This window comes from Bradyrhizobium shewense, from assembly GCF_900094605.1.
Lineage (GTDB): Bacteria > Pseudomonadota > Alphaproteobacteria > Rhizobiales > Xanthobacteraceae > Bradyrhizobium > Bradyrhizobium shewense.
In genome coordinates, this window is sequence record NZ_FMAI01000006.1 from 114,609 (window position 1) to 167,374 (window position 52,766).

Consider the following 52,766-nt stretch of genomic DNA (forward strand, 5'->3'; position numbering starts at 1 on the left):
TGACGGCGGCTTTCCACATCGCCTTCAATGTCGGCACCGCCGTCCTCTTCATCGGCCTGCTCGACACCATGTCGCGCTTGTTGACACGCCTCCTGCCCGATCGCGTGCAGGAGGCCGACCCAGCCCGGCCGCGCTATCTCGACGAGACCGCCCTGGAGACGCCGTCATTGGCGCTCGCCGACGCCGCCCGCGAGACGCTGCGGATGGGCGATCTCGTCGAGGTCATGCTGCGGAAGGTGATGGCAGCGATGATGACCGGCGACCGTGCCTTGGTCGACCAGGTCTCCAAGATGGACAATTTCGTCGACGGTCTCGACGAGGCCATCAAGCTCTACGTGACCAAGCTGATGCGGGGCAGTCTCGACGAGAGCGAAGGGCGGCGCGCGATGGAGATCATCTCCTTCGCCATCAACCTCGAACATATCGGCGACATCATCGACAAGAGCCTGAGCGAACTCGCCACCAAGAAGATCAAGCGACGCTTCCAGTTCTCGGCGGAAGGGGCCGACGAGCTCGCCGCCTTCCACAAGCGTACGATGGACTCGCTGCGTATCGCCTTCGGCGTCTTCATGTCGGGCGACGCCAACGAGGCGCGCAAGCTGCTGGTGGAGAAGACGGCACTGCGCAACACCGAGCTTGCCGCAGTCGAGCGCCACCTCGACCGCCTGCGCGAGGGTCGCCCCGAAACCATAGAAACGACCTCGCTGCATCTGGACGTGCTGCGCGATCTGAGGCGCATCCACTCGCACATCTGCTCGGTCGCCTACCCGGTGCTCGACGCGGCCGGCGTGCCCTATCGCAGGACCGAGGCGGAGACAGCGGCTCTGCCAGCCTCAGGCGCGGCCTCGGCGTTGCCGCGCTAAAACCTGGGCTCAGCGATCGAGCGTCTTCGAGGCGCGGCCGCGGTTCTTGATGATCAGCATGATGTTGCGGATATAGATGATGGTCGCGAGCGATTGTCCGAGGATGATGACCGGCTCGCGCTTCACGACGCCGTAGACCAGCGTCATCAGCCCGCCGCCCATCGAGCAGAACCAGAACGCCATCGGCACCACGCTGTTGCCGGCGCGCTCGCTCGCGATCCACTGCACCAGGAAGCGCGCGGTGAAGAACAGCTGCGCGACGAGGCCGAACGCCAGCCAGAAATCGAACTTGGCGACGAAGACGTCGTAGAGATAGTTGCTCAGCGCCTGACCGTATTGAATGATCATGCGTTCACCTCAGTCACATCGGGTGTCGGCTTCTTGCGGCGGATCAGCCACCACACGCCGGCGAGATCCATGATGCCGATCCACAGCCGGTCGAAGAAACCGTAGTTGGACACGCCGGAATGGCGCGGCCGGTCGATCACGTCGACATAGGCGATGTCGTAGCCTTCACGCCGGACCAGCGCCGGCAGGAAGCGATGCAGCCCGTCGAAATAGGGCATCATCAGGAAGACCTCGCGCCGGAATGCCTTCAGCCCGCAGCCGGTATCCCGCGTGCCGTCCTTCAGGATGGAGTTGCGGACGCCGTTGGCCACGCGCGACTGGAATTTCTTGAAGCCGGTATCCTTGCGTCCGACGCGCTGCCCCGCGGCGAGGCCGACGCGCCCTGCTCCCTTCTCGACCGCCGCGATCAGGTCGGGCAGGAAGGCCGGATTGTTCTGGCCGTCGCCATCGAGCGTCGCCACGATCGCGCCGCGCGCCGCGCGCACGCCGCTGCGCACGGCCGCGGACTGGCCGCCTGATCTGGCATGGCGGAGTTGGCGCAGATTGTCCCGCTGCGCCATGATCGCCGCGAGCCGTTCGCCGGTCGCATCGGTCGAGCCGTCGTTGACGTAGATGATCTCGTAGGCCCAGCGGCCATCGAGCGCGGCGCCGATCTCCGCGATCAGCGGCGCGATGTTGTCGGCTTCATTGCGCACGGGAACGACGATGGAAACCGAGGGCTGGGAAACCGAAGGCTGGGACGACGACAAATCGAGGCTCGTGGTTGGAATGGGCCTTCCCGGGGAACCGGCGGCCCCCGACAAGCAGCCGCTTTTATGGGGCGGATGCCCCGCGGGCAACCCTTTTGAGATGGCCCGAAACCGCCCCGGCAAGGGGCACAATGGTGCCATCGGCGCAGATGGCGAAGCCCAGCCGCCTGGCCGCGAACCAATAGCGGACCGCCATGGCGCCCACCGTGCCGACCAGGGCGCCGGCCACGACGTCGCTCGGGTGATGCGCGACCAGCACCAGACGCGTCAGCAGGATCACGATTGCGTAAGTGAACATGAACACGCGCAGGCGCGGCCACAATGCCGATACTGCAAATGCCAGAGCGAACGCTGCCACGGCATGGCCCGACGGCAGACTTGCATAGGCCCCCGTCCCCTCGAACGGCACGAAGTTGAACGGATTGGCCTTGCCGCCGACAAACGGACGTCCGCGGCCGATGATATATTTCAGGACCTCGGCAACGAATGCCGACACGGCAATCGACAGAAACACAAACTGCAGCCGTGTGCCGAGACCGAGGAGCAGCGCGCGGCTTGTGCCGTGAAGCCCGGCCGCAACGAGCGCCAACACCACCAGCAAGCCCCCGAGCACCGAGAGCAGATACTCGTCCTTGCCGAAATCGGTGAGGATGCGGATCGGCCACAGGCTTGGCGTGCCGCGCGCCGGCATCAGCTGGATCTCGGTCTGGTCGAACGCGAGCATCAGCGCGATGACGAGAGCCGCGCCCGCCACGCTGAGCCACAGCGAATGCCGCGCCAGTTTTCGCGCGGCCTCTGCGCGGCGCGAATGCGAGGGCGTGCGGACGAGCTGCGCCAGCGCGCGCCGGGACACGTCGAGCAATTGCGCGGGATAGCCCGGACGGGGCGCGGGGCTGGTCGTAACAGGCATCCTATTCGGTGCCTTCCGAGCGGAAGATCGAGATCGAGATCGCGCGGCCTTGCGAGAAATTATAGCCGTCGATGCGGGTACCGACCTTGTAGCGCAGCCCGATCGCCTCGGCGCGCTGCACGAAGCTCCGCTCCGAACGCTGCTCGATCAGCGCAAAGCGGCAGCTCCCCTGCCTCAGGAAGTCGGCCGCGCCCGACCCGTCCGTGAGCAGGGTCTGGGTGCCCGTCAGGAAGACGAGGCTCGGCTCGTGATAGCCGGCAGCAGCCGCCTTCGGCCCGACGCAGGTGACGTTGCGCAGGGCGCGCGCGACCTCGATGCTCGGAAACAGCGGCGTCAGCGACGGCAGCACGATGCCATACACCACCACCGCCAGCATCAGCGCCGCAACCAGCGCGTTGAGCAGCGAGCGCTCGGCGCGGTTGTTGTCGTAGAGCCACCAGGCGAACAGACCGAAGATCAGCGATGCCGCGATGAACGGCCAGGCCACAAAAGCCGGCTGCCGCGTCAGCATCACCGCGCCGACCACCGCGATGATGGAGGTGGCCGCGGGGATCGCGAACCACCAGGCCGAACCGCGCATCAGCCAGGAGCGCGACAGCACGCGCCGTTCCACCGCGCCGGCGGTGAGGATGGCGATCGCCGGATACAGCGGCAGCACGTAATGCGGGAGCTTGGTCAGCACCGCCTCGAACACGATCCAGGACGGGATCAGCCAGGCCAGCAGAAACTGCGCGCCGGGCTCGCGCCTAGCCCGCCACACCGCAGGTGCCGCCATCGCCGCGAGCGGCGCACCCGGCCAGAACGTGATCCAGAACAGCGCCAGGTAAAGTCCGGGCGGCGCACCATGGGATTCCTGGGCGCCGATCTTGCTCAGCATGTCGCCGCCGACGGAATCGGCAAAGAAGGCATCGCCCGCGCGCCAGAAGATCGCGACGAACCAAGGCAGCACCAGCACCAGCATCCACATCAGGCCCCAGACCGGGCGCAGCTTCCACAGCCAGGAGGCATCGCGGTCCTGGATCGCGAGCGCGACGATGGTCAGCGCCGCGAACATCAGGATCAGCGGACCCTTGATCAGGATGCCCACCGCAAGCGCGGTCCAGAAGATCGCGGGCCAGCTCCAGGGCGGATGCGTCTCGTCCTCGGCGCGCTGCCAGGACAGATAGGCGCGCGCCATCGCACCCATCGCGGCGGTCACGCAAAACAGCAGCATCGCGTCGGTCTTGGCCAGGCGCGCCTCGACGCCGAGCAGCACCGAAGCGCACATCATCAACGCCGCCAGCACCGCGGCGCGCCGCGTGACGAAGCCGAGCGCCGCCCAATAGGTCATGAGCACGGCACCGATCGCCCCGAACAGCGACGGCAGCCGGTAGACCCAGATTCGCAATTCGGCCTTCGGCAGCTTGAGCATCGAGGCGGCTTCGACCGTCGCCGATTGCAACCAGTAGATGCCGACCGGCTTCTTGTAGCGGACGTCCTCCTGAAAGCGGATATCGACATAGTCGCCGCTCTCGACCATTTGCTTGGTGGCCTGGGCGAACCGCGCCTCGTCGCGATCGATCGGCGGGATCGTGAAGAAGCCCGGCAGGAACAACAGCAGCGCGCACACGAGCAGGAAGGCGACGGCGCGGGCATGGCTGGCCGTGACGACATCGAGCATGCGCACGAGCCCGCTGCCCGGATTCGCGGGCGATTTCGGCTCGCGGGGAGCTCCAAAACGGGGTGTAGGATAGGTCTCGGCCATTGGTTCCGCTTACGCTGAAACCGCCATCGCCACAACCGCTTGAGGCAGGGTCATTGAATTCGAATGACAACTGTGTCCGCGGCGCCCGTGGCGTCGATCACGGTGAGCCGCGCAAAGCCCGGACCGGGCGGATCGATCAGGCGCTGGCGGCGGCCATCGATCTCGCCGAGCGCCGTGCCGTTAACCATGACGGTCATGGGCAGCACGCCGCCAGCGACCTTGACCGGCATCGCGGCGCTCTCCTGCCCCCCGGAGCGATCGACGTCGATCCGCGAGCCGTTCAGCGGGAACTGGATGTGCAGCGCCTGCTCGCGGCCGGTCCGCACCAGTTCTCCCACCGGACGGAACCGCTTCAGCGGCAACGGCAGCTTGGCGTTGCTGGCAACCAGGGTTCCCCTTGGCGGCTTCGGCAACGCGGCCAGAGTCTTGCCGGTGCGAGCGAAGGCATCGAACAGGATCGGTGCGGCGGCGACGCGCCCGATCAGGCCTGGAACCGGCGCGCCATCGGGTCGGCCGACCCAGACGCCGATGGTCATCCGGCCGTCGAACCCGACCGACCAGGCGTCGCGATAGCTGTAGGAGGTCCCGGTCTTGAAAGCGATGCGGTTGTGAGCGGCGTTCTCTGGCGGCGGCGTTCCCAGCAGCACGTTGCCGACCTGCCAGGCCGCGACCTGATCCAGCAGCCGGAGTGGCTCACGGTCGTCCTTGTCAGCCATCACCTCGCGCAGCGGCTTGGTGGTGCCGAGGCGGGCAAAGCCCGTATAGAGCTGGGCGAGATCCTGCAGCGTCACGCCGACGCCGCCGAGCCCCATGGCGAGCCCCGGCGCTTCGTCCTTGGGCAGAACCAGATTGCCGCCGGCCTGCCGGAGCCGCGAGGCCAGTCGGCTGGAGCCCACGCGGTCGAGCAGCACGATCGCGGGCACGTTCAGCGAGAGTTGCAGCGCCTTCCTCACGGGCACCGTGCCCTGGAAGGTCATGTCGAAATTTTCCGGCGCGTAGGAGCCGAAGCGGACCGGCCGGTCGTCGATCAGGCTCTCCGGATGGACGAAACCGTCCTCGAAGGCGAGCCCGTAGATGAAGGGTTTTAGCGTCGATCCCGGCGAGCGGATCGCGCGGGTCATGTCGACCTGCCCTGCCCGGCTCTCGTCGAAGTAATCGGCCGAACCGACGCGGGCGAGCACGTCGCCGCTCTCGTTGTCGACCACGATGATGCCGACCGAGATGTTCGGCCCGAGCGCAATGGCACGGTCGCGGGCCAGCGGCTCCAGCACCTTCTGCAAATTCGCATCCAGCGTCAGCTTGATGACCGGCTTATCCTTGACCGTCGACAGCGCGGTATCGGACGCATGCGGCGCCAGGATCGGCATCGGCTTGCGCAGCTTTGGCACGGGCACGGCCTTGGCATGCCTTGCGTCGTCTGCGCTGACCACTTGCTCCTCGACCATACGGTCGAGCACGCGATCGCGCGCCTTGCGCGCGGCCTCCGGATGGCGGTCGAGGCGGCGCGTCTCCGGCGACTGCGGCAGCGCGACCAGCAGCGCGGCTTCGGCCAGCGACAGGCGCTTCGGCTCCTTGCCGAGATAGCCGATCGAGGCGGCGCGGATGCCCTCGAGATTGCCGCCATAAGGCGCGAGCGCGAGATAGAGGTCGAGGATCTGCTCCTTGCTCATGCTGCGCTCGATCTCGATCGCGCGCACCATCTGCCGCAGTTTGGCGTAGAGCGAACGCTGTCGCCGCGGCTCCATCAGCCGCGCCAGCTGCATGCTGATGGTCGAGCCGCCAGAGACGATGTGGCCGCGCGTCGCCAGCTGCAACGCGGCGCGCCCGAGTGCGAGCGGGTCGAGACCGTTGTGCCTGTAGAAGTGCTGGTCCTCATAGGCGAACAGCAGCTTCAGATAGGTCGGGTCGACGCTGGATTTGGCATCGACCGGCAACCGCCAGCGGCCGTCCGCCATGGCGTAGGCCCGCAGCAGCTTGCCGTTGCGGTCGACGATGGTGGTGGAGACGTGCCGGGCTTCGTCGAGCGGGAGAGGTCCGAGGGAGTAGACCCAGCCGACGAAGCCGGTGATGGCGAGGATGAAAGAGAGTGCGAGGGCGGAGAGGATACGAAGGCCGCGGCCCCTTGCTGCGTCATGGCCGGGCTTGTCCAGGCCATCCATGTTCTTGCCCGCTGCGCCACAGTTCGTGGATGCCCGGGACATTTGCGCGAAGACGCGCTTCGCGCTTTTGCCCGGGCATGACGACTGAGTATGTGGCTCCGCTGCGCTCATTCAATCAGCACTCACTTCGCCGCCCGCACCTCGACGGTGCCCGTGCCCGTCCGGCCGTAGCGCGAGGGATTGTACATGTCCTCGACATAGGCTTGCGGCAGCACGTACTTGCCGGGCGAGACCACGCGCACGATATAGGCGACGGTGAAGACCGACTTCGAATCCGAGGCGCGATCGACCGCCGCAGTGAAGCGGTCGTCGCGGAACTCGGTATCCTCAGGCTCCTCGCCGTCTTCGATCCAGTCCAGCGTGCCGCTGTCGCCCGACGAGACCAGCTTCGGGTTGTCGATCTCGAGGCCGGCCGGCAGATAGTCGGACACCATGATGTGGCCGTACTCAGGCTTGGCCTCGGTGATCTTCAGCACCACAGCAAAGCGCTGGTTCTGCTTGACTTTGCTGATGTCGGCCGGCTTGCCGTCGAGCGTGAAGTAATTGCGCTCGATCTTGAAGCCGTTCGATGCTGCCGGCTCCGGCGTCACCGGCGAGCCAGACACCGAGACCACCGCCTGCACCGGCGCATCGCCGGTGTTGGTGATCTTCAGCGGCTTGCCCTCCAGCGTCGCGGCCTTATAGCTGCGGTACAGCGCGGTCTTGATCGGCTGACCGTCCACTTCCATGGACAGGTTCTCCTTGGCCAGCGCCCGCGCCGCCAGCACCAGCCACGCATTCTCCTGCGTGGAGGTGTAGGGCGTCAGCCCGCGCGCGGTCTCGACCCGCGACACCGCCTGCGTCAGCGTCGCCTTCGGTGCGTTGCCTTCGCTGGCAAGCGACACCAAAGCTGCGGCATCGCGAAGCTGCGAGCCGTAGTCGGTGCGGCCGAACTCGAGCACCGGCTTGGGCGCAAGCGAGTCGAGCGCGGCGCCATAAACCCGTTCGGCGCGGTTGCGGTCGCCGACGAGAGCGAGCGCCGCGGCGAGCTGCGACTTCGCGATCGGGGTTGCGAGGTTGCTGAGCTTGGTGTCGGCGAGATAGCGGAGATCGCCGATCGGCGCTGCGCCGTTGCGTGCGAGCACATAGAGGCCGTAAGCGAGATCGCGCCCGCCGTCCTTCTCCGGCTCGTTGCCGTTGACGACGGAGTTTCGGATGCGATCGAGCGCGTTCTTGAACAGCACGTCCGGCACCGCAAAACCCTTCTCACGGGCGCGGGTGAGGAAGTCCGTCACATAGGCGTCGAGCCAGGCATCGTCGCCGCCGGCCGACCACAGGCCGAACGAGCCGTTCGAGCCCTGACGCGCCAAGAGCCGCTCGATCGCGTCGCGGATGCGCTGGTCGACCTCGGTATCCATGGCGAGGTGCGCGCCGGCCGCGAGGTCGTTGACATAGAGCAGCGGCATCGCGCGGCTCGTGATCTGCTCCGAGCAGCCATAGGGATAGCGGTCGAGCGCTTTCAGGATCGTGGCAGCGTCGAGCGCGGTCGACAGGCTCGCCGAGACCGAGACGCTGCCGGTGCCCGGCACGAGGTCGGAGAACATGTCCAGGGTCAGCGTCAGGCTCTCGCCTTTCGCCAGGGTCCGGATTGACCGCCGTGCCAGCACCTGCGTCGCCGCCTTGACGTCGAACGCGTAGTGGCGCGCCAGCGTCAGCCCGTTCGGTCCCTTGATGTCGACATCGAGCGTCGCCTGCCCGGCCGCGGTCGCGTCGATCGCCAGCGCAAACGAGTTGCGCTGCTTGGCGGCGAGCTTGACCGTGGTGGCGGGATTGCCCGTCATCTTCACCGGGCCGCCGGTCTTCACGTTGATCACGTAGTCGCCGGCCTGGCCCTCGACATTGTCGATCTCGAGGTTGACCGTGCCGTGGTCGCCATTGAGCAGGAAGCGCGGCAGCGTCGTGGTCAGCACCACGGGGTCGCGGATCACGACGTCGGTGTTGGCGCGGCCAAGCTTGGTCGCGGTCCACGCCACCGCCATCACGCGCGCGGTGCCGGCGAACTCCGGAATGTCGAAGCTGACTTCCGCACTGCCATCGGCGCCAACCGTGACGATGCCGGAATAGAGCGCCAGCGGCTTCTGCGCGGGCGGCGAGCCCTGCAGCTCGCCAGCGCCGGCGTCACCGCCGGACTTGATCTGGCCGCGCGTGCCGGACATGCCGTCGATCAGCTGCCCGTAGAGGTCGCGGATTTCGGCGCTCAGGCGGCGCTGGCCGAGATAGTAATCGTCCGGCGCCGGCGGCTTGTAATTGGTGAGGTTGAGGATGCCGACATCGACTGCGGCAATGACAATTTTGGCGTCCTCGCCCGGATTGAGCCCGTCGAGCTTGACCGGGATCTTCAACGCTGCGTTCGGCCGGATCAGCGCCGGCGGCGACAGCTTCACCTGCAAGGTGCGGGTCTGCTTGTCGATGCCGAACCATTTCAGCCCGATCGCCCGGCCCGGCATGCGCTGGGCCGCGGCATCGAGCGGGCGGCGCAGCGTCGCCACCACGTAAGCGCCGGTGCCCCAGTCCTTGGCGACCGGGAGCTTCACCTGGGCAGTGCCTTCCTTGACGTCGATCGTCTGCGTCGTCAGCAGGCGGTCGCCGAGCACGTTGATGGTGAGCTTGCCGGCACTGCGGACATTGACCGACACCGTCATGGTGTCGCCGGAGGAATATTGCGGCTTGTCGATCGAGGTCTCCAGAAGGTCCGGCGTGTCGGCGCTGCCGTCGGAATACCAGCCGACGTCGAATTGCACCGAGGTCACCGGGCCATCGGCGTCGTTCGACTTCACATCGAGACGGTAGCGGCCGGGCTGGGCGTTGAGCGAAATACGCGCCGGCTTGTCGGCCGTAACGGTCACATCACCGTCGGCAACGCGCGAGGTCGACTTGACCGGCTCGTACTCCCAGTAATTGTTCTGGCGATACCACTGGTAGCGCGACTCCATCTTCAGGAGCTCGTAGCGCAGGCCGTCGCGGCGCAGCTTCTCACCCTCGGGCGAGACGAACAGGACATCGAACTCGGCCTTGTCGCCCTCGGCGACGTTCTTCTCACCGAATAGCGGCTTGACGCCGATCAGGGCGGTCGCGGGCGCCACCGGCAGCACGATCTTGCGCTCGACGGCGCGGCCGCCGGTCTCCACCATGCGGACGAAGATCTGGGCTTCCTGCGGACGGGTCGAAGCGGGCTGCTTGTCCAGCGTCACCGGGAAGGTCGCAACGCCATTGGCGTCGGCTTCAGGCAGGTTCTCGAGCGGCGTGCGTTCGTTCGAGGTGGTCTCCTCGTCGGCGACGCCGAACTGGTAGCCGGCAAAGCCGGGGCGCTCGCTTGCGGGCGCGACCAGCATGTCGCCTTCGAGCTGCAGGCCGGACGCGGGCGCGCCATAGAGGAAATGGCCGTCCGCCTTAAGCTCCACTGGAGCGTTAGCTTTGATCAGCTCGTCCTTGGCGGACAAGTTGAATTCGATCCGATCAGGAACGTAGTCCTCGACCATGAAAGTGGTCTCGCCGACCGACGAGCCTTTCGGGTCGGTGAAGGCGCGCACCCGCCACGTCCCAGTCGGAACGGCCGAGTTGAGCGGCACGGACAGCGTACGGCCGCCGGCGCCCTGGTCGGCGAGCGCGGCACGTCGGTATTCGACGCCATCAGGGCGCTCGATCACCAGCGTCAGCGGTCCGCCGCTGACGGCATTGCCCTGCCCGTCGCGCAACAGCACGGTGAGATAGACGGTCTCGCTGGACCGGTAGACGCCACGCTCGGCATAGACGAAGGCATCGGCGCCTGCAGGGACCGCACGGCCGGAGACGCCGCGATCGGACAGGTCGAAGGCGGAGGACTTCAGGCTGAGGAAGGCATAATCGGCCTTCTCACCCGTGACCGTCAGCATCGCCGGCGACAAGCCGCCCTCGCCGCGCGCAAGCCCCGCCTCGAACAGCACGTGGCCACTGTCATCGGTCTTGCGGGTCGCCAGGATCTCGTTGTTGCGGGCAACCAGCCGCACCTCGGCCTTGCCGACCGGATCGGTCGAGGCCAGCGAGTTCACGAACACATGGATACCATCATTGCCGGAATAGGCGGAAACGCCGAGATCGGAGACGATGAACCATTGGGTGGCGAGCTGGTAATCGTCGTCCGAACCCGGGCCCTTGGCGGCGGCCGTCATCACGTAGACGCCCGGCTGGAGCTCGCCGAGTGCCTGGTCGACCGGAAACGCCGTGGTGACGTCCTGGTTCAGCGTCATCGCGGTCGCAAGCTCGCCGGTCCAGACCTTCACGCCGCGCTCGCCGCCGAGATCGGAGAGCTGGTATTTCGACAGCGTCTTCTGGAAATCGCTGTCGACCACGGTGTTGATCAAATTGCGGTCGCCGATCCGGAACACGTTGATGTTGACCGCGGGCGTGTTGACGCTGACCACGGGAATGCCGCGCTGGCCGGTCCGGGGCAGCACATAGGCCCGGCTGGTGAAGCGCACGAACGGCTTGCGGTCGCGCACATAGACGTTGAACTCGGCCGATTTCGGCAGCCCCTCCTTCACAGTGGACGGCAGGCCGGCGCGCAGATTGATGTTGTAGCGCTCGCCGTGCTTCAGCCCGTCGACGCAGAGCTGCTTGCCTTCGGCCGACAACGCCGGCTTGTCCTGGCCCGCCAGCGTCAGAAACGGCGCGAAGTCGGTGCGCTTTGCCAATTCCTCGGAGAACTGGAAGCAGGCGCGCGGACTCGCCGAATCCGAGTCCACGGTGTAGTCGAGCAGCCGGAAGCCGTGCTCGTCGCGCATCTTCTCATATTGGCCGCGGACGTCGGCGACCTCGCGCATGTCGAGCGACAGCCGCAGCGAATCCAGCGCCGGCCGCCATAGCTTGCGCTCCGACAGCGACTTGCCGAGCACCGCAAGCGCGTCGGCCTCCTCGCCCGGATTGCCGGCACGGAGGTAGGCGATGTAGGCCGCGGTCGAGGCGCGTTCCAGCAGGAAGGTCTGCTCGCTCGAGCTCTTCGGCGAGATCTGGAAGATGACCTTGGCAAGCCGCAGCCAGTTGCCGGCGTCTTCCGGCGTGGTCGCCGCGATCTGGCCGAGCACCGACAGGCCGGTGCGATAATCACTGCGCCGGAAGGCGGCGTCGGCGTCCGTCTTCAACGTCGCATTGGTCTTGGCGACGGGCCCCGCCTCGCTCTTGATCTGGGCCTCCAGCTTGATCGCGGAATCGGCGAGGTCGTCGCGCTTGAACGCCTTGTCGGCAGCGTCTGCCGCGCTGAAGCCGAGCGCCAGCGTGGCGCAGATTGTGACGGCGCGGACAAGACCGATCATGATGGACTCCCGGAAATCGCGGACAGCCGCCCGCAGGCAGCATGAAATGCGCGGAAAGGTGACGGACTCAAGGCGATGGAACCAAAGGTGCTAATCGTCGCATTCGCCATGGAAAGGCAAGCCCAGAGGAGACCGATCAAGATACCGCCGCTCACGCCGTCCTGATGGCGCAGCGATACCCGACCCGTCGACCGGCGGCCACATCCCGGAAGCTGGCCAGCGTTCCCGGCGATGTGATCCATCGTCCAGTCTGCGGCCGCTCAACCCGGCACCCTGACATGCCACCGTCTCGCTTTGTCGCGGCTCTGAGGAAAACGGTTCGGTTCAGACTTGGCGAAAGACGATATTTTTCATATTTGGCATGGTAGATGAACAGCCGGCCTCCCAACGGAGGCTGGCGTAGCGACGGTCCCATAGCTCAACTGGATAGAGTAGCGGATTTCTACTCCGCGGGTTGCAGGTTCGAGTCCTGCTGGGATCGCCAGTCATTCCCCTCGCATATCAATAGCTTGGCGCAGTTTCGGCTTCGTTCTGCGGGCAAGATCGTGTTGCGCGGCGCTCCAACTCGTTTCCCGCAAATTCAGGGTGTTACGCGTCATTACAAATCGCTCCACGCAACACGGGCGCAACAGGCGCTTTCGCGATCTGTTCACTACGGATGGAGGCCGGTTATGATCCGCGCCTTGTTGGTCGCGTTCGTCGCGAACAACCCTCTATCCACACCCACGACACGCAGTAGCTCGCGCGCGTTCCGCGGCTCAAGGGATTGATAGTTTGACTCTCGCCGGCGCCGCGTTTCGATGGCGCGATGACCAAATCAGAGAACAGAGCAGCCGCTAGGTCGTGGCAAGCAGAGCGCCAGCGCCAAATGAGCGAAGCCATTCAAGCAGAGCGCGTCAGGGCCGACCTGGCGGAGCTCGATCGGCTTCGCAGCTATCTTATCAAAAGCAGGACCGCCGGCTACGCACGGCCTCTGATTGACGCAAATCGACGACTATGTTGAGGCCATCACCGGAGATCGCACGAAGCTGCACGCCCAAAACCACAAGTGCGGATGAGGCCCACCAAGGTGAACGCCCCCGCGAGGGCCGCAGGAGCCGCGCTGAACAGCTCCCGCGGCCGGTGCCGCGACGTTCCGCACGATCGGCGCGGCGCTGCAAGTGCTAGCACGGAGGCTAGTCAGCGTGAATGGCGCGCGCCGCCCGCCCATCCAGGCGCTCTAATTAATCGGGGGCTTGTCTTCCCGATTGAGCAGCCCAATCGTCGTTCAAGCTCTTCCTTCTTCGCCACCAGTCTCGCGGCGAGAATGTCATTGACGACTGTGTGGAGTCGCCACAGCTCTTCGAGAGACATGCTCTCAAACGGCTTCCGTTCCATGACCCGCCCCCGACTCACGAATTGCCCATAGCTTGGGGCTATGATCGGCAGATGGCAACTCGGGGGTTGGTTGCGCGGAAAGTTACCTACACCTGCGGCGCCGACCTAGTTTATTGGAAGCTGAACGACCCGACCTTGACCGCGAACGGCGCAACTGAGCTTGCGCTAATCGGTTTCGCAGGACACCTAGTTCAGCAATTCGACATTCGAGAAACACGATACGTTGGTGCAGAGCAACAGCGGCATCGACAATTCGATCGGGAATACTCATCGCGACCTCAATACAACTGGACTGAAAAACATCTCAACAATCATAGTATTACGACAGTAGACGGGCACGGTTGCAAGGCGAATTCTTGGGCAGCGCTCGCCGTCGTGGCCCTGGGAAAGGAACACCGGGGCGGACTGAATCGGCAGGTGATTCCCGAGGCGTCGAAAGAAAAACCCGCCGACCTGGGAGCCGGCGGGTTCTCAATGCCCATGCGTATCGCAGTACTCATCACCAATCCGCAATAGAGCAATGCTACTGGCCGGCGGTTGACGTCCGGCTACGTTATCTGTTCACCGGTCCTCAGCACACCACCGGGAAAATCTAGGCGCAGGAGCGCCTATAGGGCTTGGATCAGACGCTTTCGGTCAACAGCGGCTCGCTGTCCTCCCGGTCGCAGTCGTCCTGCTCAAGATCGGCGAAGTAGCCGCCCCCGCCAGGCGTGCTCCTGGTTGATCGCTCGATCAAAGCTGCCAAGGGATCCCGCGAGCTCTGGGAGCAGATGGCTGCGGACGGGGGTGCCTAAACGCGGCCATCGAAGCAATTATAGCGATTATTCGTCCACGTCAGCGGCCTCAGAAATTGCAGGCGGCGCTATGGTTCGAAAAAATTGCACGGACCCGACTTCGCCTTCGACCTCTCGGAAGGCCAACTCCATCGAAATTGAATCTCGGCTGTTTATCGCATCGAAAAGCCCAATCCGATCGGCGCCAGAGAACATATTGTCCACGAATTTGATGCGATACTGGGATTTCTTGTCGGGGCGTGCTGCGGTCGTCTTAGATGCCGCCTTAAGCAGAGCCTCGTTCGTGGCCGTGACCGCTTCTACGGCCGGTTTCTACTCCGCGGGCAGGTTCGAGTCCTGCTGGGGTCGCCAGTCTCATTCTCAATCCACCGCCCTTCACGAACGCGTGGGTAACCATACGCGGGCCTTTGAACCGTGCCGATCAGCCCTATGTAAGCGGCGGGCGAATTGCGCCCGCGTTAAGGACTCCGATGCTTCCTGCCGAATGGACGAGAATGGCCATCGCATCTGCGGTGGCGATCGTCGCGATGTCGTATCTGGCAATCGACGCAGGCGTTGTGAACACCAGTGTGGTCACCAGGCCCATCAAGGTGGCTCAAGCATCGATCATTGGTGCCGCCATGGGCCAGCATCACCTTTCCTTCGCCGTTCAGGAGTGGGCGCGTCCCAGCCGCGACAAGAACGAAAAACCGGCCTTGGAGCACTGCCTGGCGATCGACTGATCGAGGCGCCCACTTCCGGGTAAGCGACGACATTCATCCTCCGCCACCTGTCGACTGACGAACCTGCCACCAGTGCGCAATCGCTGAGGTGAGATCGTCCCATACCTTCGTCGGCAAATCCGAGACCGCCACCCGCACGCTGTATTGGTCCGTGGTCGCGTCGTGAAACCACTCGGTCGCGGCAAAGTCGAAGCCGAAGCTGCCGGCATGGCGAATCGGGAGGCCCTCGGCGCGCAGTTCGTTGCTCATGTCCTCGGCGGCCTGCCGCGCGCTCGCCTCTTCGAGAGGGCGCCTGCCCCGCAAGGTGACGTAGAGACCGTGGGCGAAATGGAGTTCGGCCGAGAGTGCCGGGAGTGTTGCAGCAAAATGGCGGGCCATGCTTCGGCCGTTGCGCAGGATCGCCGCAACACGCCTCTTCGTGAGGGCCCAGTAGGCCGCGCTGCCGACAAAGGGCGGGAAGTGTGCCGGCAACGCCGCGCCGCCGAGAAGTCGCACCGCGTTGCGGGTTTCGGCTGCAAGACGTGTCCATTCAGGCCGCCCTGCCCGCTGCTGGTCCTCATTCCCCTGCACGAAAACCGCCGAGCCGAGGCGGCCGTATTCCGCCCCGAGCGAATCGAGCTTGTTGTGGCTTCGCACCAGCACCAGTGGAATTCCGTATCGCCGGGCCCAGCTCAGGACGCGCCGGATCCGGCCCGAGCTGCCCGCGAAGCATGTCGTATCGAAAATCACGAGATCGAGACCCGAGCTGTCGCTTCGGATCGCCGCCTCAAAAGCGCTGGCGCGGGAGCAGGAATCCAAAAGCAGAATTTTCGGCGAATTCGCCGAAGCAAACGCATCGCCCAACGGCGGACTCAAAGCCACGAGCCGCAAATGAGGAACAAGGCCCCGGATCAGCTCCAGCGTCTCGCCGTAGGAGCCGGGAAGCACCAGCAAATCAGCCTTCTCGACGATTTGCGCGGAGGCCAGCAGTACGGCGGAGATCGCAGCCATGCCCGAGGCAGTATAGATAGCCGGGCTCATGCAGCCGCATTCGAACTCATAGAAGGAAGGACCGCGCACCGTAAGATCGGCCCGCTGGTAATCGTAACTGAACTTGAAGGGCCCGCTGACGGGATCGGCGCTGTGCGACCAGGCTGTTTCCGTTGCCTTCCACTCGTTCAGCTCGTGCTCTGCCCTGAGCGCCGCAGTGATCTGGAATTTGGACCTGACGACCTCGTCGACCGATCGCGGACGCGTCAAATCGAGCGGATGGCTCAGGCAATCGTTTAACAGCCCGAGTTCCCTGTGCTTCCGTTCCAGATAGGCCTGAATGGTCTCCATGCGCGTCTTGGGCAGATCCGATCGGACGTCAACGTGCGGAAATCGCCTTGGGTCCAACGCACGCCTGCTGCAACGAACGTCGATCCTGGCCGTTGAGACGGTGCAAGGAGGACAACATGTCTGAGATCAGAGAGCACATGAAAATCATCGGCAAGGACGGTGCACATGTCGGCACCGTCGACCGCGTCGAGGGCAATCGCATCAAGCTGACGCGGAAGGACAGCCCGGAAGGTCACAAGGACCATCATCACTACATCGACATGAAATATGTCGGTGCCGTCGAAGGCGATGTCGTCAAGCTTTCAATGAATGCCGACGCCGTACCGAAGACGGAAGCCGCCTGAACATTGAGCCCCTTCGGGGGCTTTTTGTTTGTTCACGATCCGACTCCGCTTCGTTCCAAAAGCACGAATCGTAATCGCAAAATCGGCGCTGCGCTTTTCTTAACATCGCGTTTCGTCGGGTCGATCACGTAGCCATCGATCACGTAGCCATCGATCACGTAGCCATGGGCACGAGCGTCGGCCGCAGCAGGTAGGCGTCGATCGCAGCGTTCGACAACAGCAGCCTGCGGCGCTCTCCTCGCAGCATCAACCTATCGATCCTGTTCAGGATGAAGCGGGCGGAATCCTCGTGCTCGCCTGTGAGCAGCCCGGATCGGTCGAGATATTTCCAGGCAATGTCGAAGGACTGGGCGCGTAACTCGGGGTCGGTCATGGACGGCCAACGTCGGCGGGGAACGGAGGTTCCTGTTTGAGCGCGAGCGAGGCGGGTCGCCTTGCGCAACGCCAGGCGTATCAAACACGGCACAACAAAATGAGCAGCGGCGTGGAACGAGATCACGACCGGCACGTTAGATGGCTTGAAATCAAGTGGTGCCGACCTGCCAGCCCCGGTCGGCTTTGAAGGGCCCCGTGCTTGTCCCCCGAGCACGGGGCTTTCTCATGCAGATCAACCGGCTGACCGAGTTCGGCCCGTCATCGTCTGACGCGAAATTCCCCTGCGAAGGCCCTCAGTCCGTCCGCTCGTCCCGCTGGTCGCGGGCCAGCTCGTGCCAGGCCAGCGCCAACTGGATCAGCCGTTGCCGGTCGGCGCCTTCCGATGCCGCGGCCTGCTTCATCGCGGCCTCCGCTTCGTGCTGTGGGTCGTACTTGGTACACATGAGACCGACTCTAGCGGGCTATCTGGACAAGCCCATGGCAATTTCGTCCGTATGATTGCGGGGTAAGTCCGCGTCTCCGGACTGAGAACAAACGCCCCGGCACGATTGCCTCTCTGCATGCATGCGCTGATTGCGAAGCCATTTGGCTGGGCTTCATCCAGGCGATCTGTGAATTGTGTCACAGTCCGCGACCTGCATCTCGGTTAAACCATGTTTCGACGCTCCAGCAGCACGCGGAGGCATCGATGGTATTTCCCGTCATGACACAAGAAGCAGCAGCTCCGGCCAACGTCCCGACGCAACGACAAAGGACCGACCTGCTCGGCATCGCCTATCTCGGGACCATCGGCATCGTGATGCTGGCCTGGATCGCCGGCCTGGTCTGGGGCGCGATTGCGTTCTTCAACTGGCTGGTGTGACGCAGGGCAAACCGTCGCGTTGGCGAGCGAGGCTCGCCGCCGCGATCGTGCGCTAGAACAGGCAGTGCAGCATCTGCCCCAGCTTGATCCCGCCGCAAACGATCATGGCCCAAAGCGCCAAGCTGATCTGGATTGCATCCAGCATGTCCCACGTCCCCGCGAATCGTTTTCTCAACGTTTTTTCTTTTGAGAATCGCGTGAAGCGGCACCGGGAGCCAGTGCTATTTTGAGGCAATTGTTGTGCGCCGCCGAACGTCGCGCCGAGATACGCATCGAGACATTCGGTGGACGGCACCAGAACAAAAAGAGGCGGGCTTTCGCCCGCCTCTTTCAGATGAGGATGCGACCAGTGCCTTAGCGGCACGCTCGCGGATCGGTCGGCACGTACTGCCCGTCCGGATAGCGGTAGTAGCAATTGCCCTGCGCCCAGTAGTAGCCGGGTTGGGATGCGGCGGTGGCACCGGCGATGGCTCCGGTCGCGCCGCCGAGAACCGCGCCCGCGGCAGCCCCTGTTGCGTTGCCCGAGATCAGTCCGCCCAGCACGCCGCCGACGATGGCGCCGCCAAGCGCGCTCGCGCCGGGATCAGCCGGCGGCGGCGGAGGTGGCGGTGCATAGGCGACTGGAGGCGGCGGCGGGGCATAGGCCACCGGCACGTCGTCGTAATACTCCTCGGAGATGTAGGCCGGCGGGCCGGCCATCCGCTGCGGATAATAATACCAGACCCCGCCAACGTCCCACCACCAGCCGGAGCGGCCGTTGTGGACTTCGTGGCGCCAGCGCCCGCCGTCCCAGGAGCGATTGCCGCGATAGGCATGTCCGCCCCAGTCCCGCGTCGGAGCGGGACCGCGGGCGACATAGCGTCCCGGCGGTGGGCCGCCGGCGCTGTGCGGACCGGGACCCGCATGGGGCTGGCCACCGGGCTGCGGCGCGGGCCGGGCCGCCTGCTGCGGCGGCGGGCCCCTGCGCATGTTCTGACTGTCCGCAGGCGGTGCCCCTGCGCCCGGGCGGGCCGGAGGTTGACCGGCGTCCCTTGGTGGCCTGGCGTCCCTCGACGGCCCGGCGTCCTGGGCCTGCGCCGAAACCGCGAGCAACGACATGGCCGAAACCAAGGGAATGATGATCTTCATGCGGCTGGACGCACTCATGCGTGCTTGACCCCTACTCTCTCGAATGCCGTGGTGCCTGGCGCGATAGACGATTCGGATCGCGCTCGGCTTGATGCCGGCTGACATAGCTGACCCGCTTTGTTCGGCTAAGTCGCGTTACAAATGATTAAGATCACGGCAATTTTTCGGCTCGACGGGCCGCGCTGAGTGCTTCTAGCGGGCCGGCTCGATCACGTTGCAATTGCTCCGCCCGGACATCAGGCAGTCCTGCATCTTGCTGGCCGCGGTAAGGTCCCGCGCGAGCCACCAGCCGACACCGAGGATTAGGATCGCGATGATCAAGCCGGCGATCGCGCCGCGGCGGTTATCGCCGGATTGAAGCTTCGGCTGGGATTTCGGCTTCTCGCCCGGTTCGGGCTTGGACTCGAGCTTGGACGTGGACATGGCTACCTACCGTGCGGGCGCCGGCTTACCACCTCTGCGACGTCCCGTCACATCCCGATCAGCCCAGCTCGTCAGGTTCAGCCTCGGGTCGCCCGGATCGCATCCTTGCGCGAGGTTTCGACCGCCGGGATCGCCTGCTGGAGCCGCGGTGCACAGGTCGTGAGCACGAACGCGGTCTGGGTGCATTCCCAGTCGGCACCCAGGACGGCGCTCTCGATGGGCTGGGGACGAGCGAGCAGCAGCGCGGCGCCGGCCACGGCTATCAGGGCCAAGGCGATTGCCAGCGCCTTCTGGCGGAAGCGGAAGATCGTCATGCCCGTGCTCCGTCTCGTATCGGGGCGGACGCTAGGCGTCGCCCTCGTGCTCCCTTATGAGGGACATCACAATTCGGCAGTTTTTCGGGGCTACGAGATCGTCGGGTCGGCGATTTTTCGTCTACCTGATCGGCTGCGATTATGGGTGGCTTCGCGACGCGCGCCGATGTACACGCTTCTGCGTCGCGTGGCGCCCGCTATGCCCAGCCGACGTACCAACACGCAGTGATGTAGGGCTGAAAGTGAGGAAGACAAGGTTCGTTCGATGAGTGGATTCAGGGAACCAGGCTTCTCCGACCGACAAAAGGCGGCGCAGGAAGCACGCAAAAATCTTTTGAACAAATTCAAGTCGCAGCCGGGTCACGACGATCCGGCGGTTGCGGCACGACGCGCCGAGCGCGAGGCACTCGCGGCCAAGCGCGCCGAGACAAAGGCCACGCGCGAGGCCGAAAAGGCCGAGCAGAAGCGTATCGCGGAAGAAGCCGCAGCCGCGGAGGCAGCCCGGATCGCCCGCGAGGCGGAAGATGCGGTCGCCAAGCAGGCTGAAATCGAGGCCGAGCAGAAGGCCAAGCGCGACGCCCGCTACGCCGCCCGCAAGGCCAAGCGCAAGTAGCATTCGCGGTCGCGTTCAACTGAATTTGAACTGACTATTCCGGGGCGGTCCACGTGACCGCCCCTGGATTTTCGACGCACGTCCTTCTGCAGCGGACGACAGTCGAAGATCAGTTCTTCTTCATCATCCCGTCGTCCTTCTTCATCCCGTCCTTGGACATGTGGTCCTTCTTCATGCCGTCGTCCTTGGACATGGTGTCCTTCTTCATCATGCCGTCCTTGGACATCGTGTCCTTTTTCATCATGCCGTCATCCTTGCCCATCTTGTCTTGAGCGAAGGCGGCCGGCGCGAGCGCGAGGCTGAGCGAGAGAGCGGCAGCGGAGACGCCGAGCACGATACGGGTGCGAATGGTCATGGATCATCTTCCCTTCGAGATGGTGTTTGTCAGCGACGGACGCCGCTATTCAATCTCGACGGATGGACGCCCCGCATTGTTACCCCGCCGCGAGATAAATTTTTGACGAGCCTGCTGCGATCCGCGGTTCGAAGGAGGCCAGGGCCTGCGGCGGGAAGAGGATGTGTGCAGCGCAGCACAGCCACCCCCTTGCCGCGGCATTCGGTCTCGAACTATCAGATGAGAGAACATCGGGTGAAAGACCGGCTAGGATGGGCCTACGTGCCGGTCACATGACCCGCCCAAATCACACCAACAAGAACCGTTCGAAGAAACGTTCAAAGGGATCACACCATGCTCACGCGCCGCCATCTGCTCGCGACCGCGGTCGCCGCACCCGCCATTCTCCGCTTCGGCATTGGCACCGCGCATGCCGCGACCACGCTGAAGATCTCGCACCAATTCCCGGGTGGCACCATCGACAAAGGTGATTTCCGGGACCGGCTTTGCCGCATGTTCGCTGCCGAAGTCAGTAAGCGCAGCAACGGCGACATCGCCGCCGAGATCTATCCGAACTCTTCGCTGATCAAGACCAACGCGCAGTTCTCCGCGATGCGCAAGGGCGCGCTCGACATCAGCCTCTACCCGATGCCGTACGCTGGCGGTGAGCTGCCGGAGACCAATATCGGCCTGATGCCCGGCCTCGTGACCACCTACGACCAGGGCCTGCGCTGGAAGAAGGAGCCGGTCGGCAAGGCGCTGACCGACTTCCTCGCCGACAAGGGCATCATCCTGCTCTCCTGGGTCTGGCAGGCCGGCGGAGTCGCCAGCCGCTCCAAGCCGATCGTCGCGCCGGAAGACGCCAAGGGCCTGAAGGTGCGCGGCGGCTCGCGCGAGATGGACATGGTGCTCCAGACCGCCGGCGCTTCCGTGCTGTCGGTGCCCTCGAACGAAATCTACGCGGCGATGCAGACCGGCGCCTGCGATGCCGGCATCACCTCCTCGACCAGCCTGATCTCGTTCCGTCTGGAAGAGGTCGCCAAGTCCCTGACCTCGGGCGCAGGCGCCTCCTACTGGTTCATGCTCGAGCCGCTGATGATGTCGAAGGCGATCTTCGACAAGCTGCCGAAGAACCAGCAGGACATCCTGCTCGCGGTCGGCACCGAGCTCGAGGCCTTTGGCCGCAAGGGCGCGCAGGACGACGACGTCGAGGTCGCCAAGGTCTACGAGAAGGCCGGCGCCAAGGTCTCGGTGCTCGACGCCGCGACCGTGGGCAAGTGGCGTGACATCGCCCGCGACACCGCCTGGAAGGACTACAGCGCCAAGACCGCGACCTCGGCGAACCTGCTCAAGCTCGCCACCGACGTCGCCGCATGAGCCACGGTCCGCTTCCGGATCGTGACGATCAAACCATCGTTGCCGCAAGGACAGGCCTTGCGGCAGCGATCGATCGTGGTCTCGCCATCCTCAACAGCATCATCGTCGTGTTCGCCGCGATCGCGCTGGTCGCGGCCTGCGCCATCCTGAGCTACAGCGTGCTCAGCCGCGCGCTGTTCAAGGCCGCCAATTACTGGCAGGACGAGGCCGCCGTGTTCCTGCTTGTCGGCGCGACCTTCATGACGGCCGCCTATGTGCAGCAGAACCGCGGCCATATCGGCATCGAGGCTTTTGTCGGCCTGCTGTCGCCGCTCGCGAACCGGATCAGGCTCTGGCTGGTCGATGCCGCCACATTTCTGTTCTGCGCCTTCTTCACCTGGAAGTCCTGGACACTGGCCCACGAGGCCTATGTCGACGGCCAGGTCTCGAACTCGATGTGGTCGCCGCCGCTCGCCATTCCCTATTCGCTGATGGCGTTCGGCATGAGCCTGCTCTGCATCCAGATCCTCGTGCAGCTTGCGCTGCCGTTTACCGGAGCCAAGCGTCCATGAGCGTGTTCGGTATCGGCGTTGCCTACGGTGTTGCGACGCTGCTCGTGATGTTCTCGGGCATGCCCATTGCGTTCGCGCTCGGCGCGGTCGCGGTCGTGTTCATGGGCATCTACATGCCGGCGGCGTCCCTCGATACGGTGACGCAAAACGTCTACGAGGAAATGGCCTCGATCACGCTGTTGTCGATCCCGCTCTTCATCCTGAAGGGCGCCGCGATCGGCAAGTCGCGCGCCGGCCAGGATCTCTATTCGGCGCTGCATGCCTGGCTGCATCGCGTTCCCGGCGGGCTCGGCGTTGCCAACGTGTTCGCCTGCGCGCTGTTCGCGGCGATGGCGGGCTCCTCGCCTGCGACCTGCTCGGCGATCGGCTCGGCCGGCATTCCCGAGATGCGCAAGCGCGGCTATTCCGGCGGCTTTGCCGCAGGCATCATCGCTGCCGGTGGCACGCTCGGCATCCTGCTGCCGCCCTCGATCACCATGATCCTGTTCGCGGTCGCAGCTGAAAAATCGCTCGGACGACTGTTCCTCGCCGGCATCGGGCCCGGCCTGCTGCTGGTCTCGCTGTTCGGCGCCTACGCCGTGATCCGCTTCCGCCAGGAATATGCCGCCGCCGAAGCGATCTACAAGAACGGCGGCCCGGAAGCAGCGATCCTCGCCCGCGACGAATACACGCTCGCCGAACGCTTCAGCGTGCTGCCGCGCGTGATCCCGTTCGTGCTGCTGCTCACCGGCGTCATGATCGCACTCTATGGCGGCTACGCCACGCCGTCAGAGACCGCCGGCCTCGGTGGCCTCCTGGCGCTGGCGCTGATCGCGGCGATCTACAGCGTGTGGCGGCCGAGCGACCTCGCCCCGATCATGAAGTCGACGATCCGGGAATCGACCATGCTGATGATGATCATCGGCATGTCGCTGCTCTATTCCTACGTGATGAGCTATCTGCACATCTCGCAATCGGTAGCCGAATCCATCGTCGCGATGCACCTGCCGCGCTGGGAGCTGCTGTTCGCGATCCTCGTCATGGTCGTCGTGCTCGGCTTCTTCCTGCCGCCGGTCTCGATCATCCTGATGACGGCGCCCATCATCCTGCCGCCACTGCGTGCCGCAAACTTTGACATCATCTGGTTCGGCGTGGTCATGACCATCGTGATGGAGATGGGGCTGATCCATCCGCCCGTCGGCCTCAACATCTTCGTCATCCGCAACGTCGCGCCGGACATCCCCTTGCGCGAGGTGATCTGGGGCACGCTGCCGTTCGTGCTGCTGATGATGCTGGCAGTGCTGCTGCTGTGCTTCTTCCCGGCGATTTCGACCGGGCTGCCGGATCTGGTGATGGGGCCGGACGGGAGCAGGTAGCGGCAATCACGGCTGTCGTAGGGTAGGCAAAGCGCAGCGTGCCCACCATTCAAGATCAGGAGCGCGGACAGATGGTGGGCACGGCGCGACGCGCCTTTGCCCCACCCTACGACTTCTCTTTCCGCCGCACCTTCGGCGCGACCACGCCGCCGGCGACCACCTGCAACAGATCTTTGCGCACAGCTTCGATGTGCCGCTCCAGGAAGCGGCAGGCCTCCTCGACCTTCTGCGCGCGGCAGAGCGCGATCATATGGGCGTGCTCCTTTTCGGCCGTCCCCATCGCTTTGGTGTTGGAGAGCTGCAGCCGCGTGTAGCGGTCGCTGGTCTGGAGCAGCGACAGCACGATCGCCCGTGTGCGCGGTTGCGGGGCGTGAACATAGAGCGCCATGTGGAAGTCGGCGTTGAGCTGGCCCCATTCGCTAACGTTCTTCGCCTTGATCGCCTTCTCGAAACTCTTGTGGATGTCGTCGAGCCCGTCGAAATCGTCAGCAGTGAAATGCGGCGCCGACTGCGCCAGGAGGCGCGGCTCCAGAATGCGGCGCAGATCGAAAACGTCGTTGATCTCGTCCAGTGACAGCTCGGAGACGATGGCGCCTTTCTGCGGAACAATCCGCACCAGGCCTTCGGCCTCGAGCTGAAACAGCGCCTCGCGGACCGGAATGCGGCTAACGCCATAGGCCTCGCCAAGCGCATCCTGCCGCAACTGTGATCCGGCCGGATAAGTACCGTCGAGGATCGCCTGCCTGAGCTGGTCGACGATCGCGGCCGACAGGGTGCGATGCTTCAGAGGCTGTTTCATCTGACCTTCTGTTGTCCTTCCCGACTCGTCCGGCCAAAGCGGTCTCTCTCTTGCATGTCGGGCGCTCCAGCAAAAGCCGGGTGCCCCGCAAAGCAGCGTGCCCAGCAAAAGCGCGGCTTGCCGCCGAAATGACCCCAATCTCCGTTTGACACCCAAATTGTATAAATTATACATTTGTCGATAGCACGACAATTTTCGGGGTGTGGGGCCTCTTTCATGATCGAGCAGACGATCCCGGCCAACCGCGCGTTCAGCGTTCGATGGATGGTCATTCGCGCCTCCAGCGCCCTGCTCGCCGTGGAGCGCCTTGCGCTGATGGGCCTGATGTACGTGCTGACCGGCCTGATCCTGGTGAACGTCGTCACCCGCTACGCGCGCTTTCCGATCTATTGGATCGACGAATCCGCGGTCTATTGCGTGGTCTGGCTGACCTTCATCGGCGCCTCCGCGATGACGCGGCTGCGGCTCGACTTCGCGGTGACCATGCTGACGGAACGTCTTTCGCCGCAGCACCAGAAGATCGCGAAGGTGATCTCGACCGGCCTCGTCGTCGTGTTCGGCGCCGCCCTGATCGTCACCTGCATGCTCTGGATGGATCCGGTTGGCCTCGCCCGCGCCGGCTTCGACGGGCGCAAGCTCGCGGCCGAAACCTTCAACTTCCTCTACACCGAGCACACCCAGACGCTGAACTGGCCGACCTGGGTGCTCTACCTGACGCTGCCGATCTTCGCGGTGTCGATGACCGTTCACGGCCTCGCCAATCTCCTCGAAGATCTCGAGCTGGTCCCGCGCACGCCGCCGAAGGGTTTTCAGCTCTCCGAGCTCGACGGGGTCAACTGATGATCACGTCAGCGGCCTTTATGGTTTTCATGCTGGTCGGCGTGCCGATCGGCCTCTGCCTGTGCCTCGCCGGGCTCGTCTACATCGCGGCATCCGGCAATCCCGTGCTGTTCCAGTCCTATCCGCTCCAGTTGTTCGGCGGCGTCGACAGCTACGGCCTGATCGCCATCCCGCTCTTCATCCTGATCGGCGAGATCATGAACGGCGGCGGCATCACACGGCGCATCGTCGACATGGCGATGGCCTTCGTCGGCTCGCTCAAAGGCGGGCTCGCCTACGTCAACATCCTCGCCAACATGTTCATCTCCTCCATCCTGGGCTCGGCGACCGCACAGGTCGCGATCATGGCCCAGATCATGGTGCCGGAGATGGAGAAGAAGGGCTACGACAAGACGTTCGCTGCGGGCCTGACCGCCTATGGCGGCATGCTCGGGCCGATCATCCCGCCGTCGGTGATGTTCGTGGTCTACAGCGTGCTCGCGCAGGTCTCGGTCAGCGACATGCTGATCGCCGGCATCGTGCCGGGCGTCATCCTCACCGTGATGTTCTGCCTCGTCATTGCCCTGATGGGCTATGTCTACAATTATCCGCGCGCGGACTATCAGACGCCGCGCCAGCGCGTCATGACGATCCTGCGGACGTCGCCGACGCTGCTGATCCCGGTCGTGATCGTCGGCACGATTCTGAGCGGCCTCGCCAATGCAACGGAGTCCGCCGCGGTCGGCGCGGTGGCTGCCGCACTCGTCGGAAAATACTGGACCAGGGAGTTCGAGTTCTCGCAGCTGCCGCAGATGATGCTGCGCAGCGCGATCTATTCGGCGATCGTGCTGTTCCTGGTCGCTGCCGCCGCGGTGTTCTCCTGGGTCCTGATCTTCGGCAAGGTGCCGCAGGAGACCGCCGCCTGGATCCAGACGGCCGCCAAGGACCCGGTCAGCTTCATGCTGATCTGCAACGTGCTCCTGCTGGTGATCGGCACGGTCATCGACGGCATTCCCGGCCTGATCATGACGGTGCCGATCCTGCTGCCTGTCGCGACCGAGGTCTATCACATCGATCCCAGGCATTTCGGCGTCGTGGTGGTGATCAATCTCGTGCTCGGCCTGCTGTCGCCGCCGGTCGGGCTCTGCTTCTTCGTCGCGGCCGCCGTCACCGGCGCCAAGCCCGGCAAGATGTTCATGGTGACGCTGCCCTTCTTCGTCATCTCCTGCGTCCTCCTCGTGCTGCTCTCGCTCTACCCGTCGCTCTCGCTGATCCTCATCAAATAGGCCGTTCAAAAGGAAGCCCGACCATGCCGCTTACACGCCGCCGCTTTCTCGCCGCCAGTGCCGCCACATCGGTGTTCGCACCGTCACTGGCGCTCGCCCAGACCAAGGAATTCCGCCTCGGCCTGATCACGCCGAACGGCCATTCCTGGAACAAGGCCGCGCTCAAATTCGGCGACGATCTCAAGGCTGCAACCAACGGCCGCCTGACCCTGACCGTGTTCCACTCCGGCCAGCTCGGCAACGAGCCCGCGATGATGCAGCAATTGCAGTCCGGCGCGCTCGACATGGGCTTCATCCAGGCCGCCGAACTCGGCTCGCGCGTGCCGCACATCGCCGCGATCAACGCGCCCTACATCGTGCGCTCGACGCCGGCGGTGGCGAAATTCGTGCGGCATCCGGCGGCCGTCAAACTGTTCGACGTGCTGCCGCAGGAAACCGGAACGATCGGGCTTGGCTGGGGCATCACCGGCATGCGCGCGGTGTTCTCGTCGAAGGATTTGACGACGCTCGCCGACATCAAGGGCATGAAGCTGCGCATCAACCCGACGCCGGTCTATCGCGATTTCTATTCCTCGCTGGGCGCGGCGCCGACGCCGATCCCGACGCCGCAGGTGTTCGACGCCATGGCCAACGGCCAGGTCGACGGCCTCGAGGCCGATCTCGAATTCTCCTGGAACCAGCGTTTCGACAAGGTGTCGAAGGTGATCCTGCAGATGAATGCCGTCTTCATGCCGATGGCGGCCGTCGTCTCCGGACGGGTCTGGCAGTCGCTCCCCGCTGCCGACCGCGAGCTGATCGCCAAGACGGTCAAGGCGACGCTGGATGCGCAGATCGACGAACTCGCCGGCAACGAGCCCGCGCTGATCGAGAACTTCAAGAACGCGCCGATCCCGATCCGCCAGGTTCCGGCCGGCGACACCGAAGCCGTCATTGCCGAATTCGACAAGATCTGGCTGCCCAAGGCACCGGTTCTTGCCGAGCTGCGCAAGGTCGGCGCGACGCTCTGATCCCACCCGCCATCCTCTTCACCACGCCCGGCGGATCCAGCCCCCGCCGGCAATCTTACTTGGAGTCAAATCAATGAGCCGCCGCGTTTCCTGGGAAGGCGTCTTCCCGGCCGTCACCACCCAATTCCATGACGATCTTTCGCTCGACATCGACGCAACCGCGAAGGTGATGGACGGTCTGATCCGCGACGGCGTCTCGGGCCTGATCGTCTGCGGCTCGGTCGGCGAGAACACCTCGCTGGAGCGCAAGGAGAAGGTCGCGATCATGGAGACGGCCAAGTCGGTCGCCGCCGGCCGCGTGCCAGTATTGTGCGGCATTGCCGAATTCACCACGGCGTTTGCGGTCGAGACGGCGAAGGAAGCCGCGCGCGTCGGCATCGACGGCGTAATGGTGATGCCGGCGCTGGTCTATTCGTCCAAGCCGCACGAGACCGCCGCGCATTTCCGTGCCGTTGCCTCCGCGACCGACCTGCCCGTGATGCTCTACAACAATCCGCCGATCTACAAGAACGACGTCACCCCGGACATTCTGGTCACGCTCGCTGACGTCGAGACCGTCGTATGCTTCAAGGATTCCTCCGGAGACACGCGCCGCTTCATCGACACCAGGAACATGGTGGGCGACCGCTTCGTGCTGTTCGCAGGCCTCGACGACGTCATCGTCGAGAGCATCGCCATGGGCGCCGTGGGCTGGGTCTCCGGCATGTCGAACGCCTTCCCGCGCGAGGGCGAGACGCTGTTCCGCCTCGCCAAGGCCGGGCGTTTCGCCGAGGCGATGCCGATCTACGAATGGTTCATGCCGCTGCTGCACCTCGATGCGCGCCCCGACCTCGTCCAGTGCATCAAGCTGTGCGAGCACATCATGGGCCGTGGTACCGCGCTGACCCGCCCGCCGCGCCTCGCCCTGCTGCCGCAGGAGAAGGCCGAGGTCGAGGCGATGATGGCCAAGGCGCTGAAGAGCCGGCCGCGTTTGCCGGATGTCGGCTTGAAGGCGGCTTGAAAGCAGGTCTCGTAGGGTGGGCAAAGCGCAGCGTGCCCACCACCTGTCTCGATCATAAAAAGATGGTGGGCACGGCGCTACGCGCCTTTGCCCACCCTACGGCACCTGCGCTTACAATGGCGAAGACCTACGAAGCCGCCCGCTTCTTCTTCGCATTCAGCGCGGACGCCACCCGGCTCACCGGCGGCTTGCCGAGCACGCCGCTCATCTCGTTGGTCGCCGCCAGCAGCTTATCCATGTCGACGCCGGTCCTGACACCCATGCCCTCGAGCATGTAGACGACATCCTCGGTCGCGACATTGCCAGTCGCGCCCGGCGCGTAGGGGCAGCCGCCGAGGCCGCCGGCGGCGGCGTCGATGACGCGCACGCCCTCCTCCAGGCCAGCATAGAGATTGGCGAGCGCCTGCCCATAGGTGTCGTGGAAATGCATTGCAAGCTTGGCGGCGGGAATGTTGGCGGCAACCGCGCGCAGCATCGCCTTAGCCTTATCAGGCGTGCCGACGCCGATGGTGTCGCCGAGCGAGACCTCGTAGCAGCCAAGCTCCCACAACGTGCTCGCGAGATCGGCGACGGCCTTCGGCTTGATCTCACCGTCGAACGGACAGCCGAGCACACAGGAGATATAGCCGCGCACCTTGACGCCGTCGTCCCTCGCGCGCGCCAGCACCGGTTTGAACCGCTCGATGGATTCCGCGACCGTGCAATTGATGTTGGCGCGGGAAAAGCCCTCGGACGCCGCGGCGAACACCGAGACCACTTTCGCGCCCGCGGCGCGCGCTGCGTCATAGCCCTTCTCGTTGGGCACCAGCACGTGGAATTCGGCGCCCTTGATGTGGTTCACGCCGCGCAGCACGGCATCCGAGCTCGCCATTTGCGGGATCGCCTTGGGTGAGACGAACGCCCCGACCTCGACCGTATCGAGGCCGGCCGCGACCAGCGCCTCGACGAAGGCGATACGGGCTTCGACGCTGACGGGCGTCTTCTCGTTCTGGAGGCCGTCGCGCGGCCCCATTTCGATGATGCGGACGGGGTCGCTCATGTCACTCTCCCGCAGGATCGACCACCGCGAGCTCGACGCCCTCCTGCACGATGTCGCCGACCTTGCACTTGATGGACTTCAAGACGCCGGCATAGGGCGCTCGCAGCGTCTGCTCCATCTTCATCACTTCCAGCGTCAGGATCGGCGCGCCCTTCTCGAGCTTGGCCCCCTCCTCGGCCAGCACCGCGACAACGGTGCCCGGCAACGGCGCTGCGATCTTGTCCTCGCCGATATGCTCCTCGCTCTCGCCGCCGAACGGATCGACCCAGTGCAGGTCGAAGCGGCCGTTGCGCGTGCGCAAGTAAAGCTCATGGCCGGCGATGACCGCGGCGACCGACGATTTGACGCCGTCAAGGGTCAGGTCGAAACCGCCGTCCTTCGCTACGGTCGCGAACGCCAATTCGCGCTCGCCGATCACCAGCGTCGACGGGCCGCTGCCGTAGTTCAGCACGATCTTCTGCTCGGGCCCGTGCCCGACGCGGAAGGCAAAGCTGCGCTGCCGGCGGCCGACCGGCTGCCAGCCAAAGGTTTGCCAGGGCGAGTTCGCGCCCTCTTGCGCGGCTTGCCGCTCGTCATTGACGATCGCTGCAACCGCGGCGCACAGCTCGAGCTCAGCCGGCGCGGGCGCGGCCTGTGTCAGCACCGCCAGTTCACGCTCGATGAAGCCGGTATCGATCGCATTCGTCCGCACCTTTGGATGCGTCATCAGCGCAGACAGGAACGGGATGTTGGTGACGATGCCGCGGACGTCGGACTCTTCCAGCCCGCGGTTCAGCCGCTCGATCGCTACGTCCCGCGTTGGCGCCCATGCGATCATCTTTGCCAGCATGGCGTCATAGTAAGGCGAGACCGTATCACCCTCGCGGTAGCCGGCATCGATGCGCAGGCCACCGGTCTCGGCGGGCAGCCGCCAGGTCGAGATCCTGCCGACCGACGGCATGAAATTCTTGGTCGGATTTTCCGCGTAGACGCGCGCCTCGACGGCGTGGCCGTTGAGCTTGATCTCGTCTTGCTTCAGCGGCAGCGCCTCGCCGAAGGCAACGCGCAGCTGCCATTCGACGAGGTCGATCCCGGTGATCAGCTCGGTCACGGGATGCTCGACCTGCAGACGCGTGTTCATCTCGATGAAGAACACGTCCTTGCCGTCCGAGACGAACTCGATGGTGCCGGCGCCGACATAGTTTACCGCTCCGGCTGCTTTTCGCGCGGCGGCGCAGACCGCCTCGCGCTGGGCTGGATTGAGCGTCGGCGACGGCGCTTCCTCGATCACCTTCTGGTGCCGGCGCTGCAACGTGCATTCGCGCTCGAACAGCGACAGCAGATTGCCATGGCTGTCGCCGATGATCTGCACCTCGATATGCCGGGGATTGTCGACATATTTTTCGATCAGCATGCGATCGTCGCCGAACGCAGCCTTGGCCTCGCGCTTGGCGCTGACGATCGCCGGAGAAAGCTCGTCGGCCGAACGCACGATGCGCATGCCGCGGCCGCCGCCGCCGGCGGAGGCTTTCACCAGGATGGGGAAGCCGATCTTGTCGGCCGCCTTCGAAAGCGTCGCCTCGTCCTGGGCCTCGCCGTGATAGCCGGGCACCAGCGGCACGCCGGCCTTCTCCATCAGCTCTTTCGAGCCGGACTTCGAGCCCATCGCCGTCATCATCCCGGCGGTCGGGCCGACGAACACCAGCCCTGCATCGAAGCAGGCCCGTGCGAATTCGGCATTCTCCGACAGGAAGCCGTAGCCGGGATGCACGGCCTCGGCGCCGGTCTTGCGCGCGGCATCGATCAGCCGTTCGACATTGAGATAGCTGTCGCGGGCCCGCGCCGGCCCGAGCAGCAAGGCTTCATCCGCGAGCGCGACATGCATCGCATCGCGATCGGCCTCGGAATAGACCGCGACCGTGCGCAGCCCCATGGCGCGCGCGGTGCGGATGACGCGGCAGGCGATCTCGCCGCGGTTGGCGATCAGGAGCGTGCGAAAACGACGGTAGAGCTTTGAGTGGTCCATCGCATCACATCCTGAACAGGCCGAATTTCGTCGGTTCGATCGGCGCATTCGACGCCGCCGAGAGGCCAAGGCCGAGCACGAGGCGCGTGTCAGCGGGGTCGATCACGCCGTCGTCCCAGAGGCGCGCGGTCGCGTAATACGGGTGTCCCTGGCTCTCATATTGTGCGCGGATGGGCTCGCGGAATTTATCTTCCTCCTCCTTCGACCAGCTATCGCCCTTGGCCTCGATATTGTCGCGCCGGACCTGGCTCAGCACCATGGACGCCTGTTCGCCGCCCATCACCGAGATGCGCGCGTTCGGCCACATCCAGAGGAAGCGCGGTGAGTAGGCGCGGCCGCACATGCCGTAATTGCCGGCGCCGTAGGAGCCGCCGATAACCACGGTGAATTTCGGCACCGAGGCGGTCGCAACCGCCGTCACCAGCTTGGCACCATCGCGCGCAATGCCGCCGGCCTCGTATTTCTTGCCGACCATGAAGCCGGTGATGTTCTGCAGGAACACCAGGGGAATGCCGCGCTGGCAGCACAGCTCGATGAAATGGGCGCCCTTCAGTGAACTCTCACTGAAGAGAATGCCGTTGTTGGCGATGATGCCGACCGGATAGCCCCAGATATGGGCGAAGCCGCAGACCAGCGTAGTGCCGTAGAGTTTCTTGAACTCGTCGAACTCGGAGCCATCGACGACGCGGGCGATGATGTCGCGCACGTCGAACGGCTTGCGGCCGTCGACCGGCACCACGCCGTAGATCTCCTCCGCCGCGAACAGCGGCTCGCGCGGCTCGTGCATGTTGAGGTTCGGCCGCACCGACGGCTTCAGCGTGCCGACGATACGCCGCGCGATGCCGATCGCATGGGCATCGTTCTGGGCGTAGTGATCCGTGACTCCCGACTGGCGCGAATGCACGTCGGCGCCGCCGAGCTCCTCGGCGCTGACGACCTCGCCGGTCGCGGCCTTCACCAGCGGCGGGCCGCCGAGAAAGATGGTACCTTGATTGCGCACGATGATGCTCTCGTCCGACATCGCCGGAACATAGGCGCCCCCCGCGGTGCAGGAGCCCATCACGATCGCGATCTGCGGAATGCCCTGGGACGACATCTGCGCCTGGTTATAGAAGATACGGCCGAAATGCCGCTCGTCCGGGAAGATCTCGTCCTGCAGCGGAAGGAAGGCGCCGCCGGAATCGACCATGTAGACGCAGGGCAGATTGTTCTGCCGCGCCACGTCCTGCGCGCGCAGATGCTTCTTCACCGTCATGGGGTAGTAAGTGCCGCCCTTGATGGTGGCGTCGTTGGCGACGATCATGCATTCGCGCCCCGAAATGCGCCCCACCCCCGTCACGACGCTCGCCGAATGCACGTCGCCGCCATAGAGACCGTAGGCCGCGAGCGGCGACAGCTCCAGAAACGAGGTGCCGGGATCGACCAGGAGGTCAACGCGCTCGCGTGCCAGCATCTTGCCGCGCGAGGTGTGGCGGTTGCGCGAGGCCTCGCCGCCACCACCGGCGACCTGGCTGAGCTTTTCGCGCAAGTCCGCGACAAGCGTGCGCATGGCCTCGGAATTGCGCGCAAAGTCTGATGAAGACGGATCGATGCTGGAATGGAGCGGCATGTTGATTCCAATAAGGTGAGGGTTTTAGGCCGTCTCGGACATCAGTTCACGGCCGATCAACATGCGGCGAACCTCGGACGTCCCCGCGCCGATCTCGTACAGCTTGGCGTCGCGCCACAGACGCCCCACAGGGAATTCACTGGTATAGCCGACCCCGCCGAGCGCCTGGATCGCCTCGCCGGCCATCCACGTTGCCTTCTCCGCGGAATAGAGGATCGCCGCCGCCGCATCCTTGCGCAAGCTGCGGGCGTGGTCGGCGCGGTCGCAAGCGCGTCCCACCGCATAGACATAGGCGCGCGTGGCCTGCCATGTCGCATACATGTCGGCGAGCTTGCCCTGCATCAGCTGGAAATCGCCGATCGGCTGACCGAACTGCTTGCGCTCGTGCATGTAGGGCACGACCGCGTCCATGCAGGCCGCCATGATCCCGAGCGGGCCGCCCGACAGCACCGTGCGCTCATAGTCGAGGCCGGACATCAGCACCCTGACGCCCTCGCCCACCTTGCCGAGCACGTTCTCCTCCGGCACCTCGCACTCGTCGAAGAACAAGGGATAGGTGTTGGAACCGCGCATGCCGAGCTTGTCGAGATGCTGGCCGTGGGTAAAACCCTTGAAGCCCTTCTCGATCAAGAAAGCGGTCATCCCGCGCGGGCCGGCCGCCGGATCGGTCTTGGCGTAGACGACGAGCACGTCAGCGTCGCCGCCATTGGTGATCCACATCTTCGAGCCGTTGAGCACGTAGCGGTCGCCGCGCTTGTCGGCGCGCAGCTTCATCGAGACGACGTCGGAGCCGGCGCCCGGCTCGGACATCGCGAGCGCGCCGACATAGTCGCCGGAGATCAGCTTCGGCAAATAGCGCTGGCGCTGCGCGTCATTGCCGTTGCGGCGGATCTGGTTGACGCAGAGGTTGGAATGGGCGCCGTAGGACAGACCCACGGCCGCGGAACCGCGCGAAATCTCCTCCATGGCGACGATATGGGCGAGATAGCCCATGTTCGAGCCGCCATATTGCTCCGGCGCGGTCATGCCGAGCAGGCCAAGGTCGCCGAAGCGCTTCCAGAGGTCTGCGGGGAACAGATTGGCCTTCTCGATGTCGGCCGCGCGGGGGGTGATCTCCGCCTCCACGAAGGCGCGAAGCGTGTCGCGCAACATGCCGACGTCTTCGCCCAGATCGAAGTCGATGCTCGGGATGTTCAAGGCGATTCCTCCGTATTTTGACCTTCGAACCTAGCGGGATCGAAGCCCTCTTGCGGTCGAAAAGGTTGCATTTTCCGCCAAACTTGGCGAGGATTTTCGAGAGGAATTCCCAAAGGTTCGCAATGCCTTTTCAAGCCGCCACCGCGACCTCGCGCCGCGCCGTGACCCCCACCGCCTTCGTCCGCGGCGTGGTCGCCGCCTATGAACGATATGGCCGCGACCCGGCTGAGGCGCTGAGCCGCGGTCAGGTAGCGCCGGACCTTGTCAATTCTCCGGATGGGCGGATCACCGCCGCCCAGTTCGAGGCGTTGGCGGGCCATGCCATGCGGGAGCTCGACGACGAGGCGCTCGGCTGGTTCTCGCGGCGGCTGCCCTGGGGCACCTACGGCATGTTGTGCCGCGCTTCGATCACCGCGCCGACGCTGGAGGTCGCGCTCAAGCGCTGGTGCCGGCATCATCGTCTGCTCACCGAGGACGTGCTGCTCGATCTCGAGCTCAGCGAGGAGACCGCGGTCGTCTCGATCCGGGAACTGCGCGACCTCGGGCCCTTGCGCGAATTCTGCCTCGTCACTCTGCTCCGCTACGCCCTCGGCTTCTCCTGCTGGGCGGTCGATTCCGCGATTGCGCTACGCGCGGCGGAATTCCCTTATCCTGAGCCGGGACACGTTTCGGTCTATCCTACCATCTTCTGCAAAAGCGTCCGCTTCGACGCGGACTGCGCTCGGATCGTCTTCGACAAGCATTATCTATCGCTGCCGCTGACGCGCAGTCCGGCCGATCTCGACAACATGCTCAAGGGCGCGCTGCGGTTGACCGTGCTGCCCTATCGGCGCGACCGGCTGCTGGTCGAGCGTGTCCGCCGCGTGCTCCGCAATGCGCGCGGACGCAGTCTCGGTGCCGAGGATGTCGCAAGCGAGCTTGCGCTCTCCACCCGCACCATGCATCGGCGCCTGCGCGAGGAGGCCACCTCGTTGCGCGACCTCAAGGAAGAGGCAAAATTCGAACTGGCAAAACAGGAGCTGACGCGAGGCCGCACGCCGATCAAACGCATCGCGGAGATCGCGGGCTTCCGCAACGAGAAGAGCTTTTCCCGCGCGTTCCGCACCTGGACCGGTGCCTCGCCGCGCGAGTTTCGCGGCCGGTATCGCTGAGACACGCCCGCTGTCGCCTCACCGTCATGAATTTACGGCCCCCGAGATGAACTCTCGGAGGCCGAAGTCTCGAAACCCGTCTCATATACAGGCGTTAGTTCGAGTTGGTCTGCGCACCGGGGCGAAGCTTGGTGCGCGACTGCTTCGGCTGATAGGCCAGCGCGTCGTTCGAGGTCTTCGCGCCGCCGCTCTGCGAGCAGGTGCCGCCGATCCCGCCCGCCGCAGCCCGGCAGGCTTCCATCGTCGGATAGCCGCAGCCATGAGCGGCCTGGGCGCCGTTGGTGATGCAGTACTCTTCCGCCTGCGCGGCGGGTGCGGTCATCATGAGAAACGCCGATGCAAACAGCGTCGCAGCGGATGCGACAATCGTCTTCGAGGTCATGGTGTCTTTTCCAGCTTCAGGGTCCCACAAAAGAGTCCTCAGGATGCGACGCAGGCTGAGGTTCACCCCTTGCATCTAGGCGGCGCACCGGCACCGGCAATCACGTCTCAGCGCATCACAGGACTTCCGAAATCACATGTCACAGTTATGTGAGTTAATCAGTATTATAGTGCAGAAATCGACGACGCGTGGCGCCCACGGATTTTCGCGATCTTGGAGTAACGGCGCCTGGAATGTTTCCCTATCCCGCCGATACCGCCGCGACGTCCTGCAACGGCAGCGGCACGTCCTTCGCGACACCCAGCACCGGGAAGCTGCGGACGTTCTTCACGTCAGGCATGGCCGCGAAATGCAGCAGTTGCTGGCGCATGCTCTCCACGCTCGGCGCCACGCATCTCAGGAGATAGTCGGTGTCGCCCGAGATCCGCCAGCACTGCTGGATGCGCGGGATCGCAGCGATCGAGCTCTCGAACGCCTCCAATACCGGCTGGGCCTGGCTGCCGAGCTGGATCGAGACGAACGAGACCACCTCATAGCCGAGCCGCCGCTCGTCGATGACGGCCCGCACTGCCCGGATCACGCCGCGGCTGAACAGCGATTTCAGCCGGCGCAGGCAGTTCGGCGCGGACACGCCGACGCGCAGCGCCAGCTCGTTGTTGCGGATACGCCCGTCCTGCTGCAACTCGGATAATATCTTCAGATCGACGCCGTCGAGCTGGTCACGCCCCGCCATACCCCCACCCCGTCGTGGTTCCGATGTCAGGACCAGCGAAGCACGCGGCGGAATTGGTGCCAAGGGTCCGAACGCCGGGGCGCGACGCTATCGCGTTCGGGTGGAATGCCTCTCCTCCACCGTCATGGCCTGTCCCGGCGATCCACGTTCGTTCACGCCCACCCAAAACGTGGATGCCCGGGACCGGGCCCGGGCATGACAAGAGCATCAAGTCGTTTGAAGTCGATGCAGCCGCGCCCTCAATGCGTCCAGGGCTCGCCGCGGCGGAACGAGAAATTATCAGCATAGGCGGCCGGGCGGCGGATCGAATCCTGCGGCTCGATCACCTGGTAGGCGATGCCCTTGCGCTCGCAATAGGCGACCGCCTCTTCCTTGCTGTCGAAGCGCAGCGTGATCTGCTGCTTCATGTCGCCCGACGAGGTCCAGCCCATCAGCGGCTCGACCGAACGGGGCTGCTCCGGCTCGTAGTCGAGCTGCCATTCCTTCGTCTTGGACCGGCCGGATTGCATCGCGTTCTTGGCGGGCTTGAAAATGCGTGCGGTCATTGGCGGTCCGGCCTCTTCGTCTTTTCGTTCGATTTCGATGCGTCACGGTAGCAGTTGGTGGAAACCTCAGGGATAGTATACAGACACCGATTGGGAACTGATCGGTGATTCCGGCCCCGGGCACCCTCACCACCGGTATAGTCATTATGCTGCACCGTGACAATTGCGTACCGCCTTTCGCGCTGGGGGCCCGCCCGGCGGCACTGCTTCGACGACATCAGCGTAACCGCCCCTCCCGAAAGCTCCCGTCGCATGGCCTTCCTGAAAATCAACGCCACGCTCCCTGAAAAAGGCCGTGACCTCAGGCTCGACCTGTTTCGCGGGGTCGCGAACTGGGCGATCTTCCTCGACCACATCCCCGATAATGTCGTGAACTGGGTCACGACGCGCAATTACGGCTTTTCCGACGCCGCCGACCTGTTCGTCTTCATCTCCGGCTATACCGCCTCGTTCGTCTATGCGCGGATGATGCTGGAGCGCGGCTTCCTGGTCGGCGCCACCCGGCTGACCAAGCGGGTCTGGCAGCTCTACGTCGCCCACATCATCCTGTTCGTGATCTATATCGCGTCGATCAGCTATCTGGCGCTGCGCTTCGGCGATAGCGAGATGATCAACGAGTTCAACGTCGCCGGCCTCGTCGACAACGCCACCGAGACGCTGCGCCAGGGCCTGTTCCTGCGCTTCAAGCCGCTCAATCTCGACGTGCTGCCGCTCTACATCGTGCTGATGGGCCTGTTCCCGCCGGTGCTGTGGTTCATGCTGCGCAAGCCCGATTTGACGATGGTGCTGGCGATCGTGCTGTGGCTGGCGGCGCGTCACTTCGGCTGGAATCTGAATGCCTATCCGGCCGGCCAGTGGTACTTCAACCCGTATTGCTGGCAGGTGCTGTTCGTGTTCGGCGCCTGGTGCGCGATGGGCGGCGCGCGGCGCTCGATGACGCTGATCAACGCGCCGATCACGCTCTATCTCTGTCTCGGCTATCTCTTGTTCGCGCTGGTCATGACCATGGCCGGCCGCTTCCCCACGTTCGGCGGCATGTTCCCGGAGTGGCTGTTCTCGGCCTTCAATCCGAACGACAAGACCAACCTTGCGCCCTACCGCTTCCTCCACTTCGTCGTGATCGTGATCATGGTGATCCGCTTCGTGCCAAAGGAATGGCCGGGACTGGAATGGAAGGTGTTCGATCCCCTGATCGTCTGCGGCCAGCAGTCGCTCGCCGTGTTCTGCGTCGGCGTGTTCCTGTCGTTCGTCGGCCATTTCGAGCTGTCGATGAGCTCGGGCTCGCTGCTCGCACAGATCTTCGTCAGCGTCGCCGGCATCGCGATCATGACGACGGTGGCCTATTACATTTCGTGGTCGAAGAAGCAGGACAAGCCGCTGAAGCCACCGCCACCCAAGCCGGCGGCAGCCGCAGCGAAGGCGGCCTGATCCGGCAACGCCTGGCGGTTGAAGCGCGGCCTTCAGCCGCCATGGGCCAAGATCGATGGCCTCAGCAACGGCCCAAGGCGCGACGATGGTTTGCCCGGCTCATCGCGCTTCAGGCGGCTTCTTCGCCGTCGAACTCGGTGAATTTCTTGTAGATCCAGTCGCGGCCGTCATGGCGGCGCCAGACCTTGCCGACCACGAGCTGCCCGTTTATCGAGCGGCGGGGCACGATCACGGTCCAGAGGTGCCAGATCTCGCTCCAGCTCGATTGCGGACCGGCGGTTTTGAAGTTGCGATCGAAAGACATGACGCAGAACTCACAGGATACGCGCGCCGCGACGAACCGTGACCTTGTGTGAGCACGAATTGCAGGCAGCCCGTCGCGAGCCGGAATCGATCTGATAACGATCGCCGAAGCGGCCGCAACAACCGCTCATCCTTAACCTAACCGGTCAACCTTACTTCCCCCCGCGGCTTACGGCCGAGATCGGTTGAAAGCCGGCGCGGATTTATCTACAATGTACGTGCGATTTGAGAATGACCGCGCCATCTTGGGCGCGTGGCGATTTGATTGAGCTGACGTCCAATTTTGTAGATTGAATTTCGAGAATCTCGTCAGAGCGACCACAATGAATTTGCAATGTGAACGTCTGCGCCTGGCGCTCCGATCGTCGTCCCCTACGCTAATCGCAAGGACGCCGGCGCATGAGCTGCCGAAAGCCGCCAACGACAACCACGGCATATGGCCGCTACTGCCGTTTCCGTTCGGCTGGTACGCCTCGAGCTGATCGGCCGGATCTGAAAAGCGACACCTGAAAAGCGCAACGCCGCGCAAGCGGAATATCATCGCTTGGCGGCGTCCGTTTAGACATTGGGCGCTGAAATCCCCAACACACATATGTCTGTGACGACAGCCAAAAGGTTCGATGCGGGGCCGCCAATTCTGTCCCGGTCAGCGCGCCGCAACCGCTTGAAACATCGCGCAGAAGTCGCGGAACGACGCCTGTCAGATCACGGCAGAGGTCAGAGGGAAAAAGTCCGGGAGACTCAACGAGGGGACTGGTCGGGGCAGCTGGATTCGAACCAACGACCTGCAGTACCCAAAACTGCCGCGCTACCAGGCTGCGCTATACCCCGAATGTCCGGCGAGCCCCGTCGATACACGCTTCCCAAGGCGCCAGCAAGGCTTCCAAAGCGCCGGCAAGCTTCCAGGGCCCGGCAGGCGCCCGCCTGCCCGCGCTATTTGCTGCCGAACAGCGGATGGCCGACGCGGTCGCCGGGGCGGATGCCGTATTTCTGCGCCGTTCCCGCCACCACCTCCAGCACGGCCCGGGCGGGCCCCCGGGACGAGATGATCTTGGTCGACATCGGCTCGGTATTCTCGGCAATGCGCAGGATGCGGCCGTCGGCGCGGATGAAGATCATGTCGAGCGAGACATAGGTGTTCTTCATCCACATCGACACCTCCTGCTCGGGATTGAAATCGAACAGCATGCCTTTGCCGTCCGCCAGCTCCTTGCGGTACATCAGGCCGGTCTGCTTCTCCTCCTCGGTCGTCGCCACTTCCACCGAGAACACCTGCACGCCGTTCTTGGTGACGATCTCGAGCGGCTGGAAGCTGGCGGCGCCGGCAGGCGCGCCGGCAACGACACAGCCGGCGATGACGAGGACGGCGGCAAGCCAGCCCTTCAGAACGGACCAGACAGCCTTTCGATCAGGATTCATGGGGGCACTCGAGGCGTGGGACTGGACCAGTCCTTACGCGGCGGTCGCCGGAAAAGCCAGAGGCGCACCGGTCTGCCGACGCGGCTCTGCTCACGATTGCGGGAAATGAAGCTTGGGGGATTTGAAAGTTTGCAGGGACTTGGAAGCTAGAGCGCGAGTCTCCTCGCGCTTAGTGCGACTGCAATCCCGGCGATCCGGTCTCGGGATGGATCTCGGCCGCCATCATGCCCTTGGAGCCGGGCCCGAAGCGGACCAGAACATACTGGCCGGGCCTGAGCTCGGTCATGCCGAAGCGGCGCAGCGTCTCCATGTGCACGAAGATGTCGGGCGTCCCCTCGCCGCAGGTCAGGAAGCCGAAGCCGCGCAGCCGGTTGAACCATTTGACCTGGGCCCGTTCCAGCCCGCTGGTCGCGGTGACCGTGACATGGGTGCGCGGCGGCAGCATCTGCGCCGGATGGATCGCGGTCGACTCGTCCATCGAGACCACGCGGAACGCCTGGTAACCCTTGGCGCGCTGGATGCACTCGACGACGATGCGGGCGCCCTCATAGGCAGTCTGGAAACCGTCGCGCCTAAGCACGGTTACGTGCAGCAGCACGTCCGGCCAGCCGTTGTCGGGAACGATGAAGCCGTAGCCCTTGGATGCGTCGAACCATTTGATGACGCCATGGACTTCGACGAGATTGGCGCTGGTCTCGCCGAGCCCGCTGAACGGACTGAGCCCGCTCTCGCGACCGGCACTGCCGTGCTCGCCCGGCGTGATCCGCCCGGGCGATGCCCCCTGCCCGGGAACCCCGAGCTTCTTGGACTCAAATCCGTCCGACGACCCCATAACCCCGGACCCCACACTGTCATGCGACCCGCCTCAGCAGCGGCATCGAATCACGCGTCTTTCGAGAACCTTCTCAACTGGACGCGACGCGAATCTTTCGACTCAAAAGATAACACTCCCGGTTGCGAGGCATAGATAAAAAAGAGATTCGGCGGAACCTATGAACAGCTTGCACAGCCGCGAATCAAATTGATGCCTCAATTGGCGACAAAGGGCCCGAGCGCTTCGCCGATGTCGTGGTGGATGACGAGATCGGCAATGTCGTCCTGTTCGGTCGGCTCGCGATTGATGATCACCAGACGTGCACCGGCGTTCTTCGCCATCATCGGAAAGCCCGCCGCGGGCCACACCACGAGCGAGGAACCGATCGCGATGAAGAGGTCGCAGGCCTGCGACAATGCGGTCGCGCGCTGCATTTCATCATCGGGCATCATCTGGCCGAAGGAGATCGTGGCGGTTTTCACCGGCTCGTCGCACGCGGTGCAGTTGGGCGCGAGGCCGTCGTCGTCGAAGCGACGCTTCACCCAGTCCAGCGGATAGGCCTGCCCGCATCCGATGCAGCGCGCATAAGTGGTATTGCCGTGAAGTTCAATCACGTGCTCGCCGGCGAAACCGGAGGCCTGGTGCAGATTGTCGATGTTCTGGGTGATGACGGCGGGAACCTTGCCGGCGCGATAGAGCGAGGCCAGCGCCCGATGGCCGCGGCCGGGTTTCGCCGCCGCGAAGACCTCCTCCATCGCAAAACGGCGGCGCCAGGATTCGTCCCGCGCTGACTGGCTCGCGACGAATTCGTCGAACGGGATCGGACGGTTGCGCGTCCAAATTCCGCCCGGCGAGCGGAAGTCGGGAATGCCGCATTCGGTCGAGATGCCGGCGCCGGTGAACGGCACGATGACCCTTGCCTCGGCGATCATGTCGCCGAGCCGCTCAACGCCGCTCTGAAGATTCGATGCAATCAATCGCGGCCTCCCGATTCGTTTTGCCTGACAGCATCATGCGCAAGCGGCAAGATTGTTGACGCTCTTATCAAGCGCCAACGCGAAGTGCCCGGCAATTTTTTCCGACCTTCGCATATCACAATCCTGCAATGCCTCCTCCCCATTGACGCCCCATTCAGGAGCCCCAATGGATGTGTCAATGCGACTCAAGATGATGCGGCGGCAGTGCTTGAGTTAAGTAAACCCGAGGGGATGGTCATGACCGAAGACGAAGAACGCAAAGCTCGTGAGCGCGATGAAATCGCAGCCCGTGTCGCCGCCTTCCGTGCCACGCAGGAAAAATTCAAGCGCGAGCGCGAAGAATATTTCGTGTCGACCCTGGAGAACGCCCGCAAGGTCGAACGGCCCTCGCTTTGGCCGTAGTTCACGTCCCGATCAATGCACGTGAAAAAAGCCCGGAGCATCGCTCCGGGCTTTTCGCTTGAGAGTGGCTACCAATGGCGCCAGTGGTGATGGCGCCGGTAGTACGGTCCGCCGCCGTAATAGGCGTAGGAGCCCGGCCCGTAATAATAGTCGGGGCCGTCATAATAGCCGTAGCGCGGGCCGTAATAACCGTACGGATGGGACGCTGCGACCGCACCCGCGGTGATCGCGCCGGCGGCGAGGCCAAATGCGAGGCCCGGGCCAATGCCGCGCCCGCGCGCCTCGGCAGGCGCAGGGGCCGCAACCGCGGTCACGCCAACGGCTGCGACGGTGGCCAGAACTGCCAGTGTTTTCTTCATGCTCTCCTCCTTCGCGTCTCGCGGAGATAACGACGCGCGCCTGCGATGGTTGCGCGCAGGGTGCGGAACCGGGCGGGGCAAAAAAAGCCGATGCGGGCGGAACGAAATCGCCGGCCGAGGATTGCCTCCTCAAGTGCGGGAGCCTCCGCCATCCGGGTAGAGGCAACAGCACGAAGCCCCGTCAGCATCTCCGCGATGCTGGCGGGGTTTTCAGTTTCACGGGAGCAGATGGCAGCAGACGAGGATTGCTGCCAGCGGGGCGAACGACCGAGGAGGAGAGTTTGCCGCTATCCGCTTTGCTGGCCCGTATCCGCAGGCTGGTTCCCCGATCCGACGATCAGCACTACGACGAGATCGTTCGCAGCTTCGGTGTCGGCACGCTGCACCCGCCGCCGACGCCGATGAGCGACGGCGAGCTGGCGCGGGCGATCGCCGAGTTCCTGAAAGAGCAGCCGTCGAGCGAATCCGTCGCGACCCTCGGCCGCCGACTCGACCCCTCCTCTCCGCTTTGAGTTCCTTCGAATTTCTTCCGAATTTCTTGGCGAGAGCATGGAACCAGGAATACGCGCGGACGTTGAATCCCCCTTCACGCAGAGAGCGGAAGAGGCCCGACATGCCCGCGTGGCTCGAAGTTTTGCTCAATTTGTCCGGCTATGCCGGTTTCGTGGCGCTTGCCTCGCGCGGCACCGCGGGCCCGCAGGTGCCGGCCGACGATCGCGTCTACAGCGACGATCGCTAGCGCCGCTTTAATTGGCGTGCGCGGCCTGGCCCGCCGTGCGCACCAGCCGGTCTGCCTTGACCGCGACGCGCGTGTCCTCGAGCTGCGGCCGCAGCGAGAAGCTGATCACCACGAAAGCGAGACAGAACAGCGCGCCGACGATGGCGACGCGCCGGTAGGTCTCTCGGTCGCCTTGGTAAAAGGACGGCTCAGAAAAAGGTGTCATGATAAAAATGCTTCTTGGTAAAGGTCGTTTCTTGCTTGTCCTTGCCAGACATCTACCGCAACGAGCGCCAAGCGCAACGCGATTGGGCTTTTAACCTAACCGAATAGGGTTATCGGCTTCCGCGCAATTGTTAGGAGTTTGCGGAGCGCCCGCGATTTCCAGCGAGCTGCTTGCCATATCGCAGGAAGCCGAAGCGACCGCAGCCTGGCGACCGGCTTTGTTCCAGCTTCGACACCATTTCGTTCTCGAAGAACGAATCGGAATCGAAGAAATCGGCGTGGAGCGACTCTTAACAAAACGTGCGCGCAGGCACGACGATCGGCTCAGGTCGCATCGGGAGACGAGGCCTCGGGAGATTTCGATCCCGGCGGCGGCACTTGCGGCACTGACGGTTTGCCTTTGCGCAAGCGCGAGTGCCGATCGTACCAGAACACTTTCGCGATCTCGGCAAGAAACCAGCACGCATCCATGTCGCTCTCCCTCGCCTCACTCCTTACGGAGAAGGCGCGGACGGGACTGTGCGAAGCATCACGCTGTCTCGTTTTGATGCGTGTGGCCGCATCGCCGCCGCAGGTGCAACATGTTCTGCATCCGACTCCATTTCGTTCTCAAAGAACGAATCGGAGTCGAAAAAATCAGTGCGAGGCGATTCCTAACGATCGATGAAAGCGCGCGACGCAACCTCTTCAGCGACGTAGCTCGGCACAATCTTCGGCGGCAGGAATTTCGAGACGACCGCGAACACGATGACGATCTCGCGGCAAGGTTCGCATCGAAAGCTGTTGGCGGAAGTCGCCGTCATCGGCTTGGCGCATCGCGGGCATGTCATGCAGGCCGAACGCTGACAGCACATGTTCGTTCCTGAAGCACCAGCGGCGAATTTTCGCGGCGGCAACCACAACGAACTTCAAATTGGTCGCCTCGTCGCCCCTGCGAAAGCCGCCCGATAAGCGCGAGCCGTCAGGTCAGACGGCGTTTGCCGGATCCCTAGTGTTCGGCGTCCGCCGGAGCGGATCAAGCCGCCCGCTTCACTTTTTCCTTTTCCGAGAAGCATTCCAGGATCTGGATGCGGAGCTCTTCCGCGGCCGGGCCATCGAGCTTCCTGAGCTCGTTCCAGAGCCTGATCACTTCGCGCTGTTTTTCGACGGTCATGAGTCACCTCCCAAGCGGTCCTTAAGGCGGCTCACTAGAACAAAATGAGAACAAAAAGTCCAGTCCTTCGCGCGCGATTTCCGGCATGTCGCGTTGAACCTTTTCAACGCCGCGTGGACCCATGGAAGCTGGGGATTTCAGCGCCCAGTCATATGGCAGCGCTGCGGTGAACGAACATATTCCGTCATCGCGGCGCTGTTGCTTTTTGGGTTTTCAACTTTAAGTTAGAAATACGGCTGGCGGCCAGGCGCTGAAATCCCAACGCCGTCAGCCAGAAGAGCCCCGTGCGAAAGCGCGGGGTTTTTCTTTGAAGGCAACGGCTGCCTGCCAAGGTGCAGCCGGTCGTAGCCACGGGAACGAATCTTCCAACATTCGCATTGGACCGGCCGAATGAGGCGGTGTCGCGCGCTACCGTGTCCGGCCCCAGAGCCGATGCCCCGCGCCCTTCATGATCGAGGCGCCGATGATCTGCGAATACTGTGAGACCGAGATCCCGATCGGACTTTCGGTCTGCCCGGCTTGCCGGAAACCGCAGAGCGCGCCGGGACAAACCGACCGGCGCGCTCTGTGGTTCGTCCTGATTGTCGTGGTGATGTTCGGCATCGCCGTCGCCGAGCACCACCTTGTCTTCAGTCATTGATCGTTGCGGCATCCCGCCGCAACGACATCACCAGCGCCTTAGACGGCGTCCTTGGCCACCTTCAGCGGCGAGGCCTTGACCGACTTGCTCGCCGGCTTGGCCGCAAACTGCATCGGCTCCTTGGTGAAGGGATTGACGCCCATGCGGGCTTCGGTCGCCGGCTTGTTCACGACCGACATCTTCGCGAAACCGGGAATGACGAATTCGCCGGACTCGTTGAGCTCCTTGTAGCCGACCGTCGCCATGTACTCGATCACTGACTTCACGTCGTTCTTCGAAAGCTGCGTGCCCTCGGCAATTGCATCAATCAATTGAGTCTTCGTCATCTTCGCCATGTCTGAATTCCTTTTGTGCGCGCGAGCAACTCTGCTGGGGACGCGGCCTGAAGCGCGGGGGCGCGCTGATTTCATGCCAGAGGTCATGAAGTGACGGGGCTTAGAACCCATCGAGGCCGAAAACGCAAGCAGGGGTTCTGCGGGGTTCCCCACTTCCTGTGAAGATGCCGGAGGACCTTCCGATTTCCGTTTGAACCATTTTGCGGCCGGCGCCGTCATATCATTGAAGTCCCTAAGCTTCACCCCACAGAGAGCCCCGCTTCCCCCAGGCGGGGTTTTCGCTTTTGGGGGCATGGTAGAACGGCCCGGCCGCCTAAAATGGTCTGAAGGTTTCTCGTGGGGTGCTCATGAAGGTCGCTATCGTCATCGCAGGTTTGATCGTTGTCGCCGTCGCAGCCCTCGTCGCGATCCAGCCGAGCTTCCTGAAGCCTGCGTCCCTCGCCCTCGTGAAGAAGTCCGACATCTTCGGCTTCTCGCCCGGGATGACATTCGACGAGACCAGCAAGCTCGTCAATCAACGCCGCTATCTCTGCCGCCGGAGCCGCGACTCCTACACCTTCGAATGCGACATCAACGGCGCCAAGCTTACGGTCGACAGCGAGGAGGCCGACGCCAGGCACCCGATCTGGCGCGTCAAGGCGGAGTTGAACAATCCGGGGGCGCAGGACGCTGCCGTCAAATCGATCTCCGACCAGTTCAACGCCCAACCGATCAAGGACCGGGAGGGATGGACATGGATCGTCGGCCGAGGGCTCAAGCTGAGTTATGACGGCCACGCCTTGAACCTCGTGGACGAGTCCGCGGAGGTCCGGCTTCGCAAGGAAGAAGCAAAGCGCTAGAGCCTGAAGTCACCTCGCCGTGAAACTTGTGGCTCGGCACGCCTTGTTGACACTTCAGTAACCCAACGCCGCCAATCTCCATTCGGTCTCGTTGCGTTTGGAGTATCCCACAGTGCTGGATTTTGACGAGCTGCGTGAACTCGCGGCTGATGTTCGTGTTTTCGTCGACGTCGCCGAGGACAAGGCCGAAGCACTCAGGGCCGTCATCGCGGCCTACGACGTGGTGCTGGCGATCTTCCCCACTGACGAGGGCATGGGTCTTCACGTCATCAAGGGTAGCCAGATCCTGGACAAGATTGCAAAATCACGCAGCCATGCGATCTACAGCCACACGGCGATCGCGGTCCCTGACTTGCAACATGCACAAGCGCTCAAGCTGCTGACGGCCCCGGTCGAACAACGGATCGCGGCCTAGTTGCAGGCGGCGACGACGTCGGCGTCGATCCCAGGCAGCTCGCCCCCGCGCAAGAACGCACGCCTGCTGACATAAATCGCGGGCGGCGACTTCCGGCGTCGGAGAATTCTTTCCTCCTGAACGTCAAGCCGAGGAACATGGCTTCCGCGTTCCCGTTGGCCCATGCAACCAACGAGGAGCTTGCGATGAAAAAGTTCATGATCGCGACCGCCGCACTCGGTCTCATGTGCGGCTCCGCCTTTGCCCAGACCGGCCCCGCCCCGCAGTCCGACAACATGCAGAAGCCCGGCATGAAAAACCCGAACAAGGGCTCGATGACCAAGGGCACGACCGGGATGAGCAAGGACGGCATGAGCAAGGGCGGAATGGTGAAGCCCGACGCCTCCGGCCAGGGCGGCTCCGGCCCGGGTAGCGACCAGGGCGGCACGAAGACCCGCAGCAACATGAAGTAAGCCGGCGTCCTGCACGGCAGACTTCCCGTCCCGCGTCGCTCCCCACGGAGCGGCGCGGCCATCTCGTGTTCAGGCCGCCTCGCCCCTCAGGTGACAGCCTCCATCCTTCAGCTAATCGCGCAGCCGGTTGACGATCCGGAGCGGTATCCATGATCCCAGCACCATCAAGATCGCAATCACTGTGACCACGACATACTTCAGAGGATGCTGCGACGATGCGAGCGAGCCTTCGAGGTGGAGATACGGGAGGATCGTATCCATGGCCATTCCGATGAGGGCAATTGCCGTCAGACCGCCAACGACCGACGCGAAAACATTCACGGTCCATCCGATCGCTCCGCGCCTGTTCGACCAGGCCTCGTAGATCGCGACCGCCAGCATCACGGCGACAAAGACCAGCATGAAGCCCATCGAGCCACCGACGCTCGACGTCGGGCCGAAGACCTCCAGCAGCAACATCGCCGCCACGGCAAGTAGTGTAATCGTCTTCACGATGCTTCCCTCGTCAGTGCCCCAGCGCCAACACCACAGAGCCGATCACGATACAGCCGAGGCCGAAGATGGCCGTGGCGATCTCGACGCCTTTTCAGGCCGAAGAACCTGACCACGGCTCCATGCGGCCAACAGGAGAATATCCACCATCGCGCTGAGCACGGCTTGGAGCATATGGATGGGTCGCGCCGGCGGAGTTGGGGTTCACCGCAACCGTCGCAAGAGCAGTTCAGAGGGACCTTGGCGGCGACAGGGCTGCTCAGGTCATTTGCCATCGCTAGCCCCCCTACTCCGCGGCTCCAGTCCATGCTCGGCTGGCTCGCTTCGCCAACCCTTTCCCTTCACACACATTTGCCCCGCCCCCTGCCCCTCCTCCCACTTTCCTGCTATCTCCTACTCCCGCCGCCCCGGCCCAAAGCAAAACCCTCCGAACGATAGGGAGCAACAACCATGCGTTATCTCCACACCATGCTGCGCGTGCGCAATCTCGACGTCGCGCTGAAATTCTATGTTGATGCTTTCGGGTTGAAGGAGGTGCGGCGGATCGAGAACGACAAGGGGCGGTTCACGCTGGTGTTCTTATGCTCGGCGGACGATCTCGAGGCGCTGAAGAAGCAGCCGCAGACGCGCGGCGCGCCGCTGGTCGAGCTCACCTGGAATTGGGACGAGGAGAAGTACGGCGAGGATCGCTTCTTCGGCCATCTCGCCTATGAGGTCGACGACATCTACGCCACCTGCGCGCAGCTGATGAAGGCCGGCGTCACCATCAACCGTCCGCCGCGCGATGGCAACATGGCCTTCGTTCGCTCGCCCGACCTTCACTCGATCGAGCTGCTGCAGAAGGGCGAGCCGAAGCCGCCGCAGGAGCCCTGGGCATCGATGCCCAATACCGGCCACTGGTAAGGCGCCGGCAGGAACAAGCTCCCGCACCCGACGTTCTCTCTTCAACGAAGCCGATTGGAGGAGGATGTGATGGCGAGAGGGCTGTTGCTGTGGATGCTTGGCGTGCCGATCCCGGTGATCATTCTGTTGTGGCTGTTCTTCGGCCGCTGATCGACGGGTTCAAGTTTGCGAGTTGTTTTGCAACGAAAGCTTCGCCTCGGGCGGAGCTTTTTGCATGAGAGGCGCGCCGCAATCGCGGATCGCTCCGAACGGCGAATTCCGCTATCACCCGCGGCAAGCGACAACGCCGCGGGAGACGCCTCATGCCTGACACCAAGCTGACGATCTGGGGCCGCGCCAATTCGGTCAACGTGCAGAAGGTGCTGTGGTGCCTCACCGAGCTCGCTTTGCCCTATGAGCGCGTCGACGCCGGCATGAGCTACGGCAGGACCCGCGAGGCCGACTATCTCGCGATGAACCCCAATGCGCGGATCCCGACGCTGGTCGAGGGCGACTTCGTGCTGTGGGAATCCAATTCGATCCTGCGCTACCTCTGCCTCGCGCATGGAAGCGGCACGCCGATCTACCCGGAGGCGCCGAAGAGCCGCGCATCGGTCGACCGTTGGCTCGACTGGACGCTGTCGACGGTGCAGCCGGTCGACCGCCCGGTGTTCTGGGGCATCGTGCGCACGGCCCCCGCCGAGCGCGACATGATCCAGGTGCAGCGCGATGCCGATGCCGCGGCCGAGGTCTGGGCCATCGCCGACCGCCTGCTCTCCTCTCGCCGCTTCATCGAGGGCGATGCGTTCACGCTCGCCGACATCGCGCTCGGCTCCTATGCGCGGCGCTGGCTCGGCGTCGAGGGCATCACCCGGCCGGCGCAGCCGCATTTGACGCGCTGGCTCGCCGAGCTCGGCAAACGGCCCGGTTTTGCACAGCATGTCGCACCGACGATGTCGTGAACCGGCAGCGCGGCGCAAGCTGCGCTGACGTCACAATGAATCTGCGTTTTGGCGCAAGCGTCCAGCGTCATCTCAGCACTTGACGCTACTGTGCATGGGGTTGTTTTCGCGTTTTTGTTTTGGCGCTAAGGCGCAATACGATCAGGATGAATCGTCATCGCTTGTTTAAGCATGACCTTTTCGGAAAACCGCTGCGCACTTTTCCGGATCATGCTTTAGCGCCAGCCGCGCTCGACCATCAGCACGCAGACGATCAGCACCAAGGTCACCGCCGCGGTCGCCAGCCGCGCCGTCCAGCTCAAGCCGCGGCCGACCCACCAGAGCAGCGCGCAGTACATCAGCACGGGAACGACGAGGTCGAGGCGCAGCAGATCCACCGGCATGGGCTCTAGCGCCTCACGGTGGTGTCGATGCTGATCGAGCCGCCGATCTTCACGCAGGTCCCAGTGCCCTCGACCATGACGAAGCGCGGGCCGTAAGTGGCGCAAGAGCCCGCCCGTGCCTTCCCGGCCGCGCCCTTCAGCGGCACGGTCGTGCCTGCCTTCGGCTGCTCGGCAGGCGGCAGGCGCAGGGCCTCCGCTGCGGCGGCGGATGTGGCCAGCAACGAGATCAGGATGAGGAGGGGCGCGCGCATGGCGGCGTTCTAGCCCGGACCGGCGCCGCGCGCCATCGGGCCTTCCGCGGCCCCGATCAGATGAACTTGATGCCGGCTGATTTGCCGCGGCGCCAGACCACCTGGCAGCTCCGCCCGGTGCGGGCATCGCGTGCGAAGGCGAGCCTGATTACGCCCGGGAGCTGGCTCGCGTCCTCGTCCAGCGTGATCTTGGCGCCCGAATCCGAGATGTCCTGGACCAGGCAATGCCGCGCGGCGAAGCCACCGTCGAGCGTGATCCAGGCATGCTGCGACAGCAGCTTGCGGCTAGCGCGCTTTTTCGGAGGTGGCATTGGCGAAAGATCTCCCGTTCCAGCGCTACTCAGGGAACCCTAAGAAACCGTTGAAATCGCCTCCGGATCATCCCGGGGCCGGCGCTGTCCACCGGGGCCAAAAGACCGGTCCCGGACGGCTTGCCGGGAGCCAGAAAGGCCACTATACGTTCGCCCGCTGCAAGCCGCCGGGCCCGACTCGGCCGGCCAGCGGCCGTGCCGGGAACAACGGCAGGGCCCTGCGTTTGCTCCCTTCGTCTATCGGTTAGGACGCCACCCTTTCACGGTGGAGAGAGCGGTTCGATTCCGCTAGGGAGCGCCAAAGCTTCCAACATTTTCAATATGTTAGCATCGATATTGGCTAACCCACTTTGGGGGTTAGCCAAACTGTCCATGGCGATTTGCGCCAAGCGCTTCTGACTCACGGCCTTTGTATAGGTCTCGATCTCAGCCAGGTTGTCGTGACCGGTGATGGCCTGGATCTGGTGCGGCGTGCATCCAGCCTCAGCGAGCCGAACACAGATGGCATGGCGCAGGCCATGTGGCGACGAGTCGGAAGGCAGGCCTGCATCGTGGGCAGCGTCGCGGATCCAGTTCGTTGCACCCTTGGCGCTACGGTCCTTGCCCCACTTCGTGTGCAGGAACGTGCCCTGGTTGCGCGGGGTGTCTTTGATGTGGCGCCAGAGCGTCGGGTGGATCGGGATGTTGAGCGTCTTTCGGTGCCGCGACTTGACGGTGGTGATGGTGATCCAGCCGTCCTTAACGTGGCTCCAGCCAAGCCGCACGGCGTCGCTGCGGCGCAGGCCGGTGTGGATGAATACCTCCAGCCCGAGCCGCTGTAGCGTGCCCTCAGGCCACCGCTTGCGATAGGCCTCAACGTCAGCATCCGTCCAAGCTCGGTGAGAGCGCTTAACGTACTTGACGCGCTTGGCCCGCTTGATCGGGTTCTCGGTGAGCATGCCGGCGCCAATGGCATATTCGAATACGATGTGCAGGAGCTTCCGCAGTTCGTTCGCTGCCGCGGGCTTATCGGCCTTTTTATCGATGATGGCGTTGATGTGCTTCGTCTCTAGCTTGGCCAGAGACTTCGTTCCGTGCTCCTTCCGGAAACGCTCCAAGATGCGCCTACGGTTGCTGCGCGAGCTATCGGCTAGTTGCTTGTATTCCGCGCTGCCATAGTAGCCCGCAATCGCCGCTGACACGCTGCCGGCCGGATTACGATCTTCTGGCTGGGTATCGGTCTGGATGGCCACAGCAACGCTCTGCGCAGCCCTGTGATAGGCCTCCCAGAACTGGTAGCTGAATAGCGGTCCAGTCAGCGGAACGCGCTTCTCGCCCGGCTTGCGCAGGTAAATGCGCTCTTGGCCATGGCGGTCAGTGTAGACGTGAAGATGTCTCGGTCTCTTCGTCATGGCCCAGAACGCTGTCCCATTCGTTGTCATTGACCGGCTGAGGCGCACCATCGA

61 protein-coding genes and 3 tRNA genes (2 of these 64 cut by a window edge) are annotated in these 52,766 nt (G+C 64.0%); 26 read left to right on the forward strand and 38 right to left on the reverse strand.

What is annotated here, in order from left to right; translation table 11 throughout:
* Window positions 1-863: the 3' portion of a Na/Pi cotransporter family protein gene (locus GA0061098_RS13365; protein ID WP_091956744.1), read on the forward strand. 829 nt of this gene lie to the left of the window's left edge; 863 of the gene's 1,692 nt are visible here — the last part of the coding sequence; the start codon falls outside the window, past its left edge; the stop codon is at window positions 861-863.
* Between the two features lie 9 nt (window positions 864-872).
* On the opposite strand, the gene GA0061098_RS13370 is transcribed toward GA0061098_RS13365, so the two are convergent.
* The 6 genes from GA0061098_RS13370 to GA0061098_RS13395 form a co-directional block, all read right to left on the reverse strand.
* On the reverse strand, window positions 873-1,211 hold the full coding sequence (locus GA0061098_RS13370) for a lipid-A-disaccharide synthase N-terminal domain-containing protein (RefSeq protein ID WP_018323154.1): 339 nt from the start codon (window positions 1,209-1,211) through the stop codon (window positions 873-875).
* Window positions 1,208-1,960, reverse strand: coding sequence for a glycosyltransferase family 2 protein (locus GA0061098_RS13375; protein WP_165637340.1), 753 nt, complete (start codon window positions 1,958-1,960; stop codon window positions 1,208-1,210). The genes GA0061098_RS13370 and GA0061098_RS13375 overlap by 4 nt, the downstream gene beginning before the upstream one ends.
* A gap of 64 nt (window positions 1,961-2,024) precedes the next feature.
* Complete coding sequence (locus GA0061098_RS13380; RefSeq protein WP_091956745.1) at window positions 2,025-2,870, reverse strand: phosphatase PAP2 family protein; 846 nt, start codon at window positions 2,868-2,870, stop codon at window positions 2,025-2,027.
* A gap of 1 nt (window position 2,871) precedes the next feature.
* Entirely contained in the window at window positions 2,872-4,614 is a 1,743-nt protein-coding gene (locus tag GA0061098_RS13385) for an ArnT family glycosyltransferase (protein ID WP_091956746.1), read from the reverse strand.
* 50 nt (window positions 4,615-4,664) lie between these two features.
* Complete coding sequence (gene pbpC, locus GA0061098_RS13390; protein ID WP_091956747.1) at window positions 4,665-6,773, reverse strand: penicillin-binding protein 1C; 2,109 nt, start codon at window positions 6,771-6,773, stop codon at window positions 4,665-4,667.
* Between the two features lie 122 nt (window positions 6,774-6,895).
* A complete protein-coding gene (locus tag GA0061098_RS13395) occupies window positions 6,896-12,100 on the reverse strand; it encodes an alpha-2-macroglobulin family protein (protein ID WP_091956748.1) in 5,205 nt (1,734 codons plus the stop codon).
* A 407-nt stretch (window positions 12,101-12,507) separates the two neighbouring features.
* Here GA0061098_RS13395 and GA0061098_RS13400 point away from each other — a divergent pair.
* The 3 genes from GA0061098_RS13400 to GA0061098_RS13410 all read left to right on the forward strand — a co-directional run bounded on the left by GA0061098_RS13400 (window position 12,508) and on the right by GA0061098_RS13410 (window position 14,993).
* Window positions 12,508-12,584 (forward strand) — tRNA-Arg (locus GA0061098_RS13400).
* 944 nt (window positions 12,585-13,528) lie between these two features.
* Window positions 13,529-13,993, forward strand: coding sequence for a hypothetical protein (locus GA0061098_RS13405; RefSeq protein WP_091956749.1), 465 nt, complete (start codon window positions 13,529-13,531; stop codon window positions 13,991-13,993).
* Window positions 13,994-14,765: 772 nt separating this feature from the next.
* Window positions 14,766-14,993: a hypothetical protein gene (locus GA0061098_RS13410; protein ID WP_245323294.1), complete on the forward strand. Its 228-nt coding sequence runs from the start codon at window positions 14,766-14,768 to the stop codon at window positions 14,991-14,993.
* Between the two features lie 33 nt (window positions 14,994-15,026).
* Here the strand turns inward: GA0061098_RS13410 and GA0061098_RS13415 are convergent, their stop codons facing one another.
* Entirely contained in the window at window positions 15,027-16,313 is a 1,287-nt protein-coding gene (locus GA0061098_RS13415; protein WP_091956751.1) for a hypothetical protein, read from the reverse strand.
* 116 nt (window positions 16,314-16,429) lie between these two features.
* On the opposite strand from GA0061098_RS13415, the gene GA0061098_RS13420 reads away from it, so the two are divergent.
* On the forward strand, window positions 16,430-16,657 hold the full coding sequence (locus tag GA0061098_RS13420) for a DUF2171 domain-containing protein (protein ID WP_028144728.1): 228 nt from the start codon (window positions 16,430-16,432) through the stop codon (window positions 16,655-16,657).
* Between the two features lie 154 nt (window positions 16,658-16,811).
* Here the strand turns inward: GA0061098_RS13420 and GA0061098_RS13425 are convergent, their stop codons facing one another.
* The gene (locus GA0061098_RS13425) at window positions 16,812-17,030 is read right to left on the reverse strand and encodes a hypothetical protein (RefSeq protein WP_018323145.1); all 219 of its coding nucleotides are present in this window, start codon (window positions 17,028-17,030) and stop codon (window positions 16,812-16,814) included.
* A 690-nt stretch (window positions 17,031-17,720) separates the two neighbouring features.
* Between GA0061098_RS13425 and GA0061098_RS44925 the strand changes: the two genes are divergently transcribed.
* The gene (locus GA0061098_RS44925; protein WP_161499975.1) at window positions 17,721-17,894 is read left to right on the forward strand and encodes a hypothetical protein; all 174 of its coding nucleotides are present in this window, start codon (window positions 17,721-17,723) and stop codon (window positions 17,892-17,894) included.
* 52 nt (window positions 17,895-17,946) lie between these two features.
* On the opposite strand, the gene GA0061098_RS43710 is transcribed toward GA0061098_RS44925, so the two are convergent.
* The 4 genes from GA0061098_RS43710 to GA0061098_RS13445 form a co-directional block, all read right to left on the reverse strand.
* On the reverse strand, window positions 17,947-18,258 hold the full coding sequence (locus tag GA0061098_RS43710; RefSeq protein WP_129590850.1) for a hypothetical protein: 312 nt from the start codon (window positions 18,256-18,258) through the stop codon (window positions 17,947-17,949).
* Window positions 18,249-19,040 (reverse strand): hypothetical protein, encoded by a 792-nt coding sequence (locus GA0061098_RS13435; protein WP_091956752.1) that lies wholly within the window; start codon window positions 19,038-19,040, stop codon window positions 18,249-18,251. The genes GA0061098_RS43710 and GA0061098_RS13435 overlap by 10 nt, the downstream gene beginning before the upstream one ends.
* 174 nt (window positions 19,041-19,214) lie before the next feature.
* The gene (locus GA0061098_RS13440) at window positions 19,215-19,445 is read right to left on the reverse strand and encodes a hypothetical protein (protein WP_091956753.1); all 231 of its coding nucleotides are present in this window, start codon (window positions 19,443-19,445) and stop codon (window positions 19,215-19,217) included.
* A 77-nt stretch (window positions 19,446-19,522) separates the two neighbouring features.
* Entirely contained in the window at window positions 19,523-19,759 is a 237-nt protein-coding gene (locus GA0061098_RS13445) for a hypothetical protein (RefSeq protein WP_028144733.1), read from the reverse strand.
* Between the two features lie 265 nt (window positions 19,760-20,024).
* Here GA0061098_RS13445 and GA0061098_RS13450 point away from each other — a divergent pair, with 265 nt between their 5' ends.
* Window positions 20,025-20,372: a DUF6481 family protein gene (locus tag GA0061098_RS13450; RefSeq protein ID WP_091956754.1), complete on the forward strand. Its 348-nt coding sequence runs from the start codon at window positions 20,025-20,027 to the stop codon at window positions 20,370-20,372.
* A gap of 109 nt (window positions 20,373-20,481) precedes the next feature.
* On the opposite strand, the gene GA0061098_RS13455 is transcribed toward GA0061098_RS13450, so the two are convergent.
* Window positions 20,482-20,727 carry a pentapeptide MXKDX repeat protein gene (locus GA0061098_RS13455; protein ID WP_091956755.1) on the reverse strand — a complete coding sequence of 82 codons (246 nt, stop codon included), beginning with the start codon at window positions 20,725-20,727 and terminating at the stop codon, window positions 20,482-20,484.
* Between the two features lie 333 nt (window positions 20,728-21,060).
* On the opposite strand from GA0061098_RS13455, the gene GA0061098_RS13460 reads away from it, so the two are divergent.
* The 3 genes from GA0061098_RS13460 to GA0061098_RS13470 are packed head-to-tail and all read left to right on the forward strand — an operon-like array spanning window position 21,061 to window position 23,989.
* Entirely contained in the window at window positions 21,061-22,083 is a 1,023-nt protein-coding gene (locus tag GA0061098_RS13460; protein WP_091956756.1) for a TRAP transporter substrate-binding protein, read from the forward strand.
* Window positions 22,080-22,634: a TRAP transporter small permease gene (locus GA0061098_RS13465; protein WP_091956757.1), complete on the forward strand. Its 555-nt coding sequence runs from the start codon at window positions 22,080-22,082 to the stop codon at window positions 22,632-22,634. The genes GA0061098_RS13460 and GA0061098_RS13465 overlap by 4 nt, the downstream gene beginning before the upstream one ends.
* Window positions 22,631-23,989 carry a TRAP transporter large permease gene (locus GA0061098_RS13470; RefSeq protein WP_018323135.1) on the forward strand — a complete coding sequence of 453 codons (1,359 nt, stop codon included), beginning with the start codon at window positions 22,631-22,633 and terminating at the stop codon, window positions 23,987-23,989. The genes GA0061098_RS13465 and GA0061098_RS13470 overlap by 4 nt, the downstream gene beginning before the upstream one ends.
* A 106-nt stretch (window positions 23,990-24,095) precedes the next feature.
* Here the strand turns inward: GA0061098_RS13470 and GA0061098_RS13475 are convergent, their stop codons facing one another.
* Entirely contained in the window at window positions 24,096-24,788 is a 693-nt protein-coding gene (locus GA0061098_RS13475) for a GntR family transcriptional regulator (protein WP_091956758.1), read from the reverse strand.
* A 216-nt stretch (window positions 24,789-25,004) separates the two neighbouring features.
* On the opposite strand from GA0061098_RS13475, the gene GA0061098_RS13480 reads away from it, so the two are divergent.
* The 4 genes from GA0061098_RS13480 to GA0061098_RS13495 all read left to right on the forward strand — a co-directional run bounded on the left by GA0061098_RS13480 (window position 25,005) and on the right by GA0061098_RS13495 (window position 28,900).
* Complete coding sequence (locus GA0061098_RS13480) at window positions 25,005-25,628, forward strand: TRAP transporter small permease (RefSeq protein ID WP_208610649.1); 624 nt, start codon at window positions 25,005-25,007, stop codon at window positions 25,626-25,628.
* Complete coding sequence (locus tag GA0061098_RS13485) at window positions 25,628-26,893, forward strand: TRAP transporter large permease (protein ID WP_091956759.1); 1,266 nt, start codon at window positions 25,628-25,630, stop codon at window positions 26,891-26,893. The genes GA0061098_RS13480 and GA0061098_RS13485 overlap by 1 nt, the downstream gene beginning before the upstream one ends.
* Before the next feature lie 23 nt (window positions 26,894-26,916).
* Window positions 26,917-27,900, forward strand: coding sequence for a TRAP transporter substrate-binding protein (locus GA0061098_RS13490; protein WP_028144740.1), 984 nt, complete (start codon window positions 26,917-26,919; stop codon window positions 27,898-27,900).
* A gap of 73 nt (window positions 27,901-27,973) precedes the next feature.
* The gene (locus GA0061098_RS13495) at window positions 27,974-28,900 is read left to right on the forward strand and encodes a dihydrodipicolinate synthase family protein (protein WP_091956760.1); all 927 of its coding nucleotides are present in this window, start codon (window positions 27,974-27,976) and stop codon (window positions 28,898-28,900) included.
* A 127-nt stretch (window positions 28,901-29,027) separates the two neighbouring features.
* Here the strand turns inward: GA0061098_RS13495 and GA0061098_RS13500 are convergent, their stop codons facing one another.
* Genes GA0061098_RS13500 through GA0061098_RS13515 form a run of 4 tightly spaced genes read right to left on the reverse strand, consistent with a single transcriptional unit; the run spans window position 29,028 to window position 34,705 of the window.
* A complete protein-coding gene (locus GA0061098_RS13500) occupies window positions 29,028-29,939 on the reverse strand; it encodes a hydroxymethylglutaryl-CoA lyase (RefSeq protein WP_091956761.1) in 912 nt (303 codons plus the stop codon).
* A 1-nt stretch (window position 29,940) separates the two neighbouring features.
* On the reverse strand, window positions 29,941-31,944 hold the full coding sequence (locus GA0061098_RS13505) for an acetyl/propionyl/methylcrotonyl-CoA carboxylase subunit alpha (protein WP_165637341.1): 2,004 nt from the start codon (window positions 31,942-31,944) through the stop codon (window positions 29,941-29,943).
* A 4-nt stretch (window positions 31,945-31,948) separates the two neighbouring features.
* Complete coding sequence (locus GA0061098_RS13510) at window positions 31,949-33,553, reverse strand: carboxyl transferase domain-containing protein (RefSeq protein WP_091956763.1); 1,605 nt, start codon at window positions 33,551-33,553, stop codon at window positions 31,949-31,951.
* 24 nt (window positions 33,554-33,577) lie between these two features.
* Window positions 33,578-34,705, reverse strand: coding sequence for an isovaleryl-CoA dehydrogenase (locus GA0061098_RS13515; RefSeq protein ID WP_091956974.1), 1,128 nt, complete (start codon window positions 34,703-34,705; stop codon window positions 33,578-33,580).
* 167 nt (window positions 34,706-34,872) lie between these two features.
* On the opposite strand from GA0061098_RS13515, the gene GA0061098_RS13520 reads away from it, so the two are divergent.
* On the forward strand, window positions 34,873-35,901 hold the full coding sequence (locus tag GA0061098_RS13520; protein ID WP_091956764.1) for an AraC family transcriptional regulator: 1,029 nt from the start codon (window positions 34,873-34,875) through the stop codon (window positions 35,899-35,901).
* Window positions 35,902-35,995: 94 nt separating this feature from the next.
* Here the strand turns inward: GA0061098_RS13520 and GA0061098_RS13525 are convergent, their stop codons facing one another.
* The 3 genes from GA0061098_RS13525 to GA0061098_RS13535 all read right to left on the reverse strand — a co-directional run bounded on the left by GA0061098_RS13525 (window position 35,996) and on the right by GA0061098_RS13535 (window position 37,561).
* Entirely contained in the window at window positions 35,996-36,283 is a 288-nt protein-coding gene (locus tag GA0061098_RS13525) for a DUF3551 domain-containing protein (RefSeq protein ID WP_091956765.1), read from the reverse strand.
* Between the two features lie 241 nt (window positions 36,284-36,524).
* Window positions 36,525-37,016, reverse strand: a complete 492-nt coding sequence (locus GA0061098_RS13530; RefSeq protein ID WP_018323124.1) for an Lrp/AsnC family transcriptional regulator — start codon at window positions 37,014-37,016, stop codon at window positions 36,525-36,527.
* 239 nt (window positions 37,017-37,255) lie between these two features.
* Entirely contained in the window at window positions 37,256-37,561 is a 306-nt protein-coding gene (locus GA0061098_RS13535; RefSeq protein ID WP_091956766.1) for an ETC complex I subunit, read from the reverse strand.
* 252 nt (window positions 37,562-37,813) lie between these two features.
* Here GA0061098_RS13535 and GA0061098_RS13540 point away from each other — a divergent pair, with 252 nt between their 5' ends.
* Entirely contained in the window at window positions 37,814-38,989 is a 1,176-nt protein-coding gene (locus tag GA0061098_RS13540) for an OpgC domain-containing protein (protein ID WP_091956767.1), read from the forward strand.
* A gap of 109 nt (window positions 38,990-39,098) precedes the next feature.
* Here GA0061098_RS13540 and GA0061098_RS13545 read toward each other — a convergent pair whose 3' ends face one another.
* The 5 genes from GA0061098_RS13545 to GA0061098_RS13570 all read right to left on the reverse strand — a co-directional run bounded on the left by GA0061098_RS13545 (window position 39,099) and on the right by GA0061098_RS13570 (window position 42,502).
* Window positions 39,099-39,293 (reverse strand): hypothetical protein, encoded by a 195-nt coding sequence (locus GA0061098_RS13545; protein ID WP_018323121.1) that lies wholly within the window; start codon window positions 39,291-39,293, stop codon window positions 39,099-39,101.
* Window positions 39,294-40,046: 753 nt separating this feature from the next.
* Window positions 40,047-40,123: transfer RNA gene (locus GA0061098_RS13555), tRNA-Pro, on the reverse strand.
* 102 nt (window positions 40,124-40,225) lie between these two features.
* A complete protein-coding gene (locus GA0061098_RS13560; RefSeq protein ID WP_091956769.1) occupies window positions 40,226-40,711 on the reverse strand; it encodes a DUF192 domain-containing protein in 486 nt (161 codons plus the stop codon).
* 169 nt (window positions 40,712-40,880) lie between these two features.
* On the reverse strand, window positions 40,881-41,543 hold the full coding sequence (locus GA0061098_RS13565) for a cold-shock protein (protein WP_026202878.1): 663 nt from the start codon (window positions 41,541-41,543) through the stop codon (window positions 40,881-40,883).
* A 197-nt stretch (window positions 41,544-41,740) separates the two neighbouring features.
* The gene (locus GA0061098_RS13570; RefSeq protein ID WP_165637343.1) at window positions 41,741-42,502 is read right to left on the reverse strand and encodes an SIR2 family NAD-dependent protein deacylase; all 762 of its coding nucleotides are present in this window, start codon (window positions 42,500-42,502) and stop codon (window positions 41,741-41,743) included.
* Between the two features lie 237 nt (window positions 42,503-42,739).
* Here GA0061098_RS13570 and GA0061098_RS44930 point away from each other — a divergent pair, with 237 nt between their 5' ends.
* On the forward strand, window positions 42,740-42,904 hold the full coding sequence (locus GA0061098_RS44930; RefSeq protein WP_162832225.1) for a hypothetical protein: 165 nt from the start codon (window positions 42,740-42,742) through the stop codon (window positions 42,902-42,904).
* Between the two features lie 68 nt (window positions 42,905-42,972).
* On the opposite strand, the gene GA0061098_RS13575 is transcribed toward GA0061098_RS44930, so the two are convergent.
* On the reverse strand, window positions 42,973-43,263 hold the full coding sequence (locus GA0061098_RS13575) for a hypothetical protein (RefSeq protein ID WP_091956770.1): 291 nt from the start codon (window positions 43,261-43,263) through the stop codon (window positions 42,973-42,975).
* 281 nt (window positions 43,264-43,544) lie between these two features.
* Here GA0061098_RS13575 and GA0061098_RS13580 point away from each other — a divergent pair, with 281 nt between their 5' ends.
* Both GA0061098_RS13580 and GA0061098_RS46965 read left to right on the forward strand, forming a co-directional pair.
* A complete protein-coding gene (locus GA0061098_RS13580; protein ID WP_028144755.1) occupies window positions 43,545-43,775 on the forward strand; it encodes a hypothetical protein in 231 nt (76 codons plus the stop codon).
* Between the two features lie 101 nt (window positions 43,776-43,876).
* Window positions 43,877-44,002 carry a hypothetical protein gene (locus tag GA0061098_RS46965; protein WP_104461433.1) on the forward strand — a complete coding sequence of 42 codons (126 nt, stop codon included), beginning with the start codon at window positions 43,877-43,879 and terminating at the stop codon, window positions 44,000-44,002.
* A 7-nt stretch (window positions 44,003-44,009) separates the two neighbouring features.
* On the opposite strand, the gene GA0061098_RS13585 is transcribed toward GA0061098_RS46965, so the two are convergent.
* From GA0061098_RS13585 to GA0061098_RS44940, 4 genes are all read right to left on the reverse strand, one after another.
* Window positions 44,010-44,207, reverse strand: coding sequence for a hypothetical protein (locus tag GA0061098_RS13585; protein WP_091956771.1), 198 nt, complete (start codon window positions 44,205-44,207; stop codon window positions 44,010-44,012).
* Window positions 44,208-44,530: 323 nt separating this feature from the next.
* Entirely contained in the window at window positions 44,531-44,677 is a 147-nt protein-coding gene (locus GA0061098_RS44935) for a hypothetical protein (RefSeq protein ID WP_165637344.1), read from the reverse strand.
* A 216-nt stretch (window positions 44,678-44,893) separates the two neighbouring features.
* Window positions 44,894-45,118, reverse strand: coding sequence for a hypothetical protein (locus GA0061098_RS43720; protein ID WP_129590851.1), 225 nt, complete (start codon window positions 45,116-45,118; stop codon window positions 44,894-44,896).
* Window positions 45,119-45,221: 103 nt separating this feature from the next.
* Entirely contained in the window at window positions 45,222-45,359 is a 138-nt protein-coding gene (locus GA0061098_RS44940; RefSeq protein ID WP_165637345.1) for a hypothetical protein, read from the reverse strand.
* A gap of 448 nt (window positions 45,360-45,807) precedes the next feature.
* On the opposite strand from GA0061098_RS44940, the gene GA0061098_RS13590 reads away from it, so the two are divergent.
* Window positions 45,808-45,999 carry a hypothetical protein gene (locus GA0061098_RS13590; RefSeq protein ID WP_091956772.1) on the forward strand — a complete coding sequence of 64 codons (192 nt, stop codon included), beginning with the start codon at window positions 45,808-45,810 and terminating at the stop codon, window positions 45,997-45,999.
* 38 nt (window positions 46,000-46,037) lie between these two features.
* Here the strand turns inward: GA0061098_RS13590 and GA0061098_RS13595 are convergent, their stop codons facing one another.
* Complete coding sequence (locus GA0061098_RS13595) at window positions 46,038-46,334, reverse strand: HU family DNA-binding protein (RefSeq protein ID WP_094896974.1); 297 nt, start codon at window positions 46,332-46,334, stop codon at window positions 46,038-46,040.
* A gap of 347 nt (window positions 46,335-46,681) precedes the next feature.
* Here GA0061098_RS13595 and GA0061098_RS13600 point away from each other — a divergent pair, with 347 nt between their 5' ends.
* The 3 genes from GA0061098_RS13600 to GA0061098_RS13610 all read left to right on the forward strand — a co-directional run bounded on the left by GA0061098_RS13600 (window position 46,682) and on the right by GA0061098_RS13610 (window position 48,040).
* Window positions 46,682-47,173, forward strand: coding sequence for a hypothetical protein (locus GA0061098_RS13600; RefSeq protein WP_091956774.1), 492 nt, complete (start codon window positions 46,682-46,684; stop codon window positions 47,171-47,173).
* Window positions 47,174-47,285: 112 nt separating this feature from the next.
* A complete protein-coding gene (locus GA0061098_RS13605; protein ID WP_018323106.1) occupies window positions 47,286-47,588 on the forward strand; it encodes a hypothetical protein in 303 nt (100 codons plus the stop codon).
* A gap of 185 nt (window positions 47,589-47,773) precedes the next feature.
* Window positions 47,774-48,040, forward strand: coding sequence for a hypothetical protein (locus GA0061098_RS13610; RefSeq protein ID WP_026202876.1), 267 nt, complete (start codon window positions 47,774-47,776; stop codon window positions 48,038-48,040).
* Between the two features lie 111 nt (window positions 48,041-48,151).
* On the opposite strand, the gene GA0061098_RS13615 is transcribed toward GA0061098_RS13610, so the two are convergent.
* Window positions 48,152-48,499 (reverse strand): hypothetical protein, encoded by a 348-nt coding sequence (locus GA0061098_RS13615; RefSeq protein ID WP_091956775.1) that lies wholly within the window; start codon window positions 48,497-48,499, stop codon window positions 48,152-48,154.
* Window positions 48,500-48,982: 483 nt separating this feature from the next.
* On the opposite strand from GA0061098_RS13615, the gene GA0061098_RS13620 reads away from it, so the two are divergent.
* Together GA0061098_RS13620 and GA0061098_RS13625 are read left to right on the forward strand one after the other, a co-directional pair.
* Window positions 48,983-49,435, forward strand: a complete 453-nt coding sequence (locus GA0061098_RS13620; protein ID WP_018323103.1) for a VOC family protein — start codon at window positions 48,983-48,985, stop codon at window positions 49,433-49,435.
* 302 nt (window positions 49,436-49,737) lie between these two features.
* Window positions 49,738-50,376: a glutathione S-transferase family protein gene (locus tag GA0061098_RS13625; protein ID WP_091956776.1), complete on the forward strand. Its 639-nt coding sequence runs from the start codon at window positions 49,738-49,740 to the stop codon at window positions 50,374-50,376.
* Window positions 50,377-50,591: 215 nt separating this feature from the next.
* Here the strand turns inward: GA0061098_RS13625 and GA0061098_RS13630 are convergent, their stop codons facing one another.
* From GA0061098_RS13630 to GA0061098_RS13640, 3 genes are read right to left on the reverse strand one after another with little or no spacing between them, the layout of a single operon-like run.
* Complete coding sequence (locus GA0061098_RS13630; RefSeq protein WP_091956777.1) at window positions 50,592-50,759, reverse strand: hypothetical protein; 168 nt, start codon at window positions 50,757-50,759, stop codon at window positions 50,592-50,594.
* Window positions 50,760-50,764: 5 nt separating this feature from the next.
* On the reverse strand, window positions 50,765-51,010 hold the full coding sequence (locus tag GA0061098_RS13635) for a hypothetical protein (protein WP_091956778.1): 246 nt from the start codon (window positions 51,008-51,010) through the stop codon (window positions 50,765-50,767).
* A 56-nt stretch (window positions 51,011-51,066) separates the two neighbouring features.
* Window positions 51,067-51,321 (reverse strand): PilZ domain-containing protein, encoded by a 255-nt coding sequence (locus GA0061098_RS13640; protein WP_091956779.1) that lies wholly within the window; start codon window positions 51,319-51,321, stop codon window positions 51,067-51,069.
* A gap of 226 nt (window positions 51,322-51,547) precedes the next feature.
* On the opposite strand from GA0061098_RS13640, the gene GA0061098_RS13645 reads away from it, so the two are divergent.
* Window positions 51,548-51,622: transfer RNA gene (locus GA0061098_RS13645), tRNA-Glu, on the forward strand.
* On the opposite strand, the gene GA0061098_RS47415 is transcribed toward GA0061098_RS13645, so the two are convergent.
* Both GA0061098_RS47415 and GA0061098_RS13655 read right to left on the reverse strand, forming a co-directional pair.
* Window positions 51,582-52,763 carry a tyrosine-type recombinase/integrase gene (locus GA0061098_RS47415; protein ID WP_091956976.1) on the reverse strand — a complete coding sequence of 394 codons (1,182 nt, stop codon included), beginning with the start codon at window positions 52,761-52,763 and terminating at the stop codon, window positions 51,582-51,584. The two genes, GA0061098_RS13645 and GA0061098_RS47415, sit on opposite strands and share 41 nt — an antisense overlap.
* A protein-coding gene (locus tag GA0061098_RS13655; protein WP_129590852.1) for a hypothetical protein crosses the window boundary here: on the reverse strand, window positions 52,675-52,766 show its 3' end. Its footprint extends 181 nt past the window's final position; only the last 92 of its 273 coding nucleotides appear in the window; the start codon falls outside the window, past its right edge; it ends in the stop codon at window positions 52,675-52,677. Before GA0061098_RS13655 ends, GA0061098_RS47415 begins: the two co-directional genes overlap by 89 nt.

Coding starts and splice junctions, on each gene's coding strand:
- GA0061098_RS13545 (WP_018323121.1), bottom strand. CDS start 39,293: ATGTCTTTCGATCGCAACTTCAAAACCGCCGGTCCGCAATCGAGCTGG.
- GA0061098_RS13425 (WP_018323145.1), bottom strand. CDS start 17,030: ATGACCGACCCCGAGTTACGCGCCCAGTCCTTCGACATTGCCTGGAAA.
- GA0061098_RS13405 (WP_091956749.1), top strand. CDS start 13,529: ATGGCAACTCGGGGGTTGGTTGCGCGGAAAGTTACCTACACCTGCGGC.
- GA0061098_RS13470 (WP_018323135.1), top strand. CDS start 22,631: ATGAGCGTGTTCGGTATCGGCGTTGCCTACGGTGTTGCGACGCTGCTC.
- GA0061098_RS13505 (WP_165637341.1), bottom strand. CDS start 31,944: ATGGACCACTCAAAGCTCTACCGTCGTTTTCGCACGCTCCTGATCGCC.
- GA0061098_RS13525 (WP_091956765.1), bottom strand. CDS start 36,283: ATGACCTCGAAGACGATTGTCGCATCCGCTGCGACGCTGTTTGCATCG.
- GA0061098_RS13445 (WP_028144733.1), bottom strand. CDS start 19,759: ATGACGATCTTCCGCTTCCGCCAGAAGGCGCTGGCAATCGCCTTGGCC.
- GA0061098_RS44930 (WP_162832225.1), top strand. CDS start 42,740: ATGACCGAAGACGAAGAACGCAAAGCTCGTGAGCGCGATGAAATCGCA.
- GA0061098_RS13450 (WP_091956754.1), top strand. CDS start 20,025: ATGAGTGGATTCAGGGAACCAGGCTTCTCCGACCGACAAAAGGCGGCG.
- GA0061098_RS13370 (WP_018323154.1), bottom strand. CDS start 1,211: ATGATCATTCAATACGGTCAGGCGCTGAGCAACTATCTCTACGACGTC.
- GA0061098_RS13420 (WP_028144728.1), top strand. CDS start 16,430: ATGTCTGAGATCAGAGAGCACATGAAAATCATCGGCAAGGACGGTGCA.
- GA0061098_RS13520 (WP_091956764.1), top strand. CDS start 34,873: ATGCCTTTTCAAGCCGCCACCGCGACCTCGCGCCGCGCCGTGACCCCC.
- GA0061098_RS13530 (WP_018323124.1), bottom strand. CDS start 37,016: ATGGCGGGGCGTGACCAGCTCGACGGCGTCGATCTGAAGATATTATCC.
- GA0061098_RS13395 (WP_091956748.1), bottom strand. CDS start 12,100: ATGATCGGTCTTGTCCGCGCCGTCACAATCTGCGCCACGCTGGCGCTC.
- GA0061098_RS13575 (WP_091956770.1), bottom strand. CDS start 43,263: ATGAAGAAAACACTGGCAGTTCTGGCCACCGTCGCAGCCGTTGGCGTG.
- GA0061098_RS13590 (WP_091956772.1), top strand. CDS start 45,808: ATGATCGAGGCGCCGATGATCTGCGAATACTGTGAGACCGAGATCCCG.
- GA0061098_RS13480 (WP_208610649.1), top strand. CDS start 25,005: ATGATCGAGCAGACGATCCCGGCCAACCGCGCGTTCAGCGTTCGATGG.
- GA0061098_RS44940 (WP_165637345.1), bottom strand. CDS start 45,359: ATGACCGTCGAAAAACAGCGCGAAGTGATCAGGCTCTGGAACGAGCTC.
- GA0061098_RS13455 (WP_091956755.1), bottom strand. CDS start 20,727: ATGACCATTCGCACCCGTATCGTGCTCGGCGTCTCCGCTGCCGCTCTC.
- GA0061098_RS13410 (WP_245323294.1), top strand. CDS start 14,766: ATGGCCATCGCATCTGCGGTGGCGATCGTCGCGATGTCGTATCTGGCA.
- GA0061098_RS13585 (WP_091956771.1), bottom strand. CDS start 44,207: ATGACACCTTTTTCTGAGCCGTCCTTTTACCAAGGCGACCGAGAGACC.
- GA0061098_RS13515 (WP_091956974.1), bottom strand. CDS start 34,705: ATGTTGCGCGACACGCTTCGCGCCTTCGTGGAGGCGGAGATCACCCCC.
- GA0061098_RS13490 (WP_028144740.1), top strand. CDS start 26,917: ATGCCGCTTACACGCCGCCGCTTTCTCGCCGCCAGTGCCGCCACATCG.
- GA0061098_RS13635 (WP_091956778.1), bottom strand. CDS start 51,010: ATGCGCGCGCCCCTCCTCATCCTGATCTCGTTGCTGGCCACATCCGCC.
- GA0061098_RS13385 (WP_091956746.1), bottom strand. CDS start 4,614: ATGGCCGAGACCTATCCTACACCCCGTTTTGGAGCTCCCCGCGAGCCG.
- GA0061098_RS13495 (WP_091956760.1), top strand. CDS start 27,974: ATGAGCCGCCGCGTTTCCTGGGAAGGCGTCTTCCCGGCCGTCACCACC.
- GA0061098_RS13565 (WP_026202878.1), bottom strand. CDS start 41,543: ATGGGGTCGTCGGACGGATTTGAGTCCAAGAAGCTCGGGGTTCCCGGG.
- GA0061098_RS13610 (WP_026202876.1), top strand. CDS start 47,774: ATGAAAAAGTTCATGATCGCGACCGCCGCACTCGGTCTCATGTGCGGC.
- GA0061098_RS13625 (WP_091956776.1), top strand. CDS start 49,738: ATGCCTGACACCAAGCTGACGATCTGGGGCCGCGCCAATTCGGTCAAC.
- GA0061098_RS13475 (WP_091956758.1), bottom strand. CDS start 24,788: ATGAAACAGCCTCTGAAGCATCGCACCCTGTCGGCCGCGATCGTCGAC.
- GA0061098_RS13440 (WP_091956753.1), bottom strand. CDS start 19,445: ATGTCCACGTCCAAGCTCGAGTCCAAGCCCGAACCGGGCGAGAAGCCG.
- GA0061098_RS13500 (WP_091956761.1), bottom strand. CDS start 29,939: ATGAGCGACCCCGTCCGCATCATCGAAATGGGGCCGCGCGACGGCCTC.
- GA0061098_RS13600 (WP_091956774.1), top strand. CDS start 46,682: ATGAAGGTCGCTATCGTCATCGCAGGTTTGATCGTTGTCGCCGTCGCA.
- GA0061098_RS13595 (WP_094896974.1), bottom strand. CDS start 46,334: ATGGCGAAGATGACGAAGACTCAATTGATTGATGCAATTGCCGAGGGC.
- pbpC (WP_091956747.1), bottom strand. CDS start 6,773: ATGGATGGCCTGGACAAGCCCGGCCATGACGCAGCAAGGGGCCGCGGC.
- GA0061098_RS13415 (WP_091956751.1), bottom strand. CDS start 16,313: ATGGAGACCATTCAGGCCTATCTGGAACGGAAGCACAGGGAACTCGGG.
- GA0061098_RS13560 (WP_091956769.1), bottom strand. CDS start 40,711: ATGAATCCTGATCGAAAGGCTGTCTGGTCCGTTCTGAAGGGCTGGCTT.
- GA0061098_RS13640 (WP_091956779.1), bottom strand. CDS start 51,321: ATGCCACCTCCGAAAAAGCGCGCTAGCCGCAAGCTGCTGTCGCAGCAT.
- GA0061098_RS46965 (WP_104461433.1), top strand. CDS start 43,877: ATGCCCGCGTGGCTCGAAGTTTTGCTCAATTTGTCCGGCTATGCCGGT.
- GA0061098_RS13460 (WP_091956756.1), top strand. CDS start 21,061: ATGCTCACGCGCCGCCATCTGCTCGCGACCGCGGTCGCCGCACCCGCC.
- GA0061098_RS13630 (WP_091956777.1), bottom strand. CDS start 50,759: ATGCCGGTGGATCTGCTGCGCCTCGACCTCGTCGTTCCCGTGCTGATG.
- GA0061098_RS13510 (WP_091956763.1), bottom strand. CDS start 33,553: ATGCCGCTCCATTCCAGCATCGATCCGTCTTCATCAGACTTTGCGCGC.
- GA0061098_RS13535 (WP_091956766.1), bottom strand. CDS start 37,561: ATGACCGCACGCATTTTCAAGCCCGCCAAGAACGCGATGCAATCCGGC.
- GA0061098_RS13380 (WP_091956745.1), bottom strand. CDS start 2,870: ATGCCTGTTACGACCAGCCCCGCGCCCCGTCCGGGCTATCCCGCGCAA.
- GA0061098_RS13465 (WP_091956757.1), top strand. CDS start 22,080: ATGAGCCACGGTCCGCTTCCGGATCGTGACGATCAAACCATCGTTGCC.
- GA0061098_RS13615 (WP_091956775.1), bottom strand. CDS start 48,499: ATGTTGCTGCTGGAGGTCTTCGGCCCGACGTCGAGCGTCGGTGGCTCG.
- GA0061098_RS44925 (WP_161499975.1), top strand. CDS start 17,721: ATGGTATTTCCCGTCATGACACAAGAAGCAGCAGCTCCGGCCAACGTC.
- GA0061098_RS13540 (WP_091956767.1), top strand. CDS start 37,814: ATGGCCTTCCTGAAAATCAACGCCACGCTCCCTGAAAAAGGCCGTGAC.
- GA0061098_RS13620 (WP_018323103.1), top strand. CDS start 48,983: ATGCGTTATCTCCACACCATGCTGCGCGTGCGCAATCTCGACGTCGCG.
- GA0061098_RS44935 (WP_165637344.1), bottom strand. CDS start 44,677: ATGGATGCGTGCTGGTTTCTTGCCGAGATCGCGAAAGTGTTCTGGTAC.
- GA0061098_RS13435 (WP_091956752.1), bottom strand. CDS start 19,040: ATGAGTGCGTCCAGCCGCATGAAGATCATCATTCCCTTGGTTTCGGCC.
- GA0061098_RS13485 (WP_091956759.1), top strand. CDS start 25,628: ATGATCACGTCAGCGGCCTTTATGGTTTTCATGCTGGTCGGCGTGCCG.
- GA0061098_RS47415 (WP_091956976.1), bottom strand. CDS start 52,763: ATGGTGCGCCTCAGCCGGTCAATGACAACGAATGGGACAGCGTTCTGG.